The organism is Trichococcus sp., from assembly GCF_049684335.1.
Classification (GTDB): domain Bacteria; phylum Bacillota; class Bacilli; order Lactobacillales; family Aerococcaceae; genus Trichococcus.
The window spans coordinates 1-46347 of record NZ_JBAVFV010000009.1 but is presented as its reverse complement, the minus strand read 5'-3'; the positions used below and the strand labels follow the sequence as shown (position 1 = coordinate 46347).

Genomic DNA, 46347 nt, shown 5'->3' with positions numbered 1-46347 from the left:
CTTTTTTCGGCTGGATTGAATGTATTCATGCAGCAGCTTCAAGCTGATCATATCAAGGTGAAAGGCAGTCTTTATTCACCGCAATATAATCAGCTGCAATCCAACAAAATGGTCGTTGCGGAACAGTCTTTCGAAGATGTCGGTATATTTGCGACCATTCTTTCGAAGGAACATGTACATCTTCAGGAAGTCACTGTTAAACAAGATGGAGTACCGGCTGAGGTGAAAAAAGATTATATGCATGGTTTCGAAATCAAGGGTGTAAAGGATAATGAAAAAGTTCATATTTTCTATGCTCATAAAGATACGTTTAAAGGAAACAAGCTCTATTTTTACGAAGAAACGCCTTTGTACGGAAGACTGAATATAAAAACGCATCAGGGTAACAAAAGAATTTACTAGTGAAGGGAGGAGGCGTTGGATGGTGAAGATGACAATATCCTGGCTAAATAAGGAAAATGTGTGCATTAAGGCTGTTGAAGGAACCGACCAGGTTTATTTGGATTTTAAATATATGCAGTATTCTGAAGGGGACAAACTAGTATTTACAGTTGATAGGCCGGAACAATATCTGATAGTGAAAGTTGACGATGCCATCGAGAGCGCAAAAATCTATTTGCCGGGCTTAAGTTGGGAATATCCAATCATATTGGATCCGGAGGCGAAACGAGCCTTCTCTCCACGGGCCTTCGAAGGGGAACGTCATTACGTGGCTGCCCGATTGGCAAGTGAGCAGGAAATAAACGCATACCAAAATTTAGCCCTGAATCCGGCTGATCATGGAGAAAGTAGCGCGTATCCGCATGCTACAGCCAATGTCGAAACACGGAATGAGTCAGTGTTTGCGGCCAGAAATGCCATTGATGGCATAATCGCAACGAACAGTCATGGTGCGTATCCCTATCAATCCTGGGGAATCAACCAGCAAGCGGATGCAAGCATGCGTGTAACCTTTGGAAGAATGGTTGAAATCGATCGCATCGGGATTGTCCTGCGAGCCGATTTTCCGCATGATTCCTATTGGGAAAAGGCGACCTTCCGATATTCAGATGGATCAAGTGAGGTAGTTCATTTTGAAAAAAGCGGGATCCCACAATATTTTGACATTCAGCCACGCAAAGTAGAATGGATCGAAATTGGAGAACTTATCAAAGCCAACGACGATTCGCCTTTTCCTGCATTGACTGAATTAGAAGTATATGGGAAGAATGTTTAAATTTGAAGTATCTCAAGGATAAACACTATGCTAACGAGTTAAGAAAGTGGGAATCGGATGAAACGCGTATCTATTTTGAATCGTTTGGAGAAAACGGGGGTCGTGGCAGTTGTCCGCGGCACCACAAAGGAAGAGGCTCTGAAGTCCAGCCACGCGATCGTCGCGGGTGGTCTGAACGGCATTGAATTGACATTTACGGTCCCGAACGCGGATGAGGTCATCCGCGAATTGGCGGCAGTCTATAAGGACCAACCGGAAGTCGTGATCGGAGCGGGGACGGTATTGGATGCCATCACTGCCCGTCTGGCAATCCTAGCCGGCGCCGAGTTCATCGTCAGCCCGAATTTCGATAAAGAGACGGCTGAGTTATGTAATTTGTACCAAATCCCTTATCTGCCGGGATGCATGACGATTACGGAAATGAAAGAAGCACTGAAGAACGGCTCCGACATCATCAAACTGTTCCCGGGCAGCGCCTACGGTCCGAGCATCGTGCCGAGCTTCAAAGCGCCGATGCCGCACCTGAACCTGATGCCGACAGGCGGCGTCAGTCTGGCGAACATGCAGGAATGGTTCGATGCCGGCGTCATCGCGGTCGGTGTCGGCGGCAACTTGCTGGCCCCAGCTGCGACCGGTGACTTTGATAAGGTTACCGAAGTGGCGAGGCAGTATGCCGATAAGTTTGCCGAGATCAAAGGGAAGTAAAAGGTCAAAGGAAAGTCTGCAAGATTATATGTAAAAAAAAACACGAAATACAAAATAAAGGGGATTATCACATGCAAAATATGGAAACACGTTATACACACAGTCCGGAGGATATCCGTCATTATTCGACAGAACAACTGCGCAAGGAATTTCTGGTCGAAAAAGTGTTCGTTCCGGGCGCAATCAGCCTGACGTATACCCACAATGACCGCATGATCTTCGGCGGCGTCACGCCAACCGATAAAGCATTGGAGATCGTCCTGGACAAAGAATTGGGCGTCGATTACTTTCTGGAGCGCCGCGAGATGGGTGTCATCAACATCGGCGGACCGGGCTCCATTGAAATCGACGGCAAAAAAGAAGAGATGAAAAAACAGGATGGTTACTACATCGGCAAAGAGACGCGCCAAGTCATCTTCTCATCAGAGGATGCAGCCAATCCGGCCAAATTCTACATCAGCTCCGTGCCGGCGCACCACAAACATCCGAACGTGAAAATCAGCATCGATACCATCACTCCGATGGAAACCGGCGAACCGTTGACGCTGAACAAACGCAAAATTTACCAATACATCCATCCGAATATTTGCGAAAGCTGCCAATTGCAGATGGGCTACACGATTTTGGAGCCGGGCAGCGCTTGGAACACCATGCCAACACACACGCACGAACGCAGAATGGAAGCCTACGTCTATTTCGATATGGAAAAAGACACGCGCATTTTCCACATGATGGGGAAACCGGATGAAACAAAACACTTGGTCATGGGCAATGAACAGGCTGCGATCTCCCCAAGCTGGTCCATCCACTCCGGCGTAGGTACAAGCAACTACTCGTTCATCTGGTCGATGTGCGGCGAAAACATCACCTACACGGACATGGATATGGTTCCGATGGACCAACTAAAATAAACGAAAAAAGAAAGAGGGATACGCATGGACTTTAATATGGATATGTTCCGTTTGGACGGAAAAGTGGCACTCATCACGGGTGCGGTATATGGAATCGGATTCGAGATCGCGAAATCATTGGCTGCGGCCGGTGCAACGATCGTTTTCAATAATTTGGACCAAAAATCGGTGGATGATGGGATCGCCAATTATAAAGCTATCGGCATCGAAGCGCGCGGCTATGTCTGCGACGTGACCGACGAGCCGGGCGTGCAAGCGATGATCAAACAGATTAAAGAGGACGTCGGCTCCGTGGATATCCTGGTCAACAATGCCGGCATCATCAAACGCACACCGATGATCGAAATGGCCGTGGCGGACTTCCGCCAGGTCATCGATATCGACCTGACTGCACCGTTTATCATGGCCAAATCCGTGCTTCCGGACATGATCGAAAAAAGAAGCGGCAAAATCATCAACATCTGCTCGATGATGAGTGAGCTTGGCCGCGAAACCGTCAGCGCCTATGCAGCCGCCAAAGGCGGACTGAAAATGTTGACGAAAAACATCGCTTCCGAATACGGTCAATACAACATCCAGTGTAACGGCATCGGACCTGGCTACATCGCGACGCCGCAAACAGCGCCACTACGCGAACTGCAAGAAAACGGCGAACGCCACCCATTCGACCAATTCATCGTCGGCCGCACACCAGCCGAACGCTGGGGCGAACCAATCGACTTGGCTGGCCCATCCATCTTCCTGGCATCCACCGCTTCGGATTTCGTGAACGGCCACGTGCTGTACGTCGATGGCGGTATCCTGGCTTATATCGGCAAACAACCTTAATACTTATTACCCCCCACCGCTAAATTATCGTGTGGGGGTTTTTGAATATAGCTATTCAACGATTGTATATTAATTATGGAAGGGATGGAGAGGGTGAATAAAAGTGGATTAGTTTCTGCTACATTCAGAAATCTAACTGTTGAAGAAATCATAGCCCTTGCCATAGAAGGGAATCTCAGCGGAATAGAATGGGGAAGCGATATTCACGTTATCCCTGGGGAATTCGAGCGAGCAAGAGAAGTTTTTGAGCTGATGAGGAAAGCAGGATTGGAATCAGTCGCTTATGGATCTTATTACCGTGTTGGGGAAATCCAACAGGTACATTCATTCGGAAAAATTCTGGAGACGGCCATTCAATTGGGCGCTCCGGCTATCCGTGTTTGGGCAGGGCAGAAAAGCTCTGATGAGGCAACTGTAGCTTATCGTTCAGATGTTATAAAGGATGCGAAACGGATTAGTCTGATGGCAAAAAAAGTTGGTCTAAAAATTTATATTGAGTACCACGGAAGGACATTGACAGACACCCCCGAAAGCGCACAAGAATTAATGGAAGCCGTCGCGCAAGAGAATATCTTTCTTTACTGGCAAGCGGCAATAGGTTTAGAGGCAAGTGAACATCTGAATAGTATTTCCAGACTGATCAAGTGGTTAGCGCATGTCCATGTTTTTCATTGGGAGGATACAGAACGTTTGCCATTGTTACAGGGAGCAAGCGTCTGGGAGACATATATAGCTGTTTTTTCTGGATTTTCGAATAGTGAGATAGCTGATCGTTATTTTATGTTGGAGTTTGTCAAAGATGACGACAAAAAACAGTTCTTACAGGACGCACATGCGCTGAATAGATTGTTGGCAGAAAATACGAAAAATAGTTCTGAAAGGCTAGGGTCATGAAATAAGCAACAGAAGCAGAAATTCATGTATTGTGTTGAGATGTTGAAACAACTCCTGTAATACTTACAAAAAATTGACAAAAAGTGATTCGAATTATATAGGTATAATTTTCACCAATATTAATGGATATGCCGGATTGTTAACGACGAAGTATGCCACTGACTATCACCATTTCAGGGGGGAATATTTGTTCAATTAGGAGGCACTTAAATGGCCTTAGCTATCAAGTGGCTTCTTTAGATTTCTTTCAGGAATAGTTTTAGTTATTATGGAGTCATCGTTTGATCGAATTTGACGGGAATCTTCATACGACAACAAAAGAGATGTCTTCGCATTTTTGCGAAGGCATCTCTTTTTTACATTCCACAACTCAATCGGACATATCTTAATATTGATTTTTAAATGAAGACAATTCTATCTTATAATAATTCCACTTTTTGTAGCTAATTACCATTTCAGCTACAGTTCCGTCTTCTAAGATCGTCTTCTTTTCTTGCCGTACTGAAGGTTCGTTTGGTTTCATATTTAGTAATTTGGCAATATTGTCATCAGTGGGAAAACAAATTTCATTTATTTCTTTGGAATCCGCATCAAATAGGTTGATGCTAAAGTCACTCTTGAAGCGATTATAAATAGAGTCGTAATAGCTGAAATCAGGAATATCTTTTTTGATAAATCGGCTGGGGATATAAGAAATATGAAGTAAAAAAGGATCACCATCAACTTTTCTTATCCTTGTAATTTTATAATACTGTTCATTCTTTCTTAATTGTAACGCTTGGTTCGTTTCATCGTCATTCTGAATTTCCATACCCAAAACCTCTACTGTTTCTGTTTTTCCAGCATAAATTTCAATATCAGAGAATTCAACAAGTTTGCGTTTACGCGAACGAGAGACGTAGGTGCCTTTTCCTTGGATCCGGATGAGATATCCTTCAGTAGCTAGCTCCTGAATCGCTCTGATGACTGTGATAGAGCTTACATTGTAGAGCTTTACCAATTCTGCTTCACTGTAAAAGCGATCACCGTGTTGAAATTCGCCGGATTTGATTTTTTGGAGTAAATCTTCTTTAATTTTTTGGTATTTTGGAATCCTCATGATTATCTCCTTTTTAATACACTTCACTTAATATATTAACTTATAAAAAGAGAAATTGCCAGTTTTTTTAATGGCTAAAAAAATAGTTTACAGAATTCGACTTAGTATGTTAATATACTAACTGTAAACGTTTCAGAAAGGATGTAAGCAATGAGTAAATTTGAAATTAAGGAAGATTTTTTACTGAATGAGGAGCCGTTCAAGATCTTATCCGGAGCCATCCATTACTTCCGGGTTCTTCCCGAAGATTGGTATCATTCTTTGTATAATTTGAAAGCGCTTGGATTTAATACCGTGGAAACCTACATTCCTTGGAATGTGCATGAGCCAAAAGAAGGGCAGTATAACTTTTCGGGACAGTTTGATATAAGGGGGTTTGTCCGAATCGCAGAAGAATTGGGTCTGTTTGTAATTCTAAGACCCTCCCCTTATATTTGTGCAGAATGGGAATTCGGTGGATTACCGGCGTGGTTATTGACTTACAAAAATATGCGAATACGCTCCAGTGACAACCTTTTTATCGAAAAAGTTTCTCGCTATTATGATAAACTGTTCGAAGTTATTTCACCTCTGCAATTTGATTGTGGCGGTCCTGTTATCATGATGCAGGTCGAAAATGAATACGGTTCATATGGCGAGGATAAAGAATATTTAATGGTGCTGCATGAACTGATGTTGAAACAAGGAGTAACCGTTCCGATTTTTACATCGGATGGAGCTTGGAGAGCAACACAAGAAGCCGGAACATTGACTGAATCCGATATCCTGACTACAGGTAATTTTGGATCTCGCTCGAAAGAAAATTTTCAGGATTTGAAAGAATTTCATGAATCAAAAGGGAAGAAATGGCCACTGATGTGTATGGAGTTTTGGGATGGTTGGTTTAATCGCTGGAATGATCCCATCATAAAAAGAGATCCACAAGATTTAGCTGATGATGTGAAAGAGGCGCTGGAAATCGGGAGTGTCAATCTCTATATGTTTCACGGTGGAACAAATTTCGGGTTTATGAATGGTTGTTCTGCAAGAGGATGCAAAGATCTTCCGCAAGTAACCTCCTATGATTACGATGCGCCATTAAATGAGCAAGGTAATCCAACCGAAAAATACTTCGCCTTGAAAACGATGATGAAGGAATTGTTTCCTGAAATTGAACAACACGAACCGCTAGTCAAGGAAAGCATGAGCATAAGGGACATCCCGTTGGCCGGGAAAGTCAGTTTGTTTTCCGTTATAGATGATCTTGCCGAGAGAAAAGTGTCTAAATACCCAAAAACAATGGAAGAGTTGGGTCAACAATATGGGTATACGTTGTACCGAAGTTATGTGAATAAAGACAGCGATGAAGAGTTTTATCGTGTAATAGATGGTAGCGATCGTATCCAATTCTTCCTCAACGAAGATAAACTAGCTACACAATACCAAGAAGACGTCGGAGAAAAAATATACGCCTACCCTAAAGCGGGAACCAATCAGTTGGATGTGCTAGTGGAAAATATGGGACGAGTCAATTATGGGCATAAGCTGCTGGCGGATACGCAACAAAAAGGGCTCCGAACGGGTGTCATGTCCGATTTGCACTTTGTTGCCGATTGGGAGCAATACAGCCTGGAATTTACAGATCAGCTATCCATAGACTTTGAGAAAGGCTGGGGAGAGAATACGCCTTCCTTCTACAAATATGATGTCACCATCGATGATCCCAAAGATACTTTCATCAATATGGAGTTGTTTGGGAAAGGTATCGTCCTTGTGAACGGCTTCAATATCGGCAGATTCTGGAACGTGGGGCCAACGCTCTCGTTGTATGTTCCGAAGGCTCTCTTCAGGAAAGGTCAGAATAAGATCGTCATTTTTGAAACAGAAGGCATCTGGTCGGATACTATCCAATTAAACAGTGAACCAATTTTTAAAAAAATATAGAAAAGGGGAAATTATCATGAGTATTACAGCAGTAAGAATTGACGGAAGGTTAATTCATGGGCAAGTAGCAAATTTATGGACAACCAAATTGGACATAGGCAGAATCATGGTCGTGGATGATGAAATAGTGGATAACGCAATTGAGAAAAGCGGGTTGAAATTAGCAACCCCAGCTGGAGTGAAACTAAGTATTTTGTCTGTTGAGAAAGCAGCCGCTAATATTCTGGCCGGCAAGTATGATAGTCAACGTGTACTGATCATTGCCAAAAGACCAGATCGATTGTTGCATTTGATCGAATTAGGCGTGCCGATCAAAGAAATTAACGTGGGAAATATGTCGCAGTCAGAGCATTCAAAAGCGATCACAAGGTCAATCAATGTCTTGGATGAAGATATAGATGCATTTAAAAAACTTGATGAAAAAGGTATACAACTGGTTTCTCAGATGGTTCCGAACGATCGCGCCGAAAACTTTATGACGTTATTAAAACCACATATTTAGTGGATAAAAAAGGAGAATAAAACAATGACAATAGCATGGTGGCAAATTATTTTACTTACACTGTATGCAGCTTATCAGATTTTAGATGAATTGACAGTTTATTCAACGCTTAGTCAGCCGGTGTTTGCTGGGTTGATCGCTGGGTTGATAATGGGGGATATGACAACTGGTTTAATAATCGGTGGTAGTATGCAGTTAACTATTCTGGGTGTAGGAACGTTTGGTGGTTCGTCCAGAATTGACGCAAATTCAGGGACGGTCTTGGCTACGGCATTTTCGGTTGGATTAGGAATGAACCCTGAACAAGCGATTGCAGCCATCGCAGTTCCGGTAGCGGGTCTGATGATTCAAATGGATATTTTGGGCCGATTTGCAAATACTTTTTTTGCTCATCGAGTCGATGCGAAGATTGAAGCAATGGATTACAAGGGGATTGAGAGAAACTTCCTTATGGGCTCGCTCTCTTGGTCATTGTCAAGAGCCTTGCCAGTGTTTCTGGCTTTAAGTTTTGGCGGCGGATTTGTGAATACTATCGTTGGATTCTTGAACGGTGATTTAAAATGGCTGGGCGACGGATTATCAGTAGCTGGAGCTGTATTGCCTGCTGTTGGTTTTGCTATTTTATTAAGATATCTGCCAGTGAAAAAACACGCACCTTATTTGATTTTAGGCTTTGTCATTACAGCACTCCTTACAACTGTATTCGGAAATATTCAACGGATCGGCGGTTCTGTAGCTGGGGTTGTGGAAGGCCTTAACGCCAACTTTACAGCGATGCCGATGCTGGGTATAGCATTGATTGGTTTTGCTTTAGCCTTTAATGAATATAAACGGTCAGTAGAAGCACCAATAAATTCCTCTTATAACGCTTCCGGATCAGAAGAAGGAGAAATCGAAGATGACGAAATCTAATTACAAATTAACAAAAAAAGACTTTAACCAAATTAATAGAAGAAGTTTATTTGGATTTCAACTGGGGTGGAATTATGAGCGCATGCAAGGTACGGGGTATCTGTATACCATCCTACCTCAGTTGAGAAAGATATATGGAGATGGGACTCCAGAATTAAAAGAAATGATGAAAACGCATACGCAGTTCTTTAATACTACCAACTTTCTGAATACAATCATTACAGGTATCGATCTTGCTATTGAAGAGAAGGAAGGAATTGCTTCTAAAGAAACAGTATCCGGGATTAAAGTTGGTTTAATGGGACCTTTTGCAGCTATCGGAGACTCTATTTTTGGAGCTTTGTTACCCACGATATTTGGAGCTTTAGCAGCAAATATGGCGGTGAACGGCAACCCGATTGGAGCTTTCTTGTGGATGATTGTGCAAATTGGAGTGATGTACTTCCGTTGGATGCAAATTGAGATTGCCTATAAAGAAGGGGTAACGCTTGTTACAACAATGCAAAGCCGTCTGAACGCTATCACTAATGCTGCTACATTAATGGGAGTGTTCATGGTTGGAGCTTTGGTTGCTACTATGATTAATGTACATTTATCTTGGACACCATCGATCGGTTCTTTAGTGATTGATGTCCAAAATAACGTTGACATGATTATGCCGCGGTTGCTGCCGGCAGCTATTGTAGGAGCTGTGTATTGGTTGTTAGGAAAGAAAAACATTACTTCAACTAAAGCAATCTTTATTGTATTGGTTGTATCTGTAGCTTTATCCGCACTAGGTGTTATAGCTAAATAAAGGAGTGAGTGATTTGACTAATTTAATATTGATCAGTCATGGAGATTTTTGCATAGAGTTAAAAAGAAGCGCAGAAATGATTTTAGGACCACAGGGAAATATTTATACTGTATCTTTGCTTCCCAACGAAGGTGACAAGGATTTTACGGAAAAATTCGATGCAGTAACGGATCAATTGCACGGGAATTACACTGTTTTTTCCGATTTGATGGGTGGAACCCCCTGTAATATTGCTTCAAAAAAGATTATGAATGGTGCTGAATTTGAATTATATGCTGGGATGAACTTGCCGATGGTGATCAGCTTCGTAAATGCTGCTTTAATTGGCAACGCCAATTCTCTCGTTATGGAAACCAAACAAAGTATTGTAAAAGTAAATGATTTGTTAAACGCTGGAGTTTTTGATGAAGAGGATGAATAGTTAGAGGAAGCCTTGTAACGCAGTTTCTCGACTATGCATATCTAAAGAATAAATCCTTTAAACTGCTCATGGATAAGTTATCTTACCGGGCGTTTAAAGGATTTTTTGTTTCCGGAAATTTAATTCTTGAAGACTCTTATTGACAAATGAAATTGGATGGATTATTATTTGTTGTTTATTGGTAACTACCAGCAATCGCCAGCATAGAATAAGTTTTATTGTTTATGAATCCGTTCTCAAAAAGGAGTATAAAGATATGCTTAAAAAAAATAATTCAACCCCCTTATATAATCAACTAGTGGATGTATTAATCGAGCACATAAAGACTAATTTGGATATTGATGAAAAAATGCTCTCCGAAAGAGAAATTTGCCTTAAATATGATGTCAGTCGCACAACTGTCCGGGCAGCATTAAATGAACTTGAAGAGATGGGCTACATATTCAAACGCCATGGCAAAGGAACATTCGTTTCAGGATTGTGGAAAGAGATGCAGAATCTATCGGAAGCGTATAGTTTTACTGAACAAATGAAACAACTCGGAAAAACACCGCACTCAGAAATTCTCTCCCTTGATTACATCGTAGCCAATCAGGACCTCGCAAAAAATTTAGGCATTCAGGAAGGTGAGCATGTATACAAAATGAAACGGCTTCGTTCGGCAGATGGGATGCAGATGATGTATGAAACAACCTTTATCCCCGCATATTTATTCCCGGATCTGACAATCAGCAAGCTTGAAAGTATGCCTTTATACGAATTGTATCCACAAGTGTACAACCAGGACATCAAGTACGCAGATGAAGAATTCTATGCCTCAGTATTACAGGGAAAAGAATCTGAACAACTAGGGCTGCCAGCAGGATCGGCCTGCTTACGAATTCGTCGGACAACCTATAGCCAAGAAAATAAAATTATTGAGTATACATTGAGTGTGGCGCGCGGGGACCAATTCGTCTATAAGATTCGCCATTCTAAAAAATAACAGCGAAATATCATAAGTAATACCAAAAAAAGATGGTTCAACGTGATTACATTACCAGAAAATCATTTAACTTTTCTGGGTACTGAAATCACGACAAGAGAAATCAAGTAATAATCAGAACTAGCCGGATACACCGCGTTTTTTCGCGGGTATCCGGCTAGTTTTTTATTTGTGCTGCAAACAATTGGAGTGCGTATCCTGCAACCATCATGTCTTCGGAAAAAAAGCGGACGGCGTAATGAATTCTGTGAAGATTATTGTTGACAAATGAAACCGGGTGCATTATTATTTACTTGTAACTGGTAATGACAAGTAGTTACCAGTTGGGGTGATGAGACAATTCTATTGGAAAGGACTGTCATTTCAGGAAAGAGGATGGAAATATGCTGGATAAAAATAGTTCGATTCCCTTATACAATCAGCTAGTTGATGTCTTAATCGCATACATAAAAACGAACTTAAGTGTTGATGAAAAAATGCTTTCCGAGAGAGAAATTTGCCTTAAATATGATGTCAGTCGTACAACGGTCCGCGCTGCATTGAATGAACTTGAAGAAATGGGATACATTCTTAAACGCCACGGAAAAGGGACATTTGTCTCGGGGCTATGGAAGGAAATGCAGAATTTATCAGATTCCTATAGCTTTACTGATCAGATGAGGCAAATCGAAAAAACACCGCACTCACAAGTGCTTTCACTGGATTACATCTTAGCAAATCAAGATCTCGCAAAAAATTTAGGTATTCAGGAAGGTGAGTATGTTTACAAAATGAAACGTCTTCGTTCGGCAGATGGGATGCGGATGATGTATGAAACAACGTTTATCCCAGCATATTTATTCACGGACCTGACAATCAGTAAGCTTGAAAGTATGCCTTTATACGAGTTGTATCCGCGATTTTATAATCAGGATATCAAGTACGCAGATGAAGAATTTTATGCTTCCGTATTACAAGAAAAAGAGGCTGAGCAATTAGGGCTGCCAATAGGATCGGCCTGCTTGCGAATTCGTCGGACAACCTATAGCCAAGAAAACAAAATTATTGAGTATACATTGAGTGTGGCGCGCGGTGACCAATTCGTCTACAAGATTCGCCATTCTAAAAAATAACAGCGGAATATAACAAGCAAGACAAAAAAAGGAGTGTTCAACGTGTTTACATTTTCAGAAAATCATTTAACTTCTCTGGGTGCTGAAATCACGACAAGAGAAATCAAGCAACAACCAGAATTATGGCAAGAAGCATTTGACTACTACATACGAGAGTCTCAACGTATCACAAACTTCCTTAAAATGATTAAGGATGCACATGAACATATTCGTGTCATTTTTACAGGAGCTGGAACATCCGCCTATGTAGGAGATACCATCTTACCTTACCTAAAAGAAAAAGGTGATGAAGCACATTTCGAGTTTCAAACCGTAGCTACGACGCATCTTGTTTCCAATCCTAAGAGTTATTTCAAAGCAGAAATACCGACCGTCTTAGTCTCGTTTGCCCGTAGCGGAAACAGTCCGGAGAGTTTGGCTTCTGTTGAATTAGGAAAACAAATAGTCAACGATTTTTATCAAATCACCATCACTTGTGCTCCAGATGGAAAGCTTGCTCAGCATGCTGCCGGAGACGACAAGAATTTGCTGCTGTTGATGCCGAGTCGTTCGAACGATCAAGGTTTTGCAATGACAGGAAGCTTTACTTGTATGACATTAACGGCACTTTTAACGTTCGACCCAGCTGAATCGGAAGAAAAAGAAGCCATCATATCTCGTATTATTTCAATGGGTAATACTGTCCTCACCCGCGAAGAGGAAATCCAAGCATTCGTAGATTTAGATTTCAATCGCGTTATCTATCTAGGATCTGGTGGTTTGGCGGGATTAGCCCGTGAAGTACAGCTTAAGATTCTGGAGTTGACAGCCGGTAAAGTCGCGACCGCTTTCGATAGCTCTCTGGGTTTCCGACACGGCCCGAAATCTTTTGTCGATGAGAAATCACTTGTATTCCTGTTTGTATCCAACGATGCCTACACACGCAAATACGACATCGACATGTTGACAGAGCTGGACGGAGACAAAGTTGCTCAAACGATTTGCGGCATTTCTGTAGACGGAAATCTGAAATTTGAAGGGACTAACTTTCTGTTTGAAGGAAGCTACGGACAAGTACCTGATGCTTATCTGGCTTTACCGTACGCGATGTTCGGACAAGCCTTATCCCTTTTCACTGCAATCAAAGTAGGAAATCGCCCTGATACACCATCTCCATCTGGAACAGTGAATCGCGTGGTGAAAGGTGTAAATATCTATAGTATCACCGATACAGAATAAATAACAAAAGAGAAGAAGGCTTGAAAATGAAAAAATATGTTTTCGCGGAAACGTTTTATTTCACCGATGGAGAAAAGGGACCAGGTTACCTCGAGATAACAGGCGGTAAGTTTGGATCATTTATAAGTGAAAAACCATCAGATGGCGACATTATCGACTATAGCGGTAAACGGATCGCTCCGGGTTTGGTCGATACACATATTCATGGCTATAAAGGCTACGACGTGATGGACAACGATTTGGGAGGGCTAAATGTTATTGCCGAGGGAATCCTTTCTTGTGGAGTAACGTCATTTCTGCCGACGACACTGACTGCCTCGACGGAACAACTGGATGCGGTATGCGCCATGATCGGAGAGAACATAGCTAGCATCCGGGGCGCGAAAATACAGGGGATTTTCTTGGAAGGACCGTTCTTTAGTGAAAAATATAAAGGGGCTCAGAATCCTAAATACATGGGAGATCCCTCTATCGAAAAACTAGCCAAATGGCAAAAATTAGCTAGAGGCAACGTGAAAAAAATTGCGTTGGCCCCAGAAAGAGCCGGTACGTTGGATTTTATCGATTATGCAACAGAACATAACATCCGTACGGCTATTGCCCATACAGAAGCCACCTATGAGCAGTGCAAAGAGGCCGTTGAACATGGTGCGAACATTTTCGTACATACATACAATGGCATGCGCGGTCTTCATCATCGTGAACCAGGCGTTGTCGGAGCAGCCATAACTCTAAAGAATGTATTCGATGAACTGATTTGCGACGGCCATCACGTGCATCCGGTATCCGCTCAAGTTGTAATGGATGGCCACGGCCGTGATAAGACGGTATTGGTTACCGACTGCATGCGTGGTGGTGGGCTCGGAGAAGGAGAGTCGATGCTGGGAGAGTTCCCTGTTTTGATCAAGGATGGCGCCGCACGATTGGTATCCGACGGTAGCTTAGCAGGCAGCGTTCTTGAACTGATTCAGGCGGTGCAAAACGTCGTATCATGGGGGATTGCTACACCCGCTGAGGCCATAAAAATGGCGAGTTTTATTCCCGCCCAAAGTGTTGGTATCGATGGCGTCTGCGGACAAATCGCTAAAGGACATGCAGCGGATTTTATCGTATTGAATGAAAATTTAGAATTGGAAGAAACTTATTTAGACGGAAAGATAGCTTATATGAAGTACAAATGAAAATAAGGAAGGTGATTTGATGATTGGTTGCATTGTTACTGGACATGGAGAATTTGCAATTGGAATGACAAAAGCATTAACAATGATTGGAGGAGATCAAGAACACTATGCAGTCGTTCCATTTTTTGAAGAAGATTCACTGGAAATGTTTGAAAATAATATGGAGGAATCCATAGCAAACTTGCGTCAGCATACGGATGGTGTCATCATTTTCACTGATTTAATGGGAGGTACGCCATTCCGTACAGCTATGATCAAGGCATCCGAGTACGATAAGGTTGAGGTTATCACCGGAACGAACCTTCCTATGCTGATCGAAATCGGTTTGGGACGCATCTACAGTGAAGATGTGGACGCATTGGCTGAGCAAGCCGTACAAGTGGGAATGCAGGGTGTCCAGCATCCCAAACTGCCGGTAGATAAAGAAGAGCAAGAAAACGAAGAAATGGAGGGGATTTAGATGTGGGAAATCATATTAGGTTCATCCATCGTGATGATAGCCTTCATTATCCTGGTGCTTATTGTTTATTACTTGACGAGCTTTCGTGGTGTGAAGAAGCAGAAAGAACATTTCTCTCAGTTGCATACAGCGCTTGCTAAAGGGCAAAAAGTCAGTTTTGCAAATGGTATTTATGGGGTCGTCAGTTCAGTCGGTACCGATACGGTGGATATCCAAGTGAAATCTGGGGCCATCATGACCATTTCTCGGTATGCCATTTCTGAAATCATGAAATAGAGCAGCCTTGTTCAGGAAGTATTTTTGGTGAGTGTCCAATGGATTTTAATTAAATAAAAAGTCCAGCAATTCTGCGAGTTTTGTAAGCGTATCCTTTTTAAAGGTAGATAGTCAAGAGAGGAGCAATACCATGCCAAACATATTATTGACAAGAATAGATAATCGACTCATTCACGGACAGGTGGCCACCCAATGGAACTCAACTTTAGGGTCCAACCTGATTCTCGTAGCGAATGATAAAGTTGCAGGAGACAAAATGAGGCAAGGCTTAATGGACATGGCGGCACCATCAGGAGTAGCTACACGTTACTTCACTTTGGAAAAAACCATTGAAATTATTCATAAAGCAACTGATCGTCAGAAGATTTTTATCATTTGTGAGAATCCTTCAGACGTTTTGAAATTAGTGGAGGGAGGTGTACCCATCAAGAAAGTCAACATCGGTAACATGCATATGTCCGAAGGGAAACGTCAAGTAGCAACATCTGTTGCGGTTGATGAGAACGATATTGTAGCCTTCAAAAAACTTCAGGAGAAGGGCGTTGAACTGGAAATCCGACGTGTACCAACGATGGCAGCTGAAGATGTATCAAAATTATATAGTTAAGCGTTTCAATTTGAAAGGGGAAATAAATAATGGAATTTGATTACAGCATTATTCAAATCATTCTCGTTTTCGTTGTAACTTTCATTGCTGCAATTGATCAATTCAGTTTCTTGGAGTCGCTGTATCAACCAATTGTTATGGGGCCGGTCATTGGTTTGATTTTAGGCGACGTAACCACAGGGTTGATTGTCGGTGGTACCTATCAATTGATGACCATCGGGAACATGCCAGTAGGGGGAGCTCAACCACCTAATGCGGTTATCGGGGGAATTATGGCGACAATTTTGGCGATTTCGCTGAAGTTGGAACCAACCGTTGCCGTAGCGACTGCGGTACCGTTCTCATTGCTTGGTCAGTATGGTGTAACGCTAATCTTTTCAGCGATGTCTCCAATGATGTCAATAGCTGACAAATATGCACACAATGCGGATGACAAGGGTATTGAGAAGTTGAATTATCTGGCAATGACAATATTAGGACTTATCTTTGGTGTTATCGTAACGCTATTCTTTATCGGTGGAGCTGCTTTCGGAGACTCTGTAGTAGGTGCTATTCCAGCTTGGTTAATGGGTGGTTTAAGTGCGGCCGGAGGTATGATGCGTTATGTCGGTTTTGCAATTCTATTAAAAGTTATGGTTTCACGCGAAATGTGGGGATTCTATTTCACTGGATTCGCTCTAGCAAACATCGTAGCCGGTATTCCAGCTCTAAGCGGATCTGCATTATTACTACTAGCGTTAATCGGCTTCGGCTTTGCATTCTGGGATTACCAAATACAAACAAAATTCAAGACTGCAAACGTAGGTGTTACAACTGACGGAGGTGGAGAAGATGGCATATAACATTCCGGATTCATATAAAAATACAACGGCAGCCCCTAAACTTGATCAGAAAACATTAAATAAAATGGTATGGCGTTCATTGTTTCTGCAAGCTTCTTTCAACTTCGAACGGATGCAAGCAAACGGATGGTTATACGGGATTTTACCAGGTCTGAAAAAAATCCATACAGATGAAGATGACTTGGCAGCTTCTATGTCGCATAACTTGGAATTTTTCAACACGCATCCATTCTTGGTAACATTCGTAATGGGTATTGTATTATCACTCGAACAGAATAAAACAGATATCCCAACTATCCGTGCCGTACGGGTTGCTGCAATGGGTCCTTTAGGTGGTATAGGTGATGCACTGTTCTGGTTCACTTTGGTTCCAATCACAGCGGGTATCACTGCAAACATGGCTTTGACCGGCAATATCGCGGCACCATTCATCTTCCTGCTCGTTTTCAACGCTGCGCAATTCGGTATCCGTTTCTTCTTGATGAATTGGTCATACAAATTAGGTACGGATGCAATCGGCCTTCTTACCGAGAATGCAAAGGAATTTACACGTGCTGCCAGCATCTTAGGTATCTTTGTTGTTGGTTCTTTAACAAGTTTATATGGTGCTACAAAATTAGGTGTCGAAGTACCGAATGGCACTACATTTGAAACGGTTGCTATCACGACTGTTGTGACTGCTGATTCATTGGATACATATGCTGACCAAATCTATAGTATGGATGAAGCCGGAGCCCCCGTTGTCGACGCTGCTACAGGCGAACCTGTCCTAGCTGATGGCGCAAGCATTCGTGAACTTTCGAATGGCGACATGCAAATCACTTACAATGAATTCGATGAAGTACCAGTAACAATCAATATCCAAGGCATTTTGGATGGTATTTTACCACAATTGATTCCATTGTCCTTAACCTTGATGCTTTATTTCTTCTTTGTGAAGAGGAATTGGACACCATTGAAAGCTATCGGACTATTGTTGGTACTTGGCTTGCTAGGGTCTGGGTTCGGAATCTGGCCTTCTATTTGGTAGGAAGTTCCTCTTAGAATAACGTTTGAATAAGTTGACATCCAACGACACAAGTGGTCGTTGGATGTGTTTTTGAAGAAAGTATGAGCGAAAATACCCAAACACTAAATGAGGTGGAAATGTGATTGTAACGGTAACTATGAATCCATCGGTGGACATCTCTTATCAACTTGGAAAACTCGTCATAAACGATGTGAATCGTGTGGAGAATGTTTCCAAAACAGCGGGTGGGAAAGGTTTGAATGTCAGCCGTGTCGCAAAGCAACTCGGTAGTAACGTATTGGCTACAGGTATTATTGGTGGTACGATCGGGGAGTTTATCCAAGAACAATTAGATCAACAGAAAATCCAACATGATTTTTATCAGACGACCAAAGAATCACGGAATTGTATCGCCATTCTCCATGAGGACAATCAAACCGAAATTCTCGAGGCTGGACCAACGTTGAGTGAATGGGAAGAGAATGAATTCTTGAAACATTTTGCAAATATATTACGTGATGAATCCGTTTCGGTCATTACCATTTCTGGGAGTCTACCGAAAGGGCTATCACCGGGCTGCTATGAAAAAATGATTATGCAGGCAAATGAAAAGGATATCCCGCTTGTTCTTGATACTTCAGGAGAACCATTCCAACGAGTTTTGGAAGCAACTGATAGTAAACCGACCGTCATCAAGCCAAATATCAGTGAACTAAGCGCACTGGAAGGCAAAACGTTGAGCGGAAACTTGAATGATTTGAAAGCAGTTCTGGAAGGAACACGCTATCAGGGGATTGAATGGATTATTGTCTCAATGGGAAGTAAAGGCGCATTCGCTAAACACAATGACTGGTACTATCGTGTCGAAGTTCCAAAAATCGAGGCAGTCAGCCCTGTAGGTTCAGGCGATGCAACGGTAGCGGGAATTGCGGCAGCACTGGAATCCAAATGTGCAGATGAAGAATTATTGAAGATGGCCATGACAGCAGGCGTATTGAATACGTTGGAGTCAAAGACCGGACAAATTAATCGTGAAAATTATGATTTCTATTATAGACAGATACAAGTCACTAGGATATAAAAATTAAAGGAGTGTACTTATGCATAATGTAACAAAAGGAAAATACGAATACCTGAAGAATGTTTCTGATAAAAATAATGTCATAGCGGCATTAGCAATTGACCAAAGAGGGTCATTGAAAAAGATGATCGCTGATAATAGTGCTACAGATGTTGGGGATGAGGGCATCATCAACTTCAAAAATTTGGTATCGCAAGAATTGACGAAGTATTCTTCATCCATTTTATTGGATCCCGAATATGGTTTACCTGCAGCAGGCTTGCGCGATGAAAATGCGGGTCTATTGATTTCATATGAAAAAACAGGTTATGATGCAACAGAAATAGGAAGGCTTCCTGATTTGTTGGCAACCTGGTCAGCAAAACGTATCAAGGAAATCCCGGCAGATGCCGTAAAAATTTTGCTATATTACGATATCGATGAAGATGAAGCAATAAATGATCAAAAACATGGCTTTGTTGAACGTGTTGGTTCAGAATGTATTGCTGAAGATATTCCTTTCTTTCTTGAAATTGTAACGTATGATGCAAGTAATATCGATGTAAATTCTCCTGAATATGCAAAATTAAAACCACGCAAAGTCATTGAATCCATGAAAGTATTCTCTGATCCGCGCTATGCTGTGGATGTGTTGAAAATGGAAGTCCCTGTCAACATGAACTATGTTGAAGGATTTTCAAAGGGTGAAGTTGTTCACACACGTGAAGGAGCTTTAGCATTCTTCAAAGAACAGTCTGAAGCGACAGAATTACCATTCATTTTCTTGAGTGCGGGTGTTTCCGCAGAATTATTCCAAAAAACATTGGAATTCGCAAAAGAAGGCGGATCGACATTCAATGGTGTACTGTGCGGTCGTGCAACATGGAAAGACTCAGTAGTCATTTTCGCCCGTGATGGCGTTGATGCTGCAAGAGAATGGTTACAGACAGTCGGACGTAAAAATATCGAAGATCTGAATGCTGTCATTGAAAAAACTGCAACACCATGGGCTGAAAAAATCACAGTAGAATAATATGATAATAAATTAAGAAAAGAATGATCTTCAGCTAAGCTGAAGATCATTCTTTTCTTTTCTGTAGGGACTCCTTAGCAAGTATAAAACCTCTTACTGAATATGTCGGACATACAGATTGAAAATAATATGGAAAGACATCTCTTTAAACAATAACCATTCAAAAAACGCATTTACCCGATGGGTTGGGCGACGAGGATGAGCCGGAACGGTATGATGGCAAGATATGTGCATAAATGAACAGCGGCTGATATCAACTTTACATGTTGAGATAGTTTGAGCCCACAGCAAAGAGGATGTTTTCGGATCATTTTTATGGTTTGAGAACATCCTTTTTATGTAGCTGATAAAAATTACACGAGCAAAACTCCAAGCCCTTAATGGTCTGAGATGCAAGGCCATTTGTTTCCGCCAAACTTGACTTCGAACGCTTGCGGAGGATCCCAGAGGATGTAGGTGATGCGCAGCGGCACGTCTTATAGATGCTTAGACAAACCCCTTGGGAAATTTCCCGGGAAATGGTAAAAAGGCCAGTGTGAGAACGCTTTCCCTAAAAGGGTCCATCTTATTGTTGGGCCCTTTTACCCGTGCTATAGTAGTCACATGAAAAGGATTTCAAAAAACAAAAGGAGATGAAAAATGATGATGCAGAAATTGCAACGCTTCGGCGGCGCCATGTTTACACCTGTTTTATTATTCGCTTTTGCAGGGATTATCTTGTCGCTTTCGATCATGTTCCAAAATGAAATGTTGGTTGGTGGAATCGCAGCGGAAGGAACGATATGGAAAAACTTCTGGGCGGTTGTTGAATCCGGTGGGTGGACAGTTTTTAATCAGATTGAGTTATTATTCGTTATTGGTTTGCCTATGGGATTGGCGCAAAAAGCAAATGCTCGTGCAGCTTTGGAGTCGTTCGTTGTTTATACCACATTTAACAACTTCTTAAGCAAAATTCTTCAGCTGATGGGACCGACATTCAATGTTGACTTCACCCAAGAAGTCGGCGGCAACAGTGGCCTGAAAATGATTGCTGGGACTAAGACGCTGGACACCAATTTAATCGGTGCTATCTTGATTGCGGCAATCGTTGTGTGGATTCACAATCGCTATTTCGAAAAGAAATTGCCTGATTGGATCGGTATTTTCCAAGGTTCTTCGTTAGTCGTGATCATTGGGTTCTTCCTGATGTTGCCCGTAGCGTTTTTGACGGCTTGGATTTGGCCGATCATCCAAAGCGGCATCGGATCAGCACAAGGCTTCATGGCCAGTTCCGGGACATTCGGTGTTTGGTTGTATGTGTTCCTTGAACGGATTTTGATTCCGACGGGCTTGCACCACTTCATCTACCAACCGTTCATTTTTGGGCCAGCGGTAGTCGAAGGCGGGTTGACCGCTGCTTGGTTGGAAAATCTGAATACATTCGCACAGTCGACTAAGCCTTTGAAAGAGTTGTTCCCTGAAGGTGGGTTTGCGCTGCATAATGTTTCCAAACTATTCGCACCTTTGGGGATTGCGGCTGCTTTTTATACGACAGCCAGTCCTGAGAAGCGTAAAAAAACATTGGCACTGTTGATTCCGACAGCTTTGACCGCCATTCTTTCCGGGATCACGGAACCGTTCGAATTCACGTTCCTTTTCATCGCACCGCAGTTGTTCTTGGTTCATGCTTTGTTGGCGGCAACTTTAGGCGCGACCGTATATGCTTTCGGAGTTGTCGGAGATATCGGTGGTGGGTTGATCACGAACCTGTCGCAGTTCATCATTCCGATGTCAATCAATCATATGGGTTCGGTCCTAACTCTCTTCGCAGTCGGCTTTGCATTCAGTGTCATCTATTTCTTTGTGTTCCGATTCGCCATTCTGAAATATGACCTGAAAACACCTGGGCGTGAAGATGCTGAAGAAGTCAAGATGTACAGCAAACAAGAGTACCGGGAAAAGCAAGCCAAGAAAAATGCTGGCGAGCTGGCAGGCAATCCGTACACTGTGAGAGCTGCGCATTATATGGAAGCGTTAGGTGGCGTTGATAATATTGTCGAGGTGAACAACTGCGCTACAAGGCTACGTGTGACGGTGGCAGATGAAGCATTGGTGGCAACCGATGCGGAATTCAAAGAAGGTGGTGCTCATGGTCTCGTCAGAAATGGAAGGGCATTTCAAGTGATTGTGGGGCTGGATGTTCCGCAAGTCAGGGAAGCATTCGATCAGCTGGTCGAACAAAGACCGATTTAACAACATATCCAATAGATTTATCATCATAAAAAACTAAGTTAAAAATAGAAAGGGAGAATAAAAATGGAATTAAAAAAACAATCAATCGCTATCGCAGGCGGAGGCAGCACTTTTACACCGGGAATCATTATGATGTTGTTGGAGAATCTGGAGATTTTTCCGATCAGACAAATCAAATTCTATGACAATGATCCGGAGAGACAGAAGCAAATCGCGGATGCGTGCGAAATTATCCTAAAAGAACGTGCGCCTCAAATCACTTTTGTTGCAACTACTGATCCCGAAACTGCTTTTACCGATATCGATTTCGTGATGGCCCATATCCGTGTCGGGAAATACGCGATGCGTGAAAAAGATGAAAAAATTCCTTTGAAATACGGCGTCATCGGCCAGGAAACTTGTGGACCGGGCGGGATTGCATACGGCATGCGTTCGATAGGAGGCGTGCTGGAGTTAGTGGATTACATGGAACAATATTCTCCGAACGCATGGATGCTGAACTACTCCAATCCAGCGGCGATTGTAGCGGAAGCGACGCGTAAACTGCGTCCAAACAGCAAAATCATCAACATATGCGATATGCCGGTAGGTATCGAACATCGCATGGCGGAAATTCTTGGAATGAAATCCCGCAAAGAACTTTCCATACGCTACTATGGATTGAACCACTTCGGATGGTGGACAGATATCCGTGATAAAGACGGCAATGACCTGATGCCTGCAATCCAAAAGCATGTCAAAGAGCATGGCTACCTCACGCCTGCCGAGCTGGAAGGAAAGGGCAGCGAGGAAGTCGAAGCGAGCTGGGTACACACATTCGGAAAAGCCAAAGAAGTTTATCCACTGGATCCAAAAACCTTGCCGAACACTTATTTGAAGTACTACTTATTCCCACAAGATGAAGTCGAAAAAGCCAATCCTGAATATACCCGCGCCAACGAGGTGATGGATCACCGTGAGAAGATGGTCTTTGGGGAATGCAACCGCATTGCGCAACTTGGGACAGCGGTGAATTCCGAACTGGAAATGGACGATCACGCTTCTTACATTGTCGATTTGGCTCGGGCGATTGCGTACAATACAAAAGAGCGCATGCTGTTGATTGTTCCGAATAATGGGGCGATCTCCAATTTTGATCCGACAGCGATGGTGGAAATTCCTTGCATCGTCGGTTCAAATGGTCCGGAACCGCTAGTTCAAGGTGAAATCCCTCGCTTCCAAAAAGGTTTGATGGAACAGCAAGTCGCTGTTGAAAAACTGGTAGTGGAAGCTTGGGAAGAAGGCTCCTACCAAAAATTATGGCAAGCACTGACTGTTTCCCGCATCGTGCCGAATGCGCGTGTAGCCAAAAACATTCTGGATGATTTCATTGCCGTCAACACGGAGTTTTGGCCAACTTTAAACTAAGAGTTCCGTCCTGAAACAGACACTTCATATGATACAATAGAGTCGCACACCAAAGAGAGTTGCTCTTGGTAGGCGACTCTTTGTTTACGGAGGGATATGGGTGGAATTAGAAGGCATCATCAATGAGCACTTCCAGGAACTGAATGAAAATGAAAAAGCCATTATTGAATACATCATCAGGAACAAGGCGAATTGCCAAGAAATGACCATTATTGAATTGGCGAAAGAGACGCTGACATCGAAATCATCCATCCTGCGCTTGACGCAAAAGCTGGGATTCAGCGGATACAGTGAGTTCAAATACAGCATCCGAAAAGATATTTCCAAGCAAAACGTCACCGGAGAAAAACAAGATCTTTACAGTCTGCAGATCAAAGACATTGAAGCGACAAAGAAAATTTTTGAACAAACCGAATTGACACCCATTTTGAAGCAGTTGCATGAAGCAAATCGGATTTATTGTTATGGAACAGGTTGGGGACAGCGCAATGTTTTAGCCGACTTCTTACGCTCGATGATTGCTGTCGGCAAATATCCCATTCTATTGGAAGCCAAAAGGGAATTGGAAATGGCATCCAAAAGCGACATAAGGCCTTCTGACTTGTTGATCGTGGTTTCGTTGAGCGGGGACATACGCGAAGTTGAAAAAGAAATGGGCATTTTGAAGCTAAAAGGCATTCCGATTGTCTCGATTACTAGCTTGAGCAATAACAGTTTAGCTTCTTTAGGGAAGTATAATCTGTATTTCCAAAGCACCCCGGTCATGCAGGGTGACACCGAAATTGTTTCCTTCCTGCCCATCCACCTGACTTTGGACAGCCTGTACAGAAAATATGTGGATTACACGAATAGCCTACTCAAGCAGTGACGTCAGAGCGGATAACGCTGCGACTTAGCCCGCCAAACGTGATTTGGCGGGCTTTTTGGACCGGATTCGACCAGAAATAACCTTCCAAAACTGCTTTGGAAGGTTATTTCGGTGTGGAACGCTCTATTTTTCCCCGCCAAAATGCTTTTGGCGGGGAATTCCGCATTTCACGGCGCCCCCGCCTCCGTGCCCAACAAGACTAAATGTAAAAAGAAGGTATACCTCGCGCGAGGTATACCTTCTTTCATCCAAATGTATTAAGTTTAAGCGTACGTTACCGCAACTCCGTAATGATCAGACACGCAAGCCAACTTCTTTCCATCGAACTTAACTTCGTACGTTTCGACCGCTTGTGGTTGATCCGAGAAGATGTAATCGATGCGCAAGGGCACTTCGTTTCCTTCCCAGCCGTCGATCGCCGGCGGAACCGTTGCGGAGCCGCTTCGCGTTGCGGCGACGGCGTAGGCATCTTGCCAGCCGGCGTTCGTGATGAGGTCGTAGCCTTCGCTGCGGACATCGGCTGGGTTGTTGACGTCACCCATCACGTAGATGGGCTTGATGTCGCGCAGCTTTTTGACTGCAGACTCAACTGCAGACCACTCGCGCAGGAATGGATTTTCTTCTTCCTCTTTCCACCAGGATAGGTGGACGGAGACGAAAGCAGCGGCTTCGGTCTCGAGGACCAAAGCGCGTCGGGTGTGGATGCTTTCGAAATCATTGACTATAGAAAGTTGGACCTGATCGACTGACTGAATCGGCGCTTTGCTGAGGATGGCGACACCTTCGTCGAAGCGGAAGTAGCCTTGGTGGCACGGCACCCAAGACCAATGGTAGACAAGGCCTTTCTCTGCTAGGGCCTTCACCAAGAAGTAGGCGAAGTTATCCGATTTGATCGGGATTTCATTCTGCGTCGCGTGATAGCCTTCCGGATCGTTGATGACCGGCCCGGAAGAGAGTTGATTCACTTCCTGCAGGGCGATGGCGTCATATTGGTTTTCCACGATGTCGGCAACAAGAGGGGCAAACAGGCTAGGATCTGCTGTTTGGACCCAGCTGTACGTATTCAAAGTCAGTAGTTTCATGTGGTCCTCACCTTTCTATTTTCCTAATAAATCTATTATATCAGATTTCAGGACATCTGCTTGAGGTCCGTACACGACTTGGATGCCTTTGCCTTTGCGGATGACGCCGCGTGCGCCCAGTGTGGACCATTTTTTGTCTTCCGCAACTTGTGTTTCATCTTTGACCGTGACGCGCAAACGTGTCATACACGCATCGACTTCAGAAATGTTGTCTTGCCCGCCGAATGCGCCGATGATGTTCCAAACAAGTTTGTCGTTATCGGATGCAGCAGCGTTGCCGGTCGTTGTTGCAGTGGAAGGAGCAGCTTCTTCGCCTTCACCATCGAAGTCGGTATAGTTGCCCAAACGTCCTGGTGTTGCGAATTTGAAGCGCTTGATCATGAAGTTGGCAACGAAGTACATAATCACAGCAAATGCGAGCGTCACCCAGATGTAGTTGACGACATCCAACCACAAGCCGGCTTTCAAGGACATCGGGATGCGGGTCAGGAATTCCAGCGTACCGAAGGAGTGGACACGCAGGCTGATGATATCGGCCATGGCAAAAGCGACCCCTTGCAGGACTGCGTAGACTCCGTAAAGCAGCGGTGCAGCGAACATGAACATGTACTCAAGCGGCTCAGTTACGCCTGTCAGGAAAACAGCGATGGCTGCGGAGAAGAACATGGATTTATATTTCGGACGTTTGTCGGCATCGACGTTGCGGTACATTGCATAAGCCAAGCCCATCAAGCTGCCGGCAGCGCCGATCATTTGGCCAACTTTGAAGCGGGCCGGAGTGAATGCATTCAGCAATTCGTTGTAGCCTGCGGTATCTCCAGTGTTGTTCAAATTCACCAAATCGCTGGCCCAAGCCAACCATAGCGGATCTTGTCCGAACACTTGCGAACCTGCAGCGGCACCCGTCAAGATTGTGTAAGTTCCGCCCAAGGAAGTGTAGTTCATCGGAATCGTCAGCATATGGTGCAGACCGAACGGCAACAACAGACGCTCCAGTGTACCGTATACGAACGGCGCCAAAATCGGTGCTGTATCCGCGGAGTCTGCGATCCAAATCCCGAAATTATTGATGCCGGTCTGAACGACTGGCCAGATGATTGCCAAGACAAGGGAAATTAGAACGGACCAACCAATGACGACGAAAGGCACGAAGCGTTTGCCGTTGAAGAAGGACAACGCATCAGGAAGTTTGCGGTAATTGTAGTATTTGTTGAAGATGACGGCACCGACAAAACCGGCGATGATACCGACGAAGACGCCCATATTCAAAGCAGGTGCGCCCAAAACGTTAGTGAAGTAGCCGTTCACCAGGATGTCCTGTCCGAACAAGGTTTTGGTTGTCGCGCCGTCCGTAGCCAGCATGTCTCCGGTCACCGCGAAAAGTTTACCGGTCGTGCGGTTGATCAGGATGAAGGCAAGCAGTGCTGCGAAGGCTCCGCCGGCACGTTCTTTCGCCCAAGATCCCCCGATGGCGACAGCGAACAGGATATGCAGGTTGACGATGACAGCCCAACCTAGGTCTTCGATAACCCCAGCCGTTGTCAGCAACAGTTGGACATCCCCCGAGAACATAGCGATCATTTTACCGATACTGATCATCAAACCAGCTGCCGGCATGACCGCGATAACGACCATCAAAGCTTTACCGAATTTTTGCCAAAAATCAAACGTAAATATTTTTTTCATTTTTAAAACTCCTCTCAAAATTTATCAGTGCAATCGATTGCAACGTTTACGATTCGAAGTATAGAACATATCCAGAGATTTTGCAAGCGTTCTATTTCAGAATAAATTGGTTTTTCCAACAGATATCCAGCGAATAGATGAAGGAAAAGGTTCCCAGTCCGTTAAATAATCCGGCAAAAATAATAATGCAACTTTTGCATTGACAATGCAACCGATTGCACTTAAACTAAGGGGGAAGAACAAATAAGGGGGAAGCAATGATGACACAACAAATTTTTGAGATCGATCCATGGAAAGTGACAACCAAACAATTAGATAAAGAAAACCGCCGCCTGCAGGAAAGTTTGACCAGCCTCGGCAACGGCTATATGGGCATGCGCGGAAACTTCGAGGAAGCCTACTCAGGCGATCATCATCAAGGCACCTATGTGGCAGGCGTCTGGTATCCAGACAAAACGCGCGTCGGTTGGTGGAAAAATGGTTATCCGGAATATTTCGGAAAAGTGATCAATGCGATGAATTTCCTTTATATGCATATCTTTGTGGACGGGGAAGAAGTCGATTTGCATAAGGACGAAACGAAAGACTTTGCCTTGACGTTGGATATGGAAAAAGGCCGTCTGGAACGGTTCTTTACGGTAGTGAAGAACGGCAAAGAAGTCACTGTCCATTTCACACGCTTCCTGAGCATCGACATTAAGGAACTTTGCGCCATCAAAGTGGAAATCACAGCTTCAGAAAATGCCAATATCCGCATCGAAAGCGCTCTGGACGGGAATGTCCAAAACGAGGATGCCAACTATGATGAAATGTTCTGGGAATGGGTTGAACAGACTGACGATACGTTGGTCGTCGAAACGATCCCGAACAACTTCGGCATCGAACGTTTCAGCGTAGCTGCCACGATGCACCACAAAGCGACAGGCTTCAATCCAAAAGGCAACAACAGCAAGGAATTGTTCGTCTCCCAAGTATTCGAAGGGGAAGCTGGAAACGGCCAAGTCCTTTCATTAGAGAAATACGTGACGCTGACAACGAGCCGCGATCATGCGAAGGACCAACTTGCAGCAACTGCTGAAGAAATCTATGCAACAAAAGTATCCGGCCAAAGTTTCGAAGCGTTGGAAGCAAAACAAGCGAATCTGTGGGCCAAACGTTGGGAACTGGCGGATGTCGAAATCGGCGGCGACGACGAAGCGCAACAAGGCATCCGTTTCAACCTGTTCCAACTGTTCTCCACTTATTATGGAGAAGATGAACGCTTGAACATCGGACCGAAAGGCTTCACCGGCGAGAAATACGGCGGCGCTACTTACTGGGATACGGAAGCTTACGGCGTGCCGTTCTACTTGGCGGTCACCGAGCCGGAAGTCACCCGCAACCTGTTGAAATACCGCCACAATCAATTGCCGGGAGCTTTCCACAATGCCGCGCAACAAGGATTGAAGGGCGCATTGTATCCGATGGTGACCTTCACCGGCGTGGAATGCCACAATGAATGGGAAATCACGTTTGAGGAAATCCACCGTAACGGTGCGATCCCTTACGCAATCTACAATTACACAGCCTATACAGGTGATGAAAGCTATTTGGCCGAAGAAGGGCTAGAAGTGCTCAGTGCCGTCAGCCGTTTCTGGGCGGACCGTGTACACTTCTCGCAGAACAAGCAGTGCTACATGATCCATGGCGTAACTGGGCCGAACGAGTACGAAAACAACATCAACAACAACTGGTACACAAATCGTTTGGCTGTCTGGGTGCTGCGTTATACTTTGGAAAGCCTGGAGAAATATCCTGAACGTGGAGAAGCGTTGGGCATCACCACAACTGAAAAAGAACAATGGCAGGATATCATCGACAACATGTACTTCCCGTACGATGAAGAGCGCCAAGTTTTCGTGCAGCACGACACTTTCCTTGATAAGGATTTGAAACCGGTCAGCGCGTTGGACAAGGCTGATTTGCCATTGAACCAACACTGGTCATGGGACAAGATTTTGCGTTCTTGCTTCATCAAGCAAGCGGACGTCCTGCAAGGGATCTACCTGTTCGGTGACGAATTCACGATGGAAGAAAAAGAACGCAACTTCGACTTCTACGAGCCGATGACCGTACATGAATCAAGCTTGTCGCCATGCATCCATGCCATCCTTGCGGCCGAACTGAGCAAAGAAGAAAAAGCTGTCGATCTTTACCGACGCACCGCGCGCTTGGATTTGGACAACTACAACAACGATACCGAAGACGGCTTGCACATCACATCGATGACCGGCAGCTGGTTGACGATCGCGGAAGGTTTCGCCGGCATGCGCGCCAAAGACGGTCTTCGTTTTGCGCCGTTCTTGCCGAAAGACTGGACTCACTACCAATTCCACATCAACTACCGCGGTCGCTTGATCCTGATCGCAGTGAACGAAGAAACCGTCAGCTTGACCTTGGTGAAGGGCGAAGCGTTACCTGTCCGCATCTACGACGAAGAGCTACAGCTGAAAGATGAAATCAAAGTCGCACTGAAAAAGACCGTGTCCGTATGAGCGACATTAAAGGAGAGAAAGAAATGTTGAGAGCAGTATTGTTTGATTTGGACGGCGTCATCACCGACACCGCCAAGTTCCATTTTTTGGCCTGGCGTAACCTCGGAGCGGAGTTGGGGATCACCGTCGACGAAGCCTTCAATGAAGAACTGAAGGGCGTCAGCCGGATGGATTCGCTGGAGCGCATCCTCGCATACGGTGGATTGGCTGACAAGTATTCTTTGGCTGAAAAAGAAGCTTTCTGCACAAAGAAAAATGACCATTATCTAGAATTGATCCAGGAAATGACACCGGCTGATATCCTGCCAGGGATCCTGCTGTTGTTGGAAGAATTGCGCGAAGCAGGTCTGAAGACAATCATCACCTCAGCCAGCAAGAACGCGCCCGGCATCCTTGAATTACTTCAGGTGAAGGACTACTTCGACGGCATCGTCGATCCGGCATCAGTGGCAGCCGGAAAACCGGCTCCGGACATCTTCTTGGCCGGAGCGGAGCTTGCAGGCGTGCAACCAGCCGAGTGCATCGGTGTGGAAGATGCCGCTTCAGGCGTGGATGCCATCAAAGCAGCGAATATCACCGCGGTCGCGATCGGTGATGCATCTGTGTTGGGACATGCCGACCGCGTGTTGGCGGACACGAGCGACTTGTCGCTTGCCATCCTGCGCGATACGTGGGAGATGGCGATTTAAGATGGGCAGCATAACGATCCGCGAATGGGGCAGCATCGGAACGGAAAAAGTCCTGCGCATCACCTTGATGCAGCCGAACGGCATGTCCGTCAGCTGCAGCAACTACGGTGCCCGGCTGATCTGTTTGTTGGTCCCGGACCGGGAAGGCCAGAGCGAAAATGTTGTGCTGGGCTTGGCTGATGCCGAAGCCTACGGAAACGACCGGGCTTCCTTCGGCGCCACCGTCGGACCGGTCGCCGGCCGCATTGCTGGAGGCAGATGGGGCGCAGTGCAGTTGGAGCGGAACGCCGGCGAAAACCATATCCACGGCGGCAGCCGGGGTTGGGGCCAACAATTTTGGGACTTCACGACCAAAGAGACTGCAGAAGCGATAACCGTCACTTTCTCGTTGGAATCAACTCCGGAAAAGGTCGGCTATCCCGGCCAACTTCAGGCAAAAGTGAGTTATTCTTTGGATGCGGAAGGGTGCCTGACAATCAAGATGGAAGGGATCAGCCGGGACACTGAAGAAACGCTGTTCAATCCGACCAGCCATATCTATTTCAACTTGAGCGGCGATGCCAAACGCCCGATTACCGATCATACTTTGCGGATGGCCTGCGAAGAAGTACTGGATTTGGATGCCGACAAGCTTCCCGTTGGTACGAAACAAGCGGTGGAGGGGACGGCTTTCGATTTTCGCAAAGCGACTTTTATCGGTGACGCCATCCGCAAACGGCCAGAAGGGTTCGATGATGTTTTCCTGATGCAGTCGGATCGACAGCCGCAGCTGATACTCCATGATGAGGAGAGCGGCCGCCAACTTGAACTGTCCAGCAATCGCAGCAGCATTGTGCTTTTTTCGACGACAGACATGAACGAACCGTACTTTGTGAACGGCCGTCCAATGCGGAGTCAGCTGGGCTTGGCGATCGAAGCGCAGGAAGTGCCGGATGCCATCCACCATCCGGATTGGGACAATATCGTCCTGGCGCCAAATACTTTGGCGGCAAGGGTTCAAAATTACACTTTTAAATGGTAATCTAGAGATACAAAAATGAACCTGAGGAAAATGCCTATGACCGTTACGATAAAAGATGTCGCCAGAGAAGCAGGTGTCGCGACTTCAACCGTTTCACGCACGTTGAAGGACAGTCCGCTGATCAGCGAAAATACAAAAGTGAAAGTGCGCCATGCGATGCAGAAACTGGGTTACACGCCCAACTTCGCCGCCCAGAACCTGGCCAACAAGTCCACCCAGACAATCGGTGTGATTCTGCCGGTGGCGACAATGGGGAACCCTGCGCAGAACCCGTTGTTCTTGGAGATGATCCAGGAAATCGGCGTCGTCTGCAATGAACAGAAATACATGATTTCCCTGGCTACCGGTAAAACGATGGCGGAGCTGAAGGATAGCGTACGCCTGATGCATCAGCGCAAACTGGTCGATGGCTTTATCCTGTTGTATTCGGAGGCGAATGACCCAATCCGCAAGTTCCTGCACGAAGGGAAGATCCCCTATGCTTTGCTGGGGAAACCGGATGTCTATGAGAACGAAACGATCTATATCGACAACGATAACCGCCTTTCCGGCAAAACGGCGACGGACTGCCTGATCCAACACGGACACGAACGGATTGGCTTCGTCGGATTGACGCCTTCGCAAACGGTCGACAAGGAACGTTACAAGGGCTATTCCGATGCCTTGCGCGACGCCGAACTGACCGTCCATCCGTCACTCTACTTCGAAACGCCGGATGACTTCATGGCTTTCCAAGAGTTCCTCGAAGAAACCAAACCGACCGGACTTGTCGTCGGCGATGACCGCCTGGCCTTGCGGGTCCTACAGTATCTACAGCTGGATAAGTACAAAGTGCCGGACGACATTTCTCTCGTCAGCTTCAACAATTCCGTCTTTGCGACTCTGTCCCACCCATTCCTGACGACCATTGATATCCACGTCCAGGAACTGGCCAGACAAGCCGCCGCCCTCCTGATCCGCCATCTCCAAGAACCGAGCGCCCTGCTGCCGAAGATGATCGTGCCGCATGAAGTGATCGAACGGGAGACGGTTATGCGAGTGCGGGGGGAGTAATTCCTCAATAGGAAAATTCAGTAAAACAGCAAGCCCCTAATTTCCGATATCCGATCGGAGACTTGGGGCTTGCTGTTTTCGTTTTGCAGTCAGGATTTTCAGAAAGCGTCTGCATAAATTAATTACTTTTGTCAATTTACATACGTGACAAAAGTATATAGACTGTGAGGTGGGAGAGTGAGGATTTGATGAGAAATGTAAGCAAAATGATGGTTATAATTGTCTCTGTTTGTGTCATCGCGGTTTCATCCATCTATTATAATTATAAATTCGTCAGATACGACAGTGACAAAATTATTTTTGGTGCTACTTATATGACCATGAATAATAGCTTTTACAAGGCCATAACGGATGAAATAGAGAAACAAATCAATGGTCGTGGCGATATCTTGTATACCCGGGATCCGGCTTTGGATGTCGATAAACAAAACGAACAAATCAATGACTTGATCGAGATGGGGATTGATGTATTGATCATCAACCCGGTTGATTATTCCAAAGTGAATGATTCTTTGAAAAAAGCCAAAGCAAAAGGCATCAAGATTATCGTCATTGATGCGCAGCTGGATGATGTCACCATTGCGGACACCACTGTTTTATCCAATAATTATGATGCTGGCGTGCAGTGTGCCAAGGATATGATGCGCAATCTGGCTTCAGCAAAGATTGTGCTTTTAAAACACAGCGCTGCGTTGTCGTCTGTTGACCGGATCAACGGTTTTCTGGATACGATCAAAGATAATGACAATTATACGGTTGTTGCAAGCGAAGAATGCTTAGGCCAAACGGAAGTCGCGATGCCCGTAATGATGGAAATCATTGATAAAAAAATTGATTTCGATGTTGTCATGGCTTTAAATGACCCAAGCGCATTGGGTGCTTTGGCGGCAATAAAAGATAAACAAATCAATCATGAAGTACTGGTCTATGGCGTGGATGGTTCACCGGATATGAAGAAACTATTGATTGATAGTGATGAAGTCCAGGGAACTGCAGCACAATCGCCTACTACAATGGGAGCAAAAGCTATTGAAGCAGCCTATGAAATTGTTGATGATGAACCATACGAAAAGTCGATTGTTGTGCCTGTTACCTTAATAACCAAGGACAACATCAGTGAATATGATATTTCGGGGTGGCAATAATGAAAAATTTAGGAACGAAGCATATAGCTTATATTCATAATTCCTTATTGCTACTGAATTTTATTATCGTATTGTTTAATGCTTCCATCTTTTTGCTTTCGACAAAATATTTGCAGTCCCATGGGTATGCCTCTGCTTTTTTGGAAAACCTGTCTTATGTCCCTCCGGCTCCGGAAAAGACTTTTTTTGGGGCGATCCTGTTGTTTTTGGTATTGCTGGCGAGCATGTATTTCCGCACGAAAGACAGTTATATCGTTTATTGGTTGATATATCTGGAAATTATCGTAATGATAACGTTGATAATCGTTTTGAACGGCAGTTACAATGGCATCGTGTTATTGGTGTTTGCTGATATTTTGTATAATACAAAAAACATTAAATATTGGCCGGCACTGTTGGTCATCAGCTTTGGCCTGCTGATCATCTCTGATTATGCCATTCTTTCGCTCATTGTCAGAATGCCCTCGATTGAAACCTATATTAATTTTTATCCCAGTGGAGCCAGAACCTTGATATTGTTCTTCAGAAACATCCTTGCTTCGCTGAATATCGTTGGCTTTATATCTTTTCTGGCGACTTCTTTATTTGTTCAACAAAGGGAAAAACAACGTGTCGGAGAACAATTGGCGATGGTCTCACGCGTAAATGTCGAATTGAAGAACTATGCCAATTTGACTGAAAAAATCGGTGAAGATAATGAACGGAAAAGAATTTCCCGAGAAATACACGATACGCTGGGCCATGCTTTAACCGGAATATCGGCGGGTGTAGATGCCTGCATTGCGATAATTGATATCGATCCAGATAAAACGAAAAAGCAATTGCTGCTGGTTAGTGAAGTTGTCAGGGTGGGCATTAAAGATGTGCGGCGTTCCTTATATAAATTGCGCCCGGGCGTTTTGGAAGACAGCACCTTAAAAGATGGACTGACCAAAATGATTGCCGAATATGAAGGTGTGTCCAATCTGAAAATAGATTTGCATTACAAATGGGATAATGTTGATATTGAGAATACCAAAGAAGATATCATTTTCAGGATGATCCAGGAATCCATCACCAATTCTTTGCGGCACGGGCACGCCACGGAGATCGAAATAAATATGTTCGTCTACGATGATGAATATGTCATCATCATTCAAGATAATGGCACGGGTTGTGAAAGCATCAAATGTGGTTATGGGTTAAAGCAGATGTGTGAACGCGTATCGATTTTAAATGGTACGGTCAGATTTTCTGGCGAGAACGGTTTTAGAACTGCCATAGAAATACCGATCGAAAGGGGAATAAATTATGATTAAAGTAATGATTGCCGATGATCAAGAGTTGATAAGACAATCCCTGGAAATTGTTTTATCGACCAAACCGGGTATTGAAGTTGTCTCTACCGTAGCTGATGGGTTTGAAGTGCTGGAAAGCATCAAAAAATGCCGTCCGGACCTTATTTTGATGGACATCCGGATGCCAAAAATGGATGGCGTATACTGCACGAAGATGGTCAAGGAACAATATCCTGACATTAAAATCATTATCCTGACTACTTTTGATGACAATGAATTTGTGTTCAGTGCATTAAAATATGGAGCCAGCGGGTATTTGTTGAAAGGAGTCAGCATGGACGGTTTACACCAAGCCATTTTGACCGTCGTTAATGGGGGTGCGATGATCAACCCGGATATCGCCTCTAAAGTATTCAAAAAATTCTCTCAAATGGCAACCAGCAATTATGCGATCCAAGTGGATGATAAAAATGTTGCGGATATCTCAAACCGTGAAATGAAGGTCATTCAACAAGTGGGGTTCGGCCTGTCCAATAAGGAAATATCGCAAAAGTTATTCTTATCGGAGGGGACGGTTCGCAATTATCTCAGCACCATTTTGTCCAAATTGGATTTAAGGGATCGGACACAACTGGCTATTTGGGCAGTCCAAACGGGTCAAACCACAAAAGACTTCGGTAATGATCATGACTAAGATGAAAAAGGTATTCCTCGCTTTGATAGTCTGCAGTCTGGTGATGGTCTATCTGTTTGTCAGCTCTCACAGGGAAATCACGATTACCCTAGGGATGTTTACCGGCAGCAATTGGGATGTCTACAATGCGGAAAGCTATAAAGTAATCGATGATGCCATTGAAAAATTCGAAAAGGAACATCCTAATGTAACGATAAAATATGAGAGCGGCATTTTGAAACAAGATTATTCAGCCTGGTTAGCTTCCAATATCGCCAGCGGGGACCAACCGGATGTTTTTATGGTTCTGGCTGAAGACTTCAATAGGCTATCTTCCTTAGGGGCGCTGCTGCCGTTGAATGATCTGATTGAAAACAATGACATAAGCACTGATATATTTTATGAAAGCGCTCTTAGCTCGGGTGGTTACCAAAATACGCAATATGCCTTACCCTATGAGATCAACCCGACCATGATGTGCGTCAATCGCGATCTATTGGAAAAGGAAGGCATTGCTATACCTGAGGGCAATTGGACGATCGAAGAATTTTATCAGATATGTGCACAAGTGACGAAGGATACTGATGGTGATGGCACGATTGATCAATACGGCTCCTATGGTTTCAAATGGCAAGATGCGGTCAACGGTTACGGCATCAGCTTGTTTGATGAGGAGGGTGCATCGAGTAATCTGAATCAAAGCGATGTAAGGGAAGCCTTATCTTATGTTCAAAAACTGAAGGATTTGAATAAGGGCTATCAAGTATCGTCAGAGGACTTCGATAAAGGGAATGTCGCTTTTTGCCCGTTGACGTTTGCCCAATACCGGACCTATCAACCCTATCCTTATCGCGTCAGTAAATATTCTACTTTCAAATGGAGTTGCTTGGCGATGCCGGGGACAACCGCTAATCAAAAGACTTCCCAAATAGCCACCTCTTTGATAGCGATAAATTCCAAAACGACCCAGCAACAATTAGCTTTTGAGTTTCTTGAAACCTTAACGATTGACCAAGAAATTCAACAGGAACTATTTGAAAATTCGCAAGGGGCTTCCGCTTTAAAGAGTGTAATGGCGAGTGACAGCACGAAAGCACTGCTGGATCAGGATGCCATGAGCAATTATTCCTTAAAACAAGCTGTGTTGGATGACATTATCGAAAACGCGGTTATCGAACCGAAATTCAAAAAGTACAATAATGTCATTGAAAGATGCGATTATCTGATTACCAATGCGTTGAATGAAAATCGGATCGAGGATGAGTTGGTTGACATCGAAAAGGAAATTGACAATCAATTAAAGTAATCGGGATGACAAATGTCACGCGGAGGATGAGGTCTGTTAAGCCCGAGTAATCCGCTGTATACTGCAACACGAATAGGAGGCTTTATCAGAACCAGAACGGGATTTTCTGGCTTTGATACAGCCTCTTTTTTGTATGGGAATTAAATTTATGCGCAGAGATAGCCCGCCAAAACCCCTTTGGCGGGGCAAAACGTCCGCGGACAACACGATATTCCCCGCGAAAGCCAATTTGGCGGGGAAACGAACCGCCAGACCCGGACGCCGGACCGGACAATGCTGAGGCCAAACATTTTTTTTATTATTTCATGCCAAATGTCACATGAATGTGTTGACACTCGACACGATGCAAGCGCTTCAATGGGTGCTATTCTATAGAGGTTAATTCATATACGAGTAGGAGGAAATAATGTGAAATATGTGGTTCTGGTAAGCCACGGTGATTTTGCAACGGGCTTAAAATCATCATTGAATATGTTGGCTGGAAAACGGGATGATGTGATCGCGGTTGGATTGCCTGATGGGAAAACAGCAGATGAATTTGCTTTGATGTTCAAGGAAGGCATTCAAGCTGTGACTGGGGATGATGAAATCATCTTGCTTGCTGATATTATAGGCGGCTCACCTTTGACAACAGCATTAACTGTTTTAGCGAATGAAGGGAAGCTCGCCAATACGATCACTATCGGAGGCATGAACTTGCCGTTGGCTTTAACTGCCGTTCTGATGAAAGACAGCTCGGACAGAGAAACTTTTATCGCTACCGTAGTATCCGAAGCGAAAGCAGCTTTGCAAGAATTCAAATTAGAACAACCAGAAGAAGACGACGAAATTTAGAGGGGGAAATAAAATGACAGTATCATTTATCCGGATTGATGATCGTATGATTCATGGTCAAACATGTACGCGTTGGGCAAGAGAGTTCCCTTGTGATGGGCTAGTCGCTGTGAATGATAAAGCGGCTCAGAGTGACGTCTTAAAAGCGGCCTATAAGAGTGCCAGTGGTTTAAAAACGTTCATTTGGACCAATGAGGAATGGCAACAAAAAAATCAAAAAGTATTGGACAGCAAAGATCAATATTTCTTGATTACCAAAGATCCTTTGGACATGAAAAAGATTTTAATGGACCAAAAATTCAAACCCGGAATCGATACTATAATCGTAGGTCCGTGCAATGACCGTGAGGGCACTACTAAATTGGGAAATAACCAATCGATCACACAAGCAGAAGCAGAGGCCTTTGAAGCAATGTATCAAGCTGGTTATAAAATTAAATTTGCCTTGCTGCCTGATGTTTCAATCGGAACATGGGAAAATTTCAGAAGCAAATTTGGTTTTAAATAAAAAAACAAAAGGGGAGAAGAAATTATGACAATTAGTTGGATTCAAGCAGCTATGCTAGGGCTGTTCGCTTGCTTATCAAGTATGCCTGGTTTAGGCGGTACATCATTCGGAAATTATACATTAGGTCGTCCTTTAATCGGTGGTTTAGTTTCAGGTATTATTTTAGGAGATATCCAAACGGGTATTTTAGTCGGCGCTGCAATGCAAATCGTATACATCGCATTGGTCACTCCTGGTGGAACGGTTTCAGCTGACGTTCGGGCAGTCAGTTATATTGGTATTCCGCTTGCGATGGTAGCTTTAAAAAGCTATGGTTTGACGGCTTTTAGCGTAGAAGGTGCAGCATTGGCGACATCATTCGGTACGATGGTCGGGACTTTGGGTACCGTATTATTTTACGGAACGGCAACAGCTAACCTAGCGTGGCAACACATCGGTTGGAAAGCGGTGGAAAAAGGAGAATTCCGTAAGCTATATACAGTCAACATGGGCTTGCCTTGGATTTCCCATTTCTTCTTTTCATTTATCCCAACCTTGATCATGTGTAAATTAGGAGCTGATGTTGTAGAGGTAATCAAAACAACCTTACCAATGGATGGTTTGGCAATGAAAACCTTATTTACAGTCGGATCCTTGCTTCCTTGCGTCGGTATTGCGATTCTATTGAAACAAATCGTTACGAAAGCAGTAGACTTTATTCCCTTCTTTTTCGGCTTTACTTTGGCTGCGTCATTAGGGATCAACTTGGTTTCAGCAACAGTGGTTGCGGCTATGTTTGCATTAATCAACTATCGTATCAAACTACTGTCATTGCAAAGAATGGTTTCAGTGAGCGGCGATGAAGAGGAGGACATTTAAGATGATGGATAAGGAATTAAGCAAAAAAACATTAAATAAATCTTTCCACAATTGGTATTACGGAAACTTGACATGTTTTTCTCAAGAACATATGCAAACATTTGGCTATCTATGTTCGATGCTGCCGATTGTAGAAGAATTGTATGATAAAAAAGAAGATCAAGAAAGATCGATGAAAACCTATACTGCCTTCTTCAACACTGAACCACAAATTGGTACGGTCGTAGTCGGTATTACAGCTGGTTTGGAAGTGGCTCGTGCCAATGGGTCAGCGGATGTTGATGATGAAACGATCAATGGTTTACGAGCTGGTCTGATGGGTCCTTTGGCAGGTATCGGTGATTCCCTGATCGTTGGAACTTTGATTCCGATTCTGCTCGGTATCGCACTGGGCTTGTCCACTGATGGCTCACCGTTAGGCGCAATCTTCTACATAATCGTGTGGAACATCATTGCCTATCTTGGAATGAAATTCCTTTACTTCAAAGGATATGAATTAGGCGGTAAGGCTGTTGATTTCTTGGTAGGACCACAAGGTTTGGCACTACGTGAATCCATTACCTTATTAGGAGGAATGGTCATTGGGGCTGTTGCTGCTACTTGGGTGAGTGTTAAAACTTCGTTCATGTTGGTTGGAGCGGATGGCAATAGCCTCTTGACCCTGCAAGACAAATTCGATTCAGTATACCCGGGATTATTGACTGCTTCATTTGTAGTTGGCTGCTGGTATTTGCTTTCCAAAAAGAACATGTCACCAATCAAAGTAATGTTGATATTGGTAGTCGTTGCATTTGTCGGCGTTTTGCTTGGATTCTTCAACCCAGGATTAACTTATTAGTCCAAAGAAATAGTGTGGGGCCGTCTCTTTGCGAGGCGGCTCTTTTTTCGGAGCAGAGGGTGCCTGGTAGCCGGAGGAGCGTGGTTTGAAACGGTCGTCAACTTCGGTTAAGCATCCGCTCCCCGGAGGACAGCGGTAACTTTCGGCCCCACCTTCGACGAAGCCAGCCTTATCGGAGGACGCCGAAATGTTGGGCGAACTCCGGCGAAGCCTGCGTTCACCGGAGGACAGGCCGTGAGCAAATCGTAGACCAGGGAGAAAATTCAGCACTTAGTCTGATGTCTTTGCGTGCAGCAGGGATTATAATGTAAGGGAAAGAGAGGTTGAGGATCATGAATTTCCTAATGAATCTGATTTGGTTTGTGTTAGGTGGTTTCATCAGTTTTATTTCCTGGATCGTTATCGGAATCCTGTGGTGCCTGACCATCGTCGGGATCCCTATCGGTATGCAGTGCTTCAAGTTCGCGGTGATGGCGGCAGTGCCGTTCGGCAGGGAAATCCGCATCAGCGAAAGCGGCACATCGTTTGTGTTCAATATAATCTGGATGCTGTTGGGCGGTTTGGCATTGGCAGCCGAAGAAGTCATTATGGGCGTCATCTTCTGCATGACAATCGTAGGCATTCCGTTCGGTATGCAGCACTTCAAGCATGCCAAGTTGGCATTGATGCCGTTCGGAGCGGAAATCTATCGGATTGCTTAACAGGCAATATCATTGTTGAGTGGATTGTTGGATGAGTGTGCTACCGAAGACTCTACTATAAAAATGAGGTCCTTTATTCCCAGTCAATCACTGGGAATAAAGGACCTCATTTTTATGGTTCAATGCAATAATTATTTTTGCGTAATTCCATTTACGATTTGGGTCAAACCCTCATTGAGTGGGGTTGCTGGACGACCAAGAAGTTTTTCGAAATCATTGCTCTCAACATCCAGGGAGCCAACTCGAATGCTTTTTTGGATTTCAACAAGGATAGGGATAACGAAATCCGGCACACCAGCATCCACCATGATTTCGGCATAGGCAACGTCATCAACCTGCTGGACAGTTACTTCCTTGCCCAATACACTTCCGAGAGTTGCTGCCATTTCTTCCTGAGTCAACGCTTTGCCAGAAAGCTCGTAGATTGTGTTTTCGTGCCCGTCACCGGAAAGTACAGCAGCCGCAGCCTCTGCATATTCTTGTTGAAGTGCCCAGCCTACCTTGCCGTTTTCTGCTGATGTGACCCATGGAGCTCCTGCCAGGACACCTTGAATACTTGAAATTTCATTCTCCAAGTACCAGTTGTTACGTAAGAAGGAGTAGGGGATCCCCGTTTTCAAGATCGCTGCTTCTGTGGCCTGATGCGTTGGAGCGAATAAGTTTTTGCTTTCTTTTGCATTCGCTAAACTGGTGTATGCGATGAAACCGACGCCAGCGCGTTCTGCCGCAGCTACTGCATTGGCGTGCTGGCGAATTCTTGTTTCGTTATCCCCATCCGCAGAAACAAGCAATAAACGATCAACACCTGCAAAAGCAGCATCCAATGTTTCTGGATGATCAAAATCACCTTGTCGGACATCCACTCCACGAGCCCTTAATTCTTCCGCTTTTTCTGGGTTACGAACACTGACAGCCAGTTGACTGGCGGGGACAGTCTTCAACAGCGTTTCTACAACTTTGGTACCGAATTTCCCTGATGCTCCCGTTACTAATAATTTCATATTGCATCTCTCCAATTCTTTTGTTTACTTATTTAATGTAAACTAATAGTATAGTAATAGACAGATTTTTGGAAGTAGGCACTTTTTTATGACCTAGTCACAAAAACAGTACCATTAAGAACGGGAGGCATTTATCATGGCAAGAAGTCGGTTTGGTGAACCTGTAGGGGATCAAATAGAGGTTTGCCCCGTTACGCAAACGCAAGACATCATTGCAGGGAAATGGAAAATCATCATATTATGGAATCTAAGCGTGCAGACGAGAAGGTTTAATGAACTTCAACGGTTGTTGCCAAATATTTCAAAAGGGATATTAACAAGGCAATTGAGAGAATTGGAAGAAGACCAGATGGTTCACAGAGAAGTCTATAAAGAAGTTCCGCCAAAAGTCGAATATTCCTTAACACCTTTGGGACAAAGTTTTATTCCTATACTGCAGAGTATGGGCGAGTGGAGCAAGAAAAATTTGGTGAGTAAGTAAAACCTTGGGGTGATGGCGGCAGTGCTGCTCGGAGTGGCAATCTATCGGGTTGCTTAACATTTGCGTTCGGGATTTAACGACGATGATATTGTAAATATATTTATCGGTTTGTAGCGGGGATTGATTGTCGATGGTGAGTCTCGTGTTTTCGGATTTGCTGGAGACGGATCAGTTCCCGTTTTTTGTGTTGGATGCAAATAGATGGTATATCTTAATAGAAGCAGCTTTTTGGCATAGGGTTCGGCCGTTTGGTTAATCTGATTTATAAATGATAGCGAAATCATTTATAGATCGGATGAATGAACGAGGGAATTTGGTGGCCAGTTGGATATCTGATTGTAAAATAATTGACTGTCTAATGAGTCCGTTGACAATGCCCTATTTCTTGCGTATCCTTTGAACTAATTTTAAGCTTAAGGCAACTGAGGCAGAAATGCAGACGAAAGGGATGGGGACATGAAAGCGGTACTATTTGATTTGGATGGTGTGATTACCGATACGGCGAAATTTCATTTTTTGGCTTGGCGCGACTTGGGAGCGGAGCTGGACATTGAAGTGGATGAGGCGTTCAACGAGGAGTTGAAAGGGGTAAGCCGCATCGATTCGCTGGAGCGCATATTGGCGCAAGGCGGGGTTGCGGATAAATATTCCTCAGCCGAAAAAGATGAATTATGCGTGAAAAAGAATGCCCATTACTTGGAATTGATAAAGGAAATGACGCCGGATGATATTTTGCCGGGTATCATTCCGCTGTTGGAGGAACTGAAGGCTGCCGGCATAAAAATGATCGTGACTTCCGCAAGCAAGAATGCACCGGGAATCCTCGACCTGTTGCAGGTGCGTCCTTACTTTGACGGCATCGTCGATCCGGCGACAGTTAAGGCTGGCAAACCGGCTCCAGATATTTTTCTGGCGGGCGCTCAGCTTGCGGGTGCCGACCCGGCTGACTGTGTAGGGGTCGAAGATGCGGCTTCAGGCGTTGAAGCCATCAAAGCTGCCGGTATCGTGGCGGTTGGGGTTGGCGATGAACAGGTTTTGGCGCTGGCGGACCGCGTGCTGCCGAGCACGGCTGATTTGTCCCTTGCTGTTTTGCAGGAAGCATGGGCGGAAAGCTGCACGGCTTCCAAAGGTTCCTTCATATAAAAACTGAGCGAAGTCGGCTTTTCCGTCGAAACATTCAATTCCGGACAATTGGACTTCCTTGAAATATTTAAGTAGGGAGTGGACGATCTGAAAGCAAAAGTGGATCTGCTTGATGGCTGCCGATTCACCGATGATCCGGACTTACATCAACGGTTATTCAGTGAATGGCACAGTGAACGAGATCCTCGTGGAAAAATTGATCGGCAAGTCCGAGTTTCAAGGCAAGAGCCCGGTCGATCCGTTCTGCGGTGTCTGGGGTACGAACTTATAAGGAGGCAAGCCCCGAAAAGATGAATAACAGTGAGATATTCATGCTTTCAGAGCACCAGGGCCCGAAAAAGATGAATAATAAAAAGTTATTCATCTTTCTAGGCCAACACGGACTGAAAAAGATGAATAACAGAAAGATATTCATCTTTCTGCACTCTTCGGCAATTATTTCATTGTGGAAAATGCACAAAAAGTTAAGGGAAGCCTCCTTATTTTGAGGCTTCCCTTAACTTTTTTCATTTATCCAGATTTGTTTTCAAGAAACTTTAGAACCCATGCCGTTCGACTTCCAACAGCGCGAATGTTTTCGCCTCCGGATCGTATTCGTACTTGAAGACGCAGCAGTTGGTGATACCATCCTTCACCACTTCATTCGGATCCTGCCAAGCACGCAGGAAGTGGATGCAGGCGCCAGCGTGCGAGACCGCCAAAACGTTTTGGTGGTCGTCCTGTTCCATGATTTCGGTGCAGGTCCGGACCATCCGTTCCATTACCTGATCACCGGATTCTCCACCGTACTGCAAGAAAAAAGTGCTTTTGTCTTTGGGATTCAGGTCTTCGCTCTCGCCTTCGAAGGTGCCGAAATGCATTTCCTTCAGGCCTTTCAGGCGTTGGTAAGGCATCAGTTCGTTCGTCACGATCTCCAATGTATCGCAAGCGCGCTCGGCTGTGGAGCTGTAGGCATGGTCAAAATCGATATCATCAAAGTAGGCACTGGCGATTCCGGCTTGTTGGATGCCGAGCTCCGTCAAAGGCGAATCGCATGCCCCCTGGATTTTTCTGCGGACATTGAAAAGGGTCTGGCCATGGCGCATCAAGTACAACGTTTTTTTCATGTGGGGTCCTCCTGGGATGTGAAGCGTATGCATATCAATTATACTACTTGCTTCGGGGGGCAAGTCAACAGGGAGTGTTTACGCATACCCTCCGCTCTCTCGTGTAAGGCTGAGGTGATACGCAGCAAGGGTTTTCTCCTCCGGCGAACGGAGGCCACGCCGGAGGACGGCCCACAATATAAGCCTGTGCACCGATGAGGACTGGCTCGCAGGAGAAGCGACCGTAAGATACCGTTGTCCTCCGGTGTGGGAATCCTCGCCGGAGGAACGCACCGATTCCGCGTCGCTCGCCGCAATTATTTCCGCGAAAAGTCTTGACCTGGAGTTCACTTCAGGTGTTATGCTTAGCCTAAAAAGTTAGCGATTATAATGCTAAGACGTGCTTTGTCGCGGAAAGGCGGTATCGATTTGAAAAAAGACCTGCTATTGAAAATGTCCATCCTCTCGGCTTCGTTGATCGTGGTGTCGGGAGGGGCCATCGCTGCCAATATCCCGGCCATGGCGAAAACATTCGCGGATGTTCCGCTCCAAACCGTAGAGATGCTGTCGACCATTCCATCCCTGTTCATCATTATTTCGGTATTGTTGAGCAATCTCTTCGCGCGTTATTTGGGCTACAAACGCACGATCCTGATCGGAATCGTCATCGTTCTCGTCTCCGGCATCATTCCGGCGCTGATCGACAATTTTTGGATCATTCTCATATCGCGTGCGCTCTTCGGCTTCGGCGTAGGCATGTTCAATTCGCTCCTTATCGCAATCATCAGCCATTTTTACGAAGGTGACGAAAGGGCGGCCATGATCGGTTACCAGAGTGCCTTCGAAGGGCTGAGCGGTATGTTTATGACTTTCACCGTCGGACAGCTGCTGAAGGTGCATTGGCAAACATCCTTTTGGGTCTATCTGATTGCGCTGCCCGTCTTCATCCTGTTCCTACTGTTCGTCCCGAATGTCGCTTATGACGAAATCGGGAAGGAAAAAGCAGCGGACGGGGGAATGAAAGCATCGGCCGTCCCAAAAAACAGTGAGTCCGCTCTCGGCAAACGGGACTTCCTTGGGTATATCGTGTTGCTGGTAATAGCCGTCATCATCTACATGTCCATCGCTGTGAAAGGCACGACTTTGATGACCACGCTGGGATACGGCGATGCGACGGACGGCAGCAACATCCTGGCGCTGATCGGGGTGGGGGCCATGTCAGCTGGTTTTCTTTTCGGGAAGGTGTACCGGATCACACGGACCTATACGCTGCCGATTTCATTCTCCGTCATGAGCATCGGCATGTTTTTGATTGCGACATCGAACAGTGTCCTGCAGACAAGCATCGGTGCGGTCATCTGTGGCTTTTCCTTCAGGACGTTCCTCCCTTATCTTCTCAATAAAGTCAGCACGTCCTCTGCCGGCAATGCGGCTTACCGGACTTCACTCATTCTGGTCGGGTTCAATATTGGGGCAGCCTTCTCCCCATATGGCATCGTGGTATTGGAGCGTCTGTTCCAGGTAACCTCGGTGCGCGGTATCTTCTATATAGAAGCGGCAATCCTGCTTGGGTTGGCGGTTTTCCGGTTCGTGATGACATTAAGGGAACCACGGAGAGATGCGCAAGTAGCTGCGGCGGAATATAAAGAATAAATGCAGGTCTATATGCAAAAAACGAGGCTGCCTTTTTATCGAGGCAGCCTTTGCTGTAGTCGAAATTCTCGAATCAACCCGACCTATTCGACAATCCGATGTGGGTTGAGGTGCAAATTGTCGAATGGGTGGCGACCCCCAAAAGTTAGAGTTTTTATTATGCAGCCGTTTGGCTGGCTTGGATTCGGTATTGGACTGGGCTGAGAACAGCTAATTTTTCTTTTGATCGAACATGGTTATACCAATGGATATAGACCTCTATCCGTGAGCGGAGTTCTTCAT

The 46347-nt window shown here is 44.8% G+C and carries 47 protein-coding genes and 1 pseudogene; 42 read left to right on the top strand and 6 right to left on the bottom strand.

Annotation, left to right across the window (positions count from 1 at the left end; translation table 11 throughout):
• The 6 genes from WBM30_RS01835 to WBM30_RS01810 form a co-directional block, all read left to right on the top strand.
• Positions 1-402, top strand: a 402-nt coding sequence (locus WBM30_RS01835) for a hypothetical protein (RefSeq protein WP_424899095.1), incomplete at its 5' end; no start/stop codon positions are given.
• Between the two features lie 19 nt (positions 403-421).
• Positions 422-1216, top strand: a complete 795-nt coding sequence (locus tag WBM30_RS01830) for a hypothetical protein (RefSeq protein WP_424899094.1) — start codon at positions 422-424, stop codon at positions 1214-1216.
• A 57-nt stretch (positions 1217-1273) separates the two neighbouring features.
• Entirely contained in the window at positions 1274-1921 is a 648-nt protein-coding gene (locus WBM30_RS01825; protein WP_424899093.1) for a bifunctional 4-hydroxy-2-oxoglutarate aldolase/2-dehydro-3-deoxy-phosphogluconate aldolase, read from the top strand.
• A 71-nt stretch (positions 1922-1992) separates the two neighbouring features.
• Complete coding sequence (kduI, locus tag WBM30_RS01820; protein ID WP_424899092.1) at positions 1993-2832, top strand: 5-dehydro-4-deoxy-D-glucuronate isomerase; 840 nt, start codon at positions 1993-1995, stop codon at positions 2830-2832.
• A gap of 24 nt (positions 2833-2856) precedes the next feature.
• The gene (locus WBM30_RS01815; protein WP_424899091.1) at positions 2857-3660 is read left to right on the top strand and encodes a gluconate 5-dehydrogenase; all 804 of its coding nucleotides are present in this window, start codon (positions 2857-2859) and stop codon (positions 3658-3660) included.
• 93 nt (positions 3661-3753) lie between these two features.
• Positions 3754-4554, top strand: a complete 801-nt coding sequence (locus tag WBM30_RS01810) for a sugar phosphate isomerase/epimerase family protein (RefSeq protein WP_424899090.1) — start codon at positions 3754-3756, stop codon at positions 4552-4554.
• Positions 4555-4939: 385 nt separating this feature from the next.
• Here WBM30_RS01810 and WBM30_RS01805 read toward each other — a convergent pair whose 3' ends face one another.
• A complete protein-coding gene (locus WBM30_RS01805) occupies positions 4940-5653 on the bottom strand; it encodes a GntR family transcriptional regulator (RefSeq protein WP_424899089.1) in 714 nt (237 codons plus the stop codon).
• Between the two features lie 150 nt (positions 5654-5803).
• Here WBM30_RS01805 and WBM30_RS01800 point away from each other — a divergent pair, with 150 nt between their 5' ends.
• The 19 genes from WBM30_RS01800 to WBM30_RS01710 all read left to right on the top strand — a co-directional run bounded on the left by WBM30_RS01800 (position 5804) and on the right by WBM30_RS01710 (position 24497).
• The gene (locus tag WBM30_RS01800) at positions 5804-7576 is read left to right on the top strand and encodes a glycoside hydrolase family 35 protein (RefSeq protein ID WP_424899088.1); all 1773 of its coding nucleotides are present in this window, start codon (positions 5804-5806) and stop codon (positions 7574-7576) included.
• 16 nt (positions 7577-7592) lie between these two features.
• Complete coding sequence (locus tag WBM30_RS01795; RefSeq protein ID WP_424899087.1) at positions 7593-8078, top strand: PTS system mannose/fructose/N-acetylgalactosamine-transporter subunit IIB; 486 nt, start codon at positions 7593-7595, stop codon at positions 8076-8078.
• Between the two features lie 24 nt (positions 8079-8102).
• Entirely contained in the window at positions 8103-8990 is an 888-nt protein-coding gene (locus tag WBM30_RS01790) for a PTS mannose/fructose/sorbose/N-acetylgalactosamine transporter subunit IIC (RefSeq protein WP_424899086.1), read from the top strand.
• The gene (locus WBM30_RS01785) at positions 8977-9786 is read left to right on the top strand and encodes a PTS system mannose/fructose/sorbose family transporter subunit IID (protein WP_424899085.1); all 810 of its coding nucleotides are present in this window, start codon (positions 8977-8979) and stop codon (positions 9784-9786) included. Before WBM30_RS01790 ends, WBM30_RS01785 begins: the two co-directional genes overlap by 14 nt.
• A 13-nt stretch (positions 9787-9799) precedes the next feature.
• Complete coding sequence (locus tag WBM30_RS01780) at positions 9800-10207, top strand: PTS sugar transporter subunit IIA (protein WP_424899084.1); 408 nt, start codon at positions 9800-9802, stop codon at positions 10205-10207.
• Positions 10208-10463: 256 nt separating this feature from the next.
• Positions 10464-11192 (top strand): GntR family transcriptional regulator, encoded by a 729-nt coding sequence (locus tag WBM30_RS01775; RefSeq protein ID WP_424899083.1) that lies wholly within the window; start codon positions 10464-10466, stop codon positions 11190-11192.
• A 383-nt stretch (positions 11193-11575) separates the two neighbouring features.
• On the top strand, positions 11576-12304 hold the full coding sequence (locus tag WBM30_RS01770) for a GntR family transcriptional regulator (protein ID WP_424899082.1): 729 nt from the start codon (positions 11576-11578) through the stop codon (positions 12302-12304).
• 42 nt (positions 12305-12346) lie between these two features.
• Positions 12347-13522 carry an SIS domain-containing protein gene (locus WBM30_RS01765; protein ID WP_424899081.1) on the top strand — a complete coding sequence of 392 codons (1176 nt, stop codon included), beginning with the start codon at positions 12347-12349 and terminating at the stop codon, positions 13520-13522.
• A gap of 26 nt (positions 13523-13548) precedes the next feature.
• Entirely contained in the window at positions 13549-14703 is a 1155-nt protein-coding gene (gene nagA, locus WBM30_RS01760) for an N-acetylglucosamine-6-phosphate deacetylase (RefSeq protein ID WP_424899080.1), read from the top strand.
• Positions 14704-14722: 19 nt separating this feature from the next.
• Complete coding sequence (gene agaF, locus WBM30_RS01755) at positions 14723-15163, top strand: PTS galactosamine/N-acetylgalactosamine transporter subunit IIA (RefSeq protein WP_424899079.1); 441 nt, start codon at positions 14723-14725, stop codon at positions 15161-15163.
• Positions 15164-15439, top strand: coding sequence for a preprotein translocase subunit YajC (yajC, locus tag WBM30_RS01750; protein ID WP_176974237.1), 276 nt, complete (start codon positions 15164-15166; stop codon positions 15437-15439). It begins immediately after the preceding gene.
• Positions 15440-15569: 130 nt separating this feature from the next.
• Positions 15570-16046, top strand: a complete 477-nt coding sequence (gene agaV / locus WBM30_RS01745) for a PTS N-acetylgalactosamine transporter subunit IIB (protein WP_424899078.1) — start codon at positions 15570-15572, stop codon at positions 16044-16046.
• 29 nt (positions 16047-16075) lie between these two features.
• Positions 16076-16888 carry a PTS mannose/fructose/sorbose/N-acetylgalactosamine transporter subunit IIC gene (locus WBM30_RS01740; RefSeq protein ID WP_424899077.1) on the top strand — a complete coding sequence of 271 codons (813 nt, stop codon included), beginning with the start codon at positions 16076-16078 and terminating at the stop codon, positions 16886-16888.
• Complete coding sequence (locus WBM30_RS01735; protein ID WP_424899076.1) at positions 16878-17918, top strand: PTS system mannose/fructose/sorbose family transporter subunit IID; 1041 nt, start codon at positions 16878-16880, stop codon at positions 17916-17918. Before WBM30_RS01740 ends, WBM30_RS01735 begins: the two co-directional genes overlap by 11 nt.
• Positions 17919-18036: 118 nt before the next feature.
• Positions 18037-18978 (top strand): tagatose-6-phosphate kinase, encoded by a 942-nt coding sequence (gene lacC, locus WBM30_RS01730; RefSeq protein WP_424899075.1) that lies wholly within the window; start codon positions 18037-18039, stop codon positions 18976-18978.
• 19 nt (positions 18979-18997) lie between these two features.
• Complete coding sequence (lacD, locus tag WBM30_RS01725; RefSeq protein WP_424899074.1) at positions 18998-19990, top strand: tagatose-bisphosphate aldolase; 993 nt, start codon at positions 18998-19000, stop codon at positions 19988-19990.
• 642 nt (positions 19991-20632) lie between these two features.
• On the top strand, positions 20633-22222 hold the full coding sequence (locus WBM30_RS01720; RefSeq protein WP_424899097.1) for an alpha-glucoside-specific PTS transporter subunit IIBC: 1590 nt from the start codon (positions 20633-20635) through the stop codon (positions 22220-22222).
• A 63-nt stretch (positions 22223-22285) separates the two neighbouring features.
• Positions 22286-23629, top strand: a complete 1344-nt coding sequence (locus tag WBM30_RS01715; protein ID WP_424899072.1) for a 6-phospho-alpha-glucosidase — start codon at positions 22286-22288, stop codon at positions 23627-23629.
• 100 nt (positions 23630-23729) lie between these two features.
• Entirely contained in the window at positions 23730-24497 is a 768-nt protein-coding gene (locus WBM30_RS01710) for a MurR/RpiR family transcriptional regulator (protein ID WP_424899071.1), read from the top strand.
• A gap of 263 nt (positions 24498-24760) precedes the next feature.
• Here the strand turns inward: WBM30_RS01710 and WBM30_RS01705 are convergent, their stop codons facing one another.
• Both WBM30_RS01705 and WBM30_RS01700 read right to left on the bottom strand, forming a co-directional pair.
• On the bottom strand, positions 24761-25579 hold the full coding sequence (locus WBM30_RS01705) for an endonuclease/exonuclease/phosphatase family protein (RefSeq protein ID WP_424899070.1): 819 nt from the start codon (positions 25577-25579) through the stop codon (positions 24761-24763).
• Between the two features lie 24 nt (positions 25580-25603).
• Positions 25604-27265: pseudogene (locus tag WBM30_RS01700) on the bottom strand (PTS transporter subunit IIBC); the annotation flags it as partial.
• 257 nt (positions 27266-27522) lie between these two features.
• Here WBM30_RS01700 and WBM30_RS01695 point away from each other — a divergent pair.
• From WBM30_RS01695 to WBM30_RS01635, 13 genes are all read left to right on the top strand, one after another.
• Positions 27523-29799, top strand: a complete 2277-nt coding sequence (locus WBM30_RS01695) for a glycoside hydrolase family 65 protein (RefSeq protein ID WP_424899069.1) — start codon at positions 27523-27525, stop codon at positions 29797-29799.
• 23 nt (positions 29800-29822) lie between these two features.
• The gene (gene pgmB, locus WBM30_RS01690) at positions 29823-30488 is read left to right on the top strand and encodes a beta-phosphoglucomutase (RefSeq protein ID WP_424899068.1); all 666 of its coding nucleotides are present in this window, start codon (positions 29823-29825) and stop codon (positions 30486-30488) included.
• 1 nt (position 30489) lies between these two features.
• Positions 30490-31509, top strand: a complete 1020-nt coding sequence (locus WBM30_RS01685) for an aldose epimerase family protein (protein WP_424899067.1) — start codon at positions 30490-30492, stop codon at positions 31507-31509.
• A gap of 36 nt (positions 31510-31545) precedes the next feature.
• The gene (locus WBM30_RS01680; protein ID WP_424899066.1) at positions 31546-32562 is read left to right on the top strand and encodes a LacI family DNA-binding transcriptional regulator; all 1017 of its coding nucleotides are present in this window, start codon (positions 31546-31548) and stop codon (positions 32560-32562) included.
• 188 nt (positions 32563-32750) lie between these two features.
• Positions 32751-33707 (top strand): sugar ABC transporter substrate-binding protein, encoded by a 957-nt coding sequence (locus WBM30_RS01675; protein ID WP_424899065.1) that lies wholly within the window; start codon positions 32751-32753, stop codon positions 33705-33707.
• Positions 33708-34015: 308 nt separating this feature from the next.
• Entirely contained in the window at positions 34016-35005 is a 990-nt protein-coding gene (locus tag WBM30_RS01670; protein ID WP_424899064.1) for a sensor histidine kinase, read from the top strand.
• A complete protein-coding gene (locus tag WBM30_RS01665) occupies positions 34998-35678 on the top strand; it encodes a response regulator (protein WP_424899063.1) in 681 nt (226 codons plus the stop codon). The genes WBM30_RS01670 and WBM30_RS01665 overlap by 8 nt, the downstream gene beginning before the upstream one ends.
• A complete protein-coding gene (locus tag WBM30_RS01660; protein ID WP_424899062.1) occupies positions 35665-36963 on the top strand; it encodes an ABC transporter substrate-binding protein in 1299 nt (432 codons plus the stop codon). Before WBM30_RS01665 ends, WBM30_RS01660 begins: the two co-directional genes overlap by 14 nt.
• Before the next feature lie 408 nt (positions 36964-37371).
• On the top strand, positions 37372-37797 hold the full coding sequence (locus WBM30_RS01655) for a PTS sugar transporter subunit IIA (protein ID WP_424899061.1): 426 nt from the start codon (positions 37372-37374) through the stop codon (positions 37795-37797).
• A gap of 13 nt (positions 37798-37810) precedes the next feature.
• Entirely contained in the window at positions 37811-38305 is a 495-nt protein-coding gene (locus WBM30_RS01650; RefSeq protein ID WP_424899059.1) for a PTS system mannose/fructose/N-acetylgalactosamine-transporter subunit IIB, read from the top strand.
• A 24-nt stretch (positions 38306-38329) separates the two neighbouring features.
• Complete coding sequence (locus tag WBM30_RS01645; RefSeq protein WP_424899058.1) at positions 38330-39163, top strand: PTS mannose/fructose/sorbose/N-acetylgalactosamine transporter subunit IIC; 834 nt, start codon at positions 38330-38332, stop codon at positions 39161-39163.
• 1 nt (position 39164) lies between these two features.
• A complete protein-coding gene (locus tag WBM30_RS01640; protein ID WP_424899057.1) occupies positions 39165-40001 on the top strand; it encodes a PTS system mannose/fructose/sorbose family transporter subunit IID in 837 nt (278 codons plus the stop codon).
• Positions 40002-40333: 332 nt separating this feature from the next.
• Entirely contained in the window at positions 40334-40702 is a 369-nt protein-coding gene (locus WBM30_RS01635; RefSeq protein WP_424899056.1) for a YccF domain-containing protein, read from the top strand.
• 131 nt (positions 40703-40833) lie between these two features.
• Here WBM30_RS01635 and WBM30_RS01630 read toward each other — a convergent pair whose 3' ends face one another.
• A complete protein-coding gene (locus WBM30_RS01630; protein ID WP_424899055.1) occupies positions 40834-41703 on the bottom strand; it encodes an SDR family oxidoreductase in 870 nt (289 codons plus the stop codon).
• Between the two features lie 136 nt (positions 41704-41839).
• On the opposite strand from WBM30_RS01630, the gene WBM30_RS01625 reads away from it, so the two are divergent.
• The 3 genes from WBM30_RS01625 (at position 41840) to WBM30_RS01615 (ending at position 43598) form a co-directional block, all read left to right on the top strand.
• Positions 41840-42184, top strand: a complete 345-nt coding sequence (locus WBM30_RS01625) for a winged helix-turn-helix transcriptional regulator (RefSeq protein WP_424899054.1) — start codon at positions 41840-41842, stop codon at positions 42182-42184.
• 456 nt (positions 42185-42640) lie between these two features.
• A complete protein-coding gene (pgmB, locus tag WBM30_RS01620) occupies positions 42641-43327 on the top strand; it encodes a beta-phosphoglucomutase (protein ID WP_424899053.1) in 687 nt (228 codons plus the stop codon).
• Between the two features lie 112 nt (positions 43328-43439).
• A complete protein-coding gene (locus WBM30_RS01615; RefSeq protein ID WP_424899052.1) occupies positions 43440-43598 on the top strand; it encodes a hypothetical protein in 159 nt (52 codons plus the stop codon).
• A 265-nt stretch (positions 43599-43863) separates the two neighbouring features.
• Here WBM30_RS01615 and WBM30_RS01610 read toward each other — a convergent pair whose 3' ends face one another.
• On the bottom strand, positions 43864-44433 hold the full coding sequence (locus tag WBM30_RS01610; RefSeq protein ID WP_424899051.1) for a histidine phosphatase family protein: 570 nt from the start codon (positions 44431-44433) through the stop codon (positions 43864-43866).
• 408 nt (positions 44434-44841) lie between these two features.
• Here WBM30_RS01610 and WBM30_RS01605 point away from each other — a divergent pair, with 408 nt between their 5' ends.
• Positions 44842-46065, top strand: coding sequence for an MFS transporter (locus WBM30_RS01605; RefSeq protein WP_424899050.1), 1224 nt, complete (start codon positions 44842-44844; stop codon positions 46063-46065).
• Positions 46066-46222: 157 nt separating this feature from the next.
• On the opposite strand, the gene WBM30_RS01600 is transcribed toward WBM30_RS01605, so the two are convergent.
• On the bottom strand, positions 46223-46347 hold a 125-nt coding region (locus WBM30_RS01600; RefSeq protein ID WP_424899096.1), incomplete at its 5' end, for an IS3 family transposase.

What these genes read in the sequence shown, in the direction of transcription:
- WBM30_RS01830 (WP_424899094.1), top strand. Translation starts at nt 422, where the DNA reads ATGGTGAAGATGACAATATCCTGGCTAAATAAGGAAAATGTGTGCATT.
- WBM30_RS01825 (WP_424899093.1), top strand. Translation starts at nt 1,274, where the DNA reads ATGAAACGCGTATCTATTTTGAATCGTTTGGAGAAAACGGGGGTCGTG.
- kduI (WP_424899092.1), top strand. Translation starts at nt 1,993, where the DNA reads ATGCAAAATATGGAAACACGTTATACACACAGTCCGGAGGATATCCGT.
- WBM30_RS01815 (WP_424899091.1), top strand. Translation starts at nt 2,857, where the DNA reads ATGGACTTTAATATGGATATGTTCCGTTTGGACGGAAAAGTGGCACTC.
- WBM30_RS01805 (WP_424899089.1), bottom strand. Translation starts at nt 5,653, where the DNA reads ATGAGGATTCCAAAATACCAAAAAATTAAAGAAGATTTACTCCAAAAA.
- WBM30_RS01800 (WP_424899088.1), top strand. Translation starts at nt 5,804, where the DNA reads ATGAGTAAATTTGAAATTAAGGAAGATTTTTTACTGAATGAGGAGCCG.
- WBM30_RS01795 (WP_424899087.1), top strand. Translation starts at nt 7,593, where the DNA reads ATGAGTATTACAGCAGTAAGAATTGACGGAAGGTTAATTCATGGGCAA.
- WBM30_RS01790 (WP_424899086.1), top strand. Translation starts at nt 8,103, where the DNA reads ATGACAATAGCATGGTGGCAAATTATTTTACTTACACTGTATGCAGCT.
- WBM30_RS01785 (WP_424899085.1), top strand. Translation starts at nt 8,977, where the DNA reads ATGACGAAATCTAATTACAAATTAACAAAAAAAGACTTTAACCAAATT.
- WBM30_RS01775 (WP_424899083.1), top strand. Translation starts at nt 10,464, where the DNA reads ATGCTTAAAAAAAATAATTCAACCCCCTTATATAATCAACTAGTGGAT.
- WBM30_RS01770 (WP_424899082.1), top strand. Translation starts at nt 11,576, where the DNA reads ATGCTGGATAAAAATAGTTCGATTCCCTTATACAATCAGCTAGTTGAT.
- nagA (WP_424899080.1), top strand. Translation starts at nt 13,549, where the DNA reads ATGAAAAAATATGTTTTCGCGGAAACGTTTTATTTCACCGATGGAGAA.
- agaF (WP_424899079.1), top strand. Translation starts at nt 14,723, where the DNA reads ATGATTGGTTGCATTGTTACTGGACATGGAGAATTTGCAATTGGAATG.
- yajC (WP_176974237.1), top strand. Translation starts at nt 15,164, where the DNA reads ATGTGGGAAATCATATTAGGTTCATCCATCGTGATGATAGCCTTCATT.
- agaV (WP_424899078.1), top strand. Translation starts at nt 15,570, where the DNA reads ATGCCAAACATATTATTGACAAGAATAGATAATCGACTCATTCACGGA.
- WBM30_RS01740 (WP_424899077.1), top strand. Translation starts at nt 16,076, where the DNA reads ATGGAATTTGATTACAGCATTATTCAAATCATTCTCGTTTTCGTTGTA.
- WBM30_RS01735 (WP_424899076.1), top strand. Translation starts at nt 16,878, where the DNA reads ATGGCATATAACATTCCGGATTCATATAAAAATACAACGGCAGCCCCT.
- lacD (WP_424899074.1), top strand. Translation starts at nt 18,998, where the DNA reads ATGCATAATGTAACAAAAGGAAAATACGAATACCTGAAGAATGTTTCT.
- WBM30_RS01720 (WP_424899097.1), top strand. Translation starts at nt 20,633, where the DNA reads ATGATGCAGAAATTGCAACGCTTCGGCGGCGCCATGTTTACACCTGTT.
- WBM30_RS01715 (WP_424899072.1), top strand. Translation starts at nt 22,286, where the DNA reads ATGGAATTAAAAAAACAATCAATCGCTATCGCAGGCGGAGGCAGCACT.
- WBM30_RS01705 (WP_424899070.1), bottom strand. Translation starts at nt 25,579, where the DNA reads ATGAAACTACTGACTTTGAATACGTACAGCTGGGTCCAAACAGCAGAT.
- WBM30_RS01695 (WP_424899069.1), top strand. Translation starts at nt 27,523, where the DNA reads ATGATGACACAACAAATTTTTGAGATCGATCCATGGAAAGTGACAACC.
- pgmB (WP_424899068.1), top strand. Translation starts at nt 29,823, where the DNA reads ATGTTGAGAGCAGTATTGTTTGATTTGGACGGCGTCATCACCGACACC.
- WBM30_RS01685 (WP_424899067.1), top strand. Translation starts at nt 30,490, where the DNA reads ATGGGCAGCATAACGATCCGCGAATGGGGCAGCATCGGAACGGAAAAA.
- WBM30_RS01680 (WP_424899066.1), top strand. Translation starts at nt 31,546, where the DNA reads ATGACCGTTACGATAAAAGATGTCGCCAGAGAAGCAGGTGTCGCGACT.
- WBM30_RS01675 (WP_424899065.1), top strand. Translation starts at nt 32,751, where the DNA reads ATGAGAAATGTAAGCAAAATGATGGTTATAATTGTCTCTGTTTGTGTC.
- WBM30_RS01665 (WP_424899063.1), top strand. Translation starts at nt 34,998, where the DNA reads ATGATTAAAGTAATGATTGCCGATGATCAAGAGTTGATAAGACAATCC.
- WBM30_RS01660 (WP_424899062.1), top strand. Translation starts at nt 35,665, where the DNA reads ATGATCATGACTAAGATGAAAAAGGTATTCCTCGCTTTGATAGTCTGC.
- WBM30_RS01650 (WP_424899059.1), top strand. Translation starts at nt 37,811, where the DNA reads ATGACAGTATCATTTATCCGGATTGATGATCGTATGATTCATGGTCAA.
- WBM30_RS01645 (WP_424899058.1), top strand. Translation starts at nt 38,330, where the DNA reads ATGACAATTAGTTGGATTCAAGCAGCTATGCTAGGGCTGTTCGCTTGC.
- WBM30_RS01640 (WP_424899057.1), top strand. Translation starts at nt 39,165, where the DNA reads ATGATGGATAAGGAATTAAGCAAAAAAACATTAAATAAATCTTTCCAC.
- WBM30_RS01635 (WP_424899056.1), top strand. Translation starts at nt 40,334, where the DNA reads ATGAATTTCCTAATGAATCTGATTTGGTTTGTGTTAGGTGGTTTCATC.
- WBM30_RS01630 (WP_424899055.1), bottom strand. Translation starts at nt 41,703, where the DNA reads ATGAAATTATTAGTAACGGGAGCATCAGGGAAATTCGGTACCAAAGTT.
- WBM30_RS01625 (WP_424899054.1), top strand. Translation starts at nt 41,840, where the DNA reads ATGGCAAGAAGTCGGTTTGGTGAACCTGTAGGGGATCAAATAGAGGTT.
- pgmB (WP_424899053.1), top strand. Translation starts at nt 42,641, where the DNA reads ATGAAAGCGGTACTATTTGATTTGGATGGTGTGATTACCGATACGGCG.
- WBM30_RS01615 (WP_424899052.1), top strand. Translation starts at nt 43,440, where the DNA reads ATGGCTGCCGATTCACCGATGATCCGGACTTACATCAACGGTTATTCA.
- WBM30_RS01610 (WP_424899051.1), bottom strand. Translation starts at nt 44,433, where the DNA reads ATGAAAAAAACGTTGTACTTGATGCGCCATGGCCAGACCCTTTTCAAT.